The 57671-nt window shown below is 64.2% G+C and carries 48 protein-coding genes (2 of these 48 cut by a window edge); 22 read left to right on the forward strand and 26 right to left on the reverse strand.

All coding sequences use genetic code 11. From position 1 onward, the window contains the following. Window positions 1-2242, reverse strand: the 5' portion of a protein-coding gene (locus tag GGD65_RS08810) for a bifunctional transaldolase/phosoglucose isomerase (protein WP_183235032.1). 608 nt of this gene lie to the left of the window's left edge; only the first 2242 of its 2850 coding nucleotides appear in the window; its start codon is at window positions 2240-2242; the stop codon falls past the left edge of the window. A gap of 303 nt (window positions 2243-2545) precedes the next feature. Between GGD65_RS08810 and GGD65_RS08815 the strand changes: the two genes are divergently transcribed. The 4 genes from GGD65_RS08815 to GGD65_RS08830 all read left to right on the forward strand — a co-directional run bounded on the left by GGD65_RS08815 (window position 2546) and on the right by GGD65_RS08830 (window position 8284). Further along, entirely contained in the window at window positions 2546-3211 is a 666-nt protein-coding gene (locus tag GGD65_RS08815) for an STM3941 family protein (RefSeq protein ID WP_183230685.1), read from the forward strand. A 297-nt stretch (window positions 3212-3508) separates the two neighbouring features. Continuing rightward, on the forward strand, window positions 3509-5452 hold the full coding sequence (locus GGD65_RS08820; RefSeq protein ID WP_179736362.1) for a PrkA family serine protein kinase: 1944 nt from the start codon (window positions 3509-3511) through the stop codon (window positions 5450-5452). Window positions 5453-5471: 19 nt separating this feature from the next. Next, window positions 5472-6749 carry a YeaH/YhbH family protein gene (locus GGD65_RS08825; RefSeq protein WP_177237006.1) on the forward strand — a complete coding sequence of 426 codons (1278 nt, stop codon included), beginning with the start codon at window positions 5472-5474 and terminating at the stop codon, window positions 6747-6749. Then, window positions 6746-8284, forward strand: a complete 1539-nt coding sequence (locus GGD65_RS08830) for a SpoVR family protein (protein ID WP_092253648.1) — start codon at window positions 6746-6748, stop codon at window positions 8282-8284. The genes GGD65_RS08825 and GGD65_RS08830 overlap by 4 nt, the downstream gene beginning before the upstream one ends. 218 nt (window positions 8285-8502) lie before the next feature. Here GGD65_RS08830 and GGD65_RS08835 read toward each other — a convergent pair whose 3' ends face one another. From GGD65_RS08835 to GGD65_RS08860, 6 genes are all read right to left on the reverse strand, one after another. Next, window positions 8503-8943, reverse strand: coding sequence for a DUF1801 domain-containing protein (locus tag GGD65_RS08835; protein WP_183235033.1), 441 nt, complete (start codon window positions 8941-8943; stop codon window positions 8503-8505). Window positions 8944-8957: 14 nt separating this feature from the next. Further along, a complete protein-coding gene (locus GGD65_RS08840; protein WP_018318534.1) occupies window positions 8958-9152 on the reverse strand; it encodes a hypothetical protein in 195 nt (64 codons plus the stop codon). Window positions 9153-9211: 59 nt separating this feature from the next. Then, complete coding sequence (locus GGD65_RS08845) at window positions 9212-9643, reverse strand: SRPBCC domain-containing protein (RefSeq protein WP_183235034.1); 432 nt, start codon at window positions 9641-9643, stop codon at window positions 9212-9214. After that, window positions 9640-9963 (reverse strand): helix-turn-helix transcriptional regulator, encoded by a 324-nt coding sequence (locus tag GGD65_RS08850; protein ID WP_018318536.1) that lies wholly within the window; start codon window positions 9961-9963, stop codon window positions 9640-9642. The genes GGD65_RS08845 and GGD65_RS08850 overlap by 4 nt, the downstream gene beginning before the upstream one ends. Window positions 9964-10242: 279 nt before the next feature. Further along, window positions 10243-10692, reverse strand: a complete 450-nt coding sequence (locus GGD65_RS08855; RefSeq protein ID WP_183235035.1) for a DsrE family protein — start codon at window positions 10690-10692, stop codon at window positions 10243-10245. A gap of 38 nt (window positions 10693-10730) precedes the next feature. Beyond that, on the reverse strand, window positions 10731-11351 hold the full coding sequence (locus GGD65_RS08860; RefSeq protein ID WP_183235036.1) for a hypothetical protein: 621 nt from the start codon (window positions 11349-11351) through the stop codon (window positions 10731-10733). A 302-nt stretch (window positions 11352-11653) separates the two neighbouring features. Here GGD65_RS08860 and GGD65_RS08865 point away from each other — a divergent pair, with 302 nt between their 5' ends. Both GGD65_RS08865 and GGD65_RS08870 read left to right on the forward strand, forming a co-directional pair. Next, the gene (locus GGD65_RS08865; protein WP_183235037.1) at window positions 11654-13219 is read left to right on the forward strand and encodes an SUMF1/EgtB/PvdO family nonheme iron enzyme; all 1566 of its coding nucleotides are present in this window, start codon (window positions 11654-11656) and stop codon (window positions 13217-13219) included. Window positions 13220-13236: 17 nt separating this feature from the next. Continuing rightward, window positions 13237-13686: a DUF4399 domain-containing protein gene (locus GGD65_RS08870; RefSeq protein WP_020508690.1), complete on the forward strand. Its 450-nt coding sequence runs from the start codon at window positions 13237-13239 to the stop codon at window positions 13684-13686. On the opposite strand, the gene GGD65_RS08875 is transcribed toward GGD65_RS08870, so the two are convergent. The 10 genes from GGD65_RS08875 to pqqA all read right to left on the reverse strand — a co-directional run bounded on the left by GGD65_RS08875 (window position 13687) and on the right by pqqA (window position 23693). Beyond that, complete coding sequence (locus GGD65_RS08875) at window positions 13687-14742, reverse strand: 2-oxoacid:ferredoxin oxidoreductase subunit beta (RefSeq protein ID WP_018318541.1); 1056 nt, start codon at window positions 14740-14742, stop codon at window positions 13687-13689. Continuing rightward, window positions 14739-16586: a 2-oxoacid:acceptor oxidoreductase subunit alpha gene (locus tag GGD65_RS08880; RefSeq protein ID WP_018318542.1), complete on the reverse strand. Its 1848-nt coding sequence runs from the start codon at window positions 16584-16586 to the stop codon at window positions 14739-14741. The genes GGD65_RS08875 and GGD65_RS08880 overlap by 4 nt, the downstream gene beginning before the upstream one ends. Further along, window positions 16556-18355, reverse strand: a complete 1800-nt coding sequence (locus GGD65_RS08885) for an FAD-dependent oxidoreductase (protein ID WP_183235038.1) — start codon at window positions 18353-18355, stop codon at window positions 16556-16558. Before GGD65_RS08885 ends, GGD65_RS08880 begins: the two co-directional genes overlap by 31 nt. Window positions 18356-18591: 236 nt before the next feature. After that, entirely contained in the window at window positions 18592-19269 is a 678-nt protein-coding gene (locus tag GGD65_RS08890; protein ID WP_183235039.1) for a DUF4286 family protein, read from the reverse strand. Between the two features lie 24 nt (window positions 19270-19293). Then, a complete protein-coding gene (gene pip, locus GGD65_RS08895) occupies window positions 19294-20280 on the reverse strand; it encodes a prolyl aminopeptidase (RefSeq protein WP_183235041.1) in 987 nt (328 codons plus the stop codon). Then, window positions 20270-21469: a pyrroloquinoline quinone biosynthesis protein PqqE gene (pqqE, locus tag GGD65_RS08900; protein WP_183235043.1), complete on the reverse strand. Its 1200-nt coding sequence runs from the start codon at window positions 21467-21469 to the stop codon at window positions 20270-20272. The genes pip and pqqE overlap by 11 nt, the downstream gene beginning before the upstream one ends. Then, window positions 21466-21777: a pyrroloquinoline quinone biosynthesis peptide chaperone PqqD gene (gene pqqD / locus GGD65_RS08905; protein ID WP_018318547.1), complete on the reverse strand. Its 312-nt coding sequence runs from the start codon at window positions 21775-21777 to the stop codon at window positions 21466-21468. Before pqqD ends, pqqE begins: the two co-directional genes overlap by 4 nt. A gap of 12 nt (window positions 21778-21789) precedes the next feature. Continuing rightward, complete coding sequence (gene pqqC / locus GGD65_RS08910; RefSeq protein WP_018318548.1) at window positions 21790-22569, reverse strand: pyrroloquinoline-quinone synthase PqqC; 780 nt, start codon at window positions 22567-22569, stop codon at window positions 21790-21792. Continuing rightward, the gene (gene pqqB / locus GGD65_RS08915) at window positions 22566-23495 is read right to left on the reverse strand and encodes a pyrroloquinoline quinone biosynthesis protein PqqB (protein ID WP_183235044.1); all 930 of its coding nucleotides are present in this window, start codon (window positions 23493-23495) and stop codon (window positions 22566-22568) included. The genes pqqC and pqqB overlap by 4 nt, the downstream gene beginning before the upstream one ends. 117 nt (window positions 23496-23612) lie before the next feature. Then, on the reverse strand, window positions 23613-23693 hold the full coding sequence (gene pqqA / locus GGD65_RS08920; RefSeq protein WP_007595659.1) for a pyrroloquinoline quinone precursor peptide PqqA: 81 nt from the start codon (window positions 23691-23693) through the stop codon (window positions 23613-23615). A gap of 249 nt (window positions 23694-23942) precedes the next feature. On the opposite strand from pqqA, the gene GGD65_RS08925 reads away from it, so the two are divergent. The 5 genes from GGD65_RS08925 (at window position 23943) to tarD (ending at window position 27969) form a co-directional block, all read left to right on the forward strand. After that, complete coding sequence (locus GGD65_RS08925; protein WP_026202038.1) at window positions 23943-24200, forward strand: DUF6894 family protein; 258 nt, start codon at window positions 23943-23945, stop codon at window positions 24198-24200. Window positions 24201-24440: 240 nt separating this feature from the next. Beyond that, the gene (locus tag GGD65_RS08930; RefSeq protein WP_183235046.1) at window positions 24441-25841 is read left to right on the forward strand and encodes an amidase family protein; all 1401 of its coding nucleotides are present in this window, start codon (window positions 24441-24443) and stop codon (window positions 25839-25841) included. A 2-nt stretch (window positions 25842-25843) separates the two neighbouring features. Beyond that, window positions 25844-26320 (forward strand): glutathione peroxidase, encoded by a 477-nt coding sequence (locus GGD65_RS08935; RefSeq protein WP_183235047.1) that lies wholly within the window; start codon window positions 25844-25846, stop codon window positions 26318-26320. An 11-nt stretch (window positions 26321-26331) separates the two neighbouring features. After that, window positions 26332-26574, forward strand: a complete 243-nt coding sequence (locus GGD65_RS08940) for a DUF3297 family protein (RefSeq protein ID WP_038950952.1) — start codon at window positions 26332-26334, stop codon at window positions 26572-26574. Between the two features lie 225 nt (window positions 26575-26799). Further along, window positions 26800-27969, forward strand: a complete 1170-nt coding sequence (gene tarD, locus GGD65_RS08945; protein ID WP_183235048.1) for a D(-)-tartrate dehydratase — start codon at window positions 26800-26802, stop codon at window positions 27967-27969. Window positions 27970-28171: 202 nt separating this feature from the next. Here tarD and GGD65_RS08950 read toward each other — a convergent pair whose 3' ends face one another. Together GGD65_RS08950 and GGD65_RS08955 are read right to left on the reverse strand one after the other, a co-directional pair. Continuing rightward, window positions 28172-29524: a malonyl-CoA decarboxylase gene (locus GGD65_RS08950; RefSeq protein ID WP_179736332.1), complete on the reverse strand. Its 1353-nt coding sequence runs from the start codon at window positions 29522-29524 to the stop codon at window positions 28172-28174. A 319-nt stretch (window positions 29525-29843) separates the two neighbouring features. Beyond that, window positions 29844-30668 carry a helix-turn-helix transcriptional regulator gene (locus GGD65_RS08955; RefSeq protein WP_183235049.1) on the reverse strand — a complete coding sequence of 275 codons (825 nt, stop codon included), beginning with the start codon at window positions 30666-30668 and terminating at the stop codon, window positions 29844-29846. A 50-nt stretch (window positions 30669-30718) separates the two neighbouring features. Between GGD65_RS08955 and GGD65_RS08960 the strand changes: the two genes are divergently transcribed. Both GGD65_RS08960 and GGD65_RS08965 read left to right on the forward strand, forming a co-directional pair. Continuing rightward, on the forward strand, window positions 30719-31891 hold the full coding sequence (locus tag GGD65_RS08960; protein WP_183235050.1) for an MFS transporter: 1173 nt from the start codon (window positions 30719-30721) through the stop codon (window positions 31889-31891). A gap of 221 nt (window positions 31892-32112) precedes the next feature. Then, window positions 32113-34380, forward strand: a complete 2268-nt coding sequence (locus tag GGD65_RS08965) for a cation:proton antiporter (protein WP_183235051.1) — start codon at window positions 32113-32115, stop codon at window positions 34378-34380. A gap of 191 nt (window positions 34381-34571) precedes the next feature. Here the strand turns inward: GGD65_RS08965 and GGD65_RS08970 are convergent, their stop codons facing one another. After that, window positions 34572-37727 (reverse strand): efflux RND transporter permease subunit, encoded by a 3156-nt coding sequence (locus tag GGD65_RS08970; protein ID WP_183235053.1) that lies wholly within the window; start codon window positions 37725-37727, stop codon window positions 34572-34574. Window positions 37728-37738: 11 nt separating this feature from the next. Next, window positions 37739-38932 carry an efflux RND transporter periplasmic adaptor subunit gene (locus tag GGD65_RS08975; protein ID WP_183235054.1) on the reverse strand — a complete coding sequence of 398 codons (1194 nt, stop codon included), beginning with the start codon at window positions 38930-38932 and terminating at the stop codon, window positions 37739-37741. A 252-nt stretch (window positions 38933-39184) separates the two neighbouring features. Here GGD65_RS08975 and GGD65_RS08980 point away from each other — a divergent pair, with 252 nt between their 5' ends. Together GGD65_RS08980 and GGD65_RS08985 are read left to right on the forward strand one after the other, a co-directional pair. Beyond that, window positions 39185-39976 carry an ABC transporter substrate-binding protein gene (locus GGD65_RS08980; RefSeq protein ID WP_183235055.1) on the forward strand — a complete coding sequence of 264 codons (792 nt, stop codon included), beginning with the start codon at window positions 39185-39187 and terminating at the stop codon, window positions 39974-39976. Between the two features lie 13 nt (window positions 39977-39989). Next, on the forward strand, window positions 39990-40508 hold the full coding sequence (locus tag GGD65_RS08985; protein WP_018318562.1) for a GNAT family N-acetyltransferase: 519 nt from the start codon (window positions 39990-39992) through the stop codon (window positions 40506-40508). A 54-nt stretch (window positions 40509-40562) separates the two neighbouring features. On the opposite strand, the gene GGD65_RS08990 is transcribed toward GGD65_RS08985, so the two are convergent. From GGD65_RS08990 to GGD65_RS09005, 4 genes are all read right to left on the reverse strand, one after another. Then, window positions 40563-41546, reverse strand: coding sequence for an NAD-dependent epimerase/dehydratase family protein (locus GGD65_RS08990; RefSeq protein WP_183235056.1), 984 nt, complete (start codon window positions 41544-41546; stop codon window positions 40563-40565). A gap of 65 nt (window positions 41547-41611) precedes the next feature. Next, window positions 41612-42685: a hypothetical protein gene (locus GGD65_RS08995; protein ID WP_183235057.1), complete on the reverse strand. Its 1074-nt coding sequence runs from the start codon at window positions 42683-42685 to the stop codon at window positions 41612-41614. Window positions 42686-42779: 94 nt separating this feature from the next. After that, window positions 42780-44267 (reverse strand): NAD(P)/FAD-dependent oxidoreductase, encoded by a 1488-nt coding sequence (locus GGD65_RS09000; protein ID WP_183235058.1) that lies wholly within the window; start codon window positions 44265-44267, stop codon window positions 42780-42782. A gap of 108 nt (window positions 44268-44375) precedes the next feature. Further along, the gene (locus GGD65_RS09005) at window positions 44376-44840 is read right to left on the reverse strand and encodes a cupin domain-containing protein (RefSeq protein WP_183235060.1); all 465 of its coding nucleotides are present in this window, start codon (window positions 44838-44840) and stop codon (window positions 44376-44378) included. 188 nt (window positions 44841-45028) lie between these two features. Here GGD65_RS09005 and GGD65_RS09010 point away from each other — a divergent pair, with 188 nt between their 5' ends. Next, on the forward strand, window positions 45029-46054 hold the full coding sequence (locus GGD65_RS09010) for an AraC family transcriptional regulator (RefSeq protein ID WP_183235061.1): 1026 nt from the start codon (window positions 45029-45031) through the stop codon (window positions 46052-46054). Window positions 46055-46064: 10 nt separating this feature from the next. On the opposite strand, the gene GGD65_RS09015 is transcribed toward GGD65_RS09010, so the two are convergent. Then, window positions 46065-47930, reverse strand: coding sequence for an ATP-binding protein (locus GGD65_RS09015; protein WP_183235062.1), 1866 nt, complete (start codon window positions 47928-47930; stop codon window positions 46065-46067). Between the two features lie 235 nt (window positions 47931-48165). Between GGD65_RS09015 and GGD65_RS09020 the strand changes: the two genes are divergently transcribed. The 6 genes from GGD65_RS09020 to GGD65_RS09045 all read left to right on the forward strand — a co-directional run. After that, window positions 48166-49494: an FAD-binding oxidoreductase gene (locus GGD65_RS09020; protein WP_183235063.1), complete on the forward strand. Its 1329-nt coding sequence runs from the start codon at window positions 48166-48168 to the stop codon at window positions 49492-49494. 8 nt (window positions 49495-49502) lie between these two features. After that, a complete protein-coding gene (locus tag GGD65_RS09025; RefSeq protein WP_183235065.1) occupies window positions 49503-50429 on the forward strand; it encodes a glyoxylate/hydroxypyruvate reductase A in 927 nt (308 codons plus the stop codon). 453 nt (window positions 50430-50882) lie between these two features. Next, the gene (locus tag GGD65_RS09030) at window positions 50883-51401 is read left to right on the forward strand and encodes a hypothetical protein (RefSeq protein ID WP_018318571.1); all 519 of its coding nucleotides are present in this window, start codon (window positions 50883-50885) and stop codon (window positions 51399-51401) included. Window positions 51402-51714: 313 nt separating this feature from the next. Further along, complete coding sequence (locus GGD65_RS09035; protein WP_183235066.1) at window positions 51715-55044, forward strand: adenylate/guanylate cyclase domain-containing protein; 3330 nt, start codon at window positions 51715-51717, stop codon at window positions 55042-55044. 306 nt (window positions 55045-55350) lie between these two features. After that, a complete protein-coding gene (locus tag GGD65_RS09040; protein WP_179736309.1) occupies window positions 55351-56631 on the forward strand; it encodes an HlyD family efflux transporter periplasmic adaptor subunit in 1281 nt (426 codons plus the stop codon). Between the two features lie 12 nt (window positions 56632-56643). Continuing rightward, window positions 56644-57671 carry the 5' portion of a glycosyltransferase family 2 protein gene (locus GGD65_RS09045; RefSeq protein ID WP_183235067.1) on the forward strand. It continues 1144 nt past the right edge of the window, so only the first 1028 of its 2172 coding nucleotides appear in the window; its start codon is at window positions 56644-56646; its stop codon lies beyond the right edge, outside the window.

Genomic DNA, 57671 nt, shown 5'->3' on the forward strand with positions numbered 1-57671 from the left:
TGCCGAGGATCGAGCCCGCCACAGCGGTCGCCATCTCGAAGCGGAAGAACTCCTGGCCGAGATGGTCGATCGACTTCATCACGATGCGCACGACGGGGTGGCCGGCCGCTTCGATCGCGGCAAGCTTGGAGTCATGGGCGGCATCCGCTTCGCCCTCGACGCGGATGTCGATGAAGAACCGATCGTTGCCGTAGACGGAAGGATCGCCAAGCGGCTCGCCCTCGATCGGGATCAGGCCCTTACCTTCCTTGCCGGTCGATTCCGCGATGAGCTGCTCGGCCCAAGCGCCGAAATCGGCGATCTTCTTCGACGACAGGATCGTCACCTTGTCGCGGCCTTCGAGGCCGGCGAGGCCGATGGCAAGGCCAAGCTGCACGCCCGGATTTTCGCTCGGCGGCACGTCCGGTCCGCAGGAGCGCGCCATGGCCAGCGCATGCTTGACGAAGGTCTTGACGTCGATGCCGGCGGTCGCCGCCGGCACGAGGCCGAACGGCGACAGCACGGAATAGCGTCCGCCGATCGAGGGCTCGCCATGGAAGATGCGGGCGTAGTTCAGCTTCTTGGCGGCCTTCTCCAGCGATGAGCCGGGATCGGTCACCGCGATGAAGCGGAAGCCGGTCTTCGCCTTCGGGCCGAGTGCTTGCGCAACGCGCTCATGGAAATAGTCCTTCATCGCGTTCGGCTCGGTGGTGCCGCCGGACTTGCTGGAGACGATGAACACGGTGTTGGCGATGTCGATCCGGGCCTCCATCGCCCGCACCTGCGCCGGATCGGTGGAATCCAGCACATGCAGCCTCGGGAAGCCGGGCTTTTTCCCAAAAGTCTCGGCCAGCACTTCCGGCCCGAGGCTCGATCCGCCCATGCCGAGCACGACGGCGTCGGAGAACTTCTGCCCCTTCACGCGGCCGGCGTAGTCCTCGTAATCGGCAACGTCGGCCTTGGCGGGGCTGTCGAGCCAGCCGAGCCATTTGTCCTCGTCCGTGCCGGTCCAGACCGACTTGTCGCGCTGCCACAGCCTGCGGATCTTGGCCGACGCCCGCCATTCCTCGGTGCTCTTGGTAACGGCCTTGCCGAGCCCGTCGCCGAGCGAGAGAGACTGGCGGTCCAGCGCGGGCCCAAGCACCGTGGCGCGCTTGTGGGCGACGGCGCCGTAGAGCTTGTCGGCGGCGTCCGCGAACAGCTTGACGCCGTCCTTGACGAGCTCCTCGGTGATGGCGTCCAGCGAGACGCCGGAGCGCTCCAGCTCTTCCAGCACGCGGTAGGCGTCCTCGACGTTCTCTTCCAGGCTGTCGCGCGGCTTGCCGTGGTCGCGGAACGCATCCAGCGTTGCCGGCGGCACGGTGTTGATGGTGTCTGGACCGATCAGCTCCTCGACATAGAGGACGTCGCTGTAATCCTTGTTCTTGGTGCCGGTCGAGGCCCACAGCATCCGCTGCGGCTTGGCGCCCTTGGCGGCGAGCTTGTCCCAGCGGGGACCCGAGAACAGGCGCTTGTAGTCCTGGTAGGCGACCTTGGCGTTGGCGATCGCGACCTTGCCCTTGAGCGCGGCGAGCCGCTCCTTCTCGGACGGATCGTTGGCGCGGGCGATCTTGTCGTCGAGGTGCTTGTCGACCACGCTGTCGATACGGCTGACGAAGAAGCTGGCCACGCTCGCGACATGCGAGGGGTCGCCGCCGCCTGCGACGTATTTTTCGAGGCCGGCGATGTAGGCTTCGGCCACCTGGAGGTAGACCGCCTTGGAGAACAGCAGCGTGATGTTGATGCTGATGCCGTCTCCGATCAGCTGCTCGATCGCCGGCAGGCCTTCCGGCGTCGCCGGCACCTTCACCATCAGGTTCTTGCGACCAACATCCTTCCAGAGCCGGCGAGCCTCAGTGACCGTGCCTGATGTGTCCATGGCGAGATAGGGCGAGACCTCCAGGCTGACATAGCCGTCGCCGCCCTCGAGGCGGTCATAGACCGGGCGCAGCACGTCGGCTGCATTCTGGATGTCCTCGATCGCGACGGCCTCGAACAGGTCGGCCACGGTCCGGTCGCCGCGCTTCAGCGCCTTGCCGATCGGGGCGTCATACTCGTCCGAGCTGCCGATCGCCTTCTCGAAGATCGAGGGGTTGGAGGTGACGCCCTTGACGCCATCGGTCTCGATCAGCCGCTTCAGGTCGCCCTTGGCGATGAAGCCGCGGGCCAGGAAGTCCAGCCAGACGGCTTGTCCGTGCTTTTCCAGTTCTTTGACGGGATTCATGATGCTTATTTATCTCCAAGCCTGCGGGCGAGGGGTTTCCGCGCCGGTCCTGACGCGCTATCCTCTAGCTTACATGCACCCGGGAGGGAACCAATCAAGGGTACAGGCGTCATACCTCCAGTGTAACTCCGTCGCGATCATGGCGATCCGGGCGGGAGTAGCGGTTGTTGCGTAAAAAGTCGTTGGCCGAAGGTTCGGCCGGGTCTCGTTGCGTTATGCCGGCCGCTTCGTCGTCAGCCAGTGGCTGCGTGGAGTGCCATCAGCGGATTCCGGTCCGTCTGGTGCATCGTGGTTCGGCCGCGAATGGCCATGCTGGGGAAGAGCATGCACGCCCATCCTGAAGGTCTGGCGTTTGGTGTCGCCGACAGCCAGCAATCTGCCATGACCATCGACGCATCCCGCGATCTCGAAATCAGGCGATGCGCGACGCGGTTGCGGCTGCTGGTCGCGGCGGGCTTTGCGATGACCCTGCTCAGCGCCAGCCTCGCCTTCGACTTGTGGGACGGTTTGGGCGACTACGACACGACGCTCGGCTATGCCGGCGTCGCGCTGTTCGGCCTGGTGACCTGTTGGCTGATCTGGATGCTGCCCGCAGAACGGGGGGCGGTGGTGGTCGTCACCCCCTACGGCATCCGCGATCTCCGCATCGGCAATGAATTTCTGCCGTGGGATTCGATTGCAGAGATTTCGGCTGAGGAAAGCCGCGGCCACAAGATGATCGTGCTGACGCCGACGCCGGCCTTGCAGCAGCAGCTCTGCGGCATCCGCGATTTGGCCCGTTGCGTGCGAAACGATCGTATCGTCATCCTGTCGGACGGCCTGGCGACCGATTTTGATACATTGCTGCGCGCTTGCCGCGACTGTCACGCTGCCAGCACTCCGCGCGCCGCATTGCAGCAGGAAGATGAACGCGGCACCCAAGGTGGAAACCAAGGCGGCGCTCAAGGCTTCGCCGTACAAGCGTCATAAGATCGCCGCTCGCAGATCGCTATGCTGCAACGCCGGATGGACTCATCCCCGGTAACGCCCGGATGTTGCGACTGAGTGACATTTTCTGGAAATGAGCCAATATAGACAGAGATTCGCACAAAATACGGGCAGGTGCCTGTTCGTAACTCAACGAGTGCCTACGTTGTGCGTTGCGTGGTGTCGGCACCCGGGTGTCCAATGATCGTCATGTGCTCACGCTGATTCGAAACGGCCTGAGGAACGGTCCGGTAACTGCTTTCGTTTCAGCTTGTAGCGGAACTCACGCGGAGAGGGATCATGTACAACGATTCTCTATTCAACGCTTTCGCTCGGTCGTTCGAGGCGAGAAGCCAGCACGACATGTCGATGGCGGAATATCTGGAATCGTGTCGAAGCGATCCCATGAAATACGCGAACGCGGCCGAACGACTACTAGCGGCGATCGGCGAGCCCCAGACGATTGACACGGCCAAGGACCCACGCCTTGGCCGTATTTTTTTGAACCGCACGATCCGCACCTATCCGGCCTTCGCCGGCTTCTACGGCATGGAAGAAACCATCGAGCGCATCGTTGGTTTCTTCCGCCATGCGGCGCAGGGCCTAGAGGAGCGCAAGCAGATCCTCTATCTGCTCGGGCCGGTCGGCGGCGGCAAATCCTCGCTCGCCGAGCGGTTGAAGTCGCTGATGGAAGTGCATCCGATCTACGTGCTCAAGGCCGGCGACGAGCTCTCGCCGGTGTTCGAGAGCCCGCTCAGCCTGTTCGATCCCGATCATCTCGGGCCGATGCTGGAAGAGAAATACGGCATTCCGCGCCGTCGTCTCACCGGCCTGATGAGCCCGTGGTGCTACAAGCGGCTGGAAGCCTTCGGCGGCGATATCTCCCAGTTTCGTGTCGCAAAAATCCAGCCGTCGCGGCTGCGCCAGATTGCGATCTCCAAGACCGAGCCCGGTGACGAGAACAACCAGGACATCTCCTCGCTGGTCGGCAAGGTCGATATCCGCAAGCTCGAGACCTACGCACAGAACGATCCCGACGCCTACAGCTATTCCGGCGGCCTCAACCGCGCCAACCAGGGCGTGCTCGAGTTCGTCGAGATGTTCAAGGCGCCGATCAAGATGCTGCACCCGCTGCTGACCGCGACGCAGGAGGGCAACTATATCGGCACCGAGAACATCGGCGCGATTCCGTTCACCGGCGTCATCCTCGCGCACTCCAACGAGGCCGAGTGGGCAAGCTTCAAGGCCAACAAGAACAACGAAGCCTTCATCGACCGCATCTGCGTGATCAAGGTGCCTTACTGCCTGCGCGTCACCGAAGAGCAGAAGATCTACGAGAAGCTGATCCAGGGTTCCGAGCTCGCGTCGGCGCCTTGCGCGCCTTCGACGCTGGAGACGCTGGCGCGGTTCTCGGTGATGTCGCGCCTGCGCAAGCACGAGAACTCCACCCTGTTCGGCAAGATGCGGGTCTACGACGGCGAGAGCCTGAAGGAATCCGATCCGAAGGCGCGCAGCGTCCAGGAATATCGCGACGCCGCCGGCGTCGACGAGGGCATGGACGGCGTCTCCACCCGCTTCGCCTTCAAGATCCTGGCTGCGACCTTCAACCACGATCCGCAGGAGGTCGCCGCCGACGCCGTGCATCTGATGTACGCACTGGAGCAGTCGATCCGCCGGGAGCAGCTGCCGGAGGAAGTCGAGAAACGCTATCTCGAATTCATCAAGGCGGATCTGGCGCCGCGCTACGCCGAGTTCATCGGCAACGAAATCCAGAAGGCCTACCTGGAATCCTACTCGGATTACGGCCAGAATCTGTTCGACCGCTACGTCGACTATGCCGACGCCTGGATCGAGGACCAGGACTTCAAGGATCCCGACACCGGCCAGCTGCTCGATCGCGAGCTTTTGAACCAGGAGCTGACCAAAATCGAGAAGCCGGCGGGCATCGCCAACCCCAAGGACTTCCGCAACGAGGTCGTCAAATTCTCGTTACGCTCGCGGGCCCAGAACGGCGGCAAAAATCCGACCTGGACCTCCTACGAGAAGATTCGCGACGTGATCGAAAAGAGGATATTCTCGCAAGTCGAGGACCTGCTTCCGGTCATCTCTTTCGGATCGAAGAAGGACGGCGAGACGGAGAAGAAGCACGGCGAGTTCGTCGCACGCATGGTGGAGCGTGGCTACACCGAGCGTCAGGTTCGCCGACTCGTCGAATGGTACATGCGTGTGAAGCAGGCCGGTTGAGGCGGATGGTAAAGTGCCCATTCACATTATTGACAGGCGCCTGAATCCAGGCGGCAAGAGTCTTGAGAACCGCCAGCGGTTCTTGCGTCGGGCCAAATCCCTGGTGCAGGGCGCCGTCAAGAAGACCTCGCAGGAACGCGACATCAAGGACGTCCTGGAGGGTGGTGAGGTCACGATCCCGCTCGACGGCATGCACGAGCCGCGCTTCCGCCGCGAAGGCGGAACGCGCGACATGGTGCTGCCCGGGAACAAGAAGTTCATCGAGGGCGACTATCTGCAGCGCTCCGGCCAGGGCAGCGCCAAGAATTCCGGTCCGGGCGAAGGCGACAGCGAGGACGCCTTCCGCTTCGTGCTCTCCCGCGACGAGTTCGTCGATCTCTTCCTCGACGATCTCGAGCTGCCGGATCTCGCCAAGCGCAAGATCGCGCAGACCGAGAGCGAGGGCATTCAGCGCGCCGGCTACACCACGTCGGGCTCGCCCGCCAACATCTCGGTGAGCCGGACGGTGAAGCTGGCGCTCGCCCGCCGCATCGCGCTCAAGCGTCCCCGCAAGGAAGAGATCGAGGAACTGGAAGCCGCGATCGCCGCCTGCACCGACGAGGACGAGCTTGAGGTGCTTCTCGCCCAGCTCGAGAAGCTGAAGGCGAAGACCAAGCGGATTCCCTTTATCGATCCGCTCGACATCCGCTACCGCCGCTTCGAGACGGTGCCGAAGCCGGTGGCGCAGGCGGTGATGTTCTGCCTGATGGACGTGTCGGGCTCGATGTCCGAGCACATGAAGGATCTCGCCAAGCGCTTTTACATGCTGCTCTACGTGTTCCTGAAGCGCCGCTACAAGCATGTCGAGATCGTCTTCATCCGCCACACCGACCGCGCCGAGGAGGTCGACGAGCAGACCTTCTTCTATGGCCCGGCCTCGGGCGGCACGCTGGTCTCGAGCGCGCTGCAGGCGATGCACGAGATCGTGCGCGAGCGCTTCAATCCGTCGGACTGGAACATCTACGCCGCGCAGGCCTCCGACGGCGACAATTCCTATTCCGACGGCGAGCTCACGGGGCTGCTGCTGACCGACAAGATCCTGCCGGTCTGTCAGTTCTTTGCCTATCTCGAGGTCGGGGAATCCGGCGGCAGCGCCTTCGATCTCTCCGACTCCTCGCTTTGGACTCTCTACGACCGCCTGCGCAACAGCGGCGCACCGCTCTCGATGCGCAAGGTCAGCGAGCGCAGCGAGATCTTTCCGGTGTTCCACGATCTATTCCAGCGCCGCGAAACTGCCCAGGAGAAAGCCGCTCCATGACGGAACGATTGTTCGAAGGCGCGGATTGGGATTTCCACACCTTGCAGCGCATCACCGATGCCTGCGAGGCGGTGGCGACGAAGGATCTCGGGCTCGACGTCTATCCGAACCAGATCGAGGTCATCACCGCCGAGCAGATGCTGGATGCCTACTCCTCCGTCGGCATGCCGCTGTTCTACAAGCACTGGTCGTTCGGCAAGCAATTCGCTTACCATGAGGCGTCCTATCGCAAGGGCCTGATGGGGCTCGCCTATGAGATCGTGATCAACTCCTCGCCCTGCATCTCCTATCTGATGGAGGAGAACACGGCGACGATGCAGACCCTGGTGATCGCGCACGCCGCTTTCGGTCACAACCACTTCTTCAAGAACAATTACCTGTTCAAGCAGTGGACTGACGCCGACGGCATCCTGGATTATCTCGACTTCGCCAAGACGTATGTCATGCAATGCGAGGAGCGCTACGGCCGCGTCGAGGTCGAGCGGACGCTCGATGCCGCGCATGCGCTGATGTCGCACGGCATCGACCGCTATCCCGGGAAGAAAAAGCTGGATCTGCGCGCCGAGGAGAAGCGGGCAGGGCGCCGTCGCCAGCACGAGGAGGAGGTCTTCAACGACCTCTGGCGCACAGTCCCCAAGGGCGCGGCCAAGAGCCGGTCCGCGCTCAGCATCGAGCGCCGCCGCAAGCTGCTCGGCCTGCCGCAGGAAAACCTGCTCTATTTCCTGGAGAAGAGTGCGCCGCGACTGGCGCCATGGCAACGCGAGCTGCTGCGCATCGTCCGCCACATCGCGCAATATTTCTATCCGCAGAGCCAGACCAAGGTGATGAACGAGGGGACGGCGACTTACGTCCACTATCGCATCATGACCAAGCTGCACGAGCAGGGCCGCATCACCGACGGCAATTTCCTCGAATTCCTGGGATCGCACACCAATGTGGTGTTCCAGCCCGAATTCGACGACCCGCGCTTCTCCGGATTCAACCCCTATGCACTCGGCTTTGCCGTGATGCAGGACATCGAGCGCATCGTCACCAAACCGGAGGACGAGGACCGCGAATGGTTCCCCGACATCGCCGGCAAGGGCGATGTGATGGGCGTGCTGCGCGACGTCTGGGCCAACTACCGCGATGAAAGCTTCATCGCCCAGTTCCTGAGCCCGAAGCTGATGCGGCACTTCCGCATGTTCCATCTGCACGACGATCCCGAGGAGCGCGCCGGCATCCGGGTCGATGCCATCCACGACGAGCGCGGCTTCCGCCGCGTCCGCCGCGAGCTGGCACGGCAGCATGATGTCGGCTTCATCGACGCCAATATCGAGGTGGTCGACGTCGATCTCTCCGGCGACCGCCGGCTGATCCTGCACCACCACGTCATCAAGGGCTCGCAACTCAACGAGACCGATGCCAAGCGGGTGCTGCAGCACCTGGCCGATCTCTGGACCTACGACGTCGCGCTGATCGAGGTCGATGCCAACGACAAGGTCATGCGCGAATACGTCGTGAGCCCGCGTCCGATCCCGGCGGCGGTGGCGTGAGGGAGGCGGGCAATTATGCGGGCAACAAGCGAGATGCGCGTTGATGTGCCCTCGCCCCTTGTGGGAGAGGGCGGCGACGCCGGGAGATACAAGCTCGCTTGGGTGAGGGGTATCTCTCCGCACCTTTACGTGTCGAAGGAGACCCCTCATCCGGCGCTTCGTGCCACCTTCTCCCACAAGGGAAGAAGGAAGAGATTCGCGGCTGGATAACGGCTGTTCTACGCCGGCCGCTTCTTCGCCGCCTTCTTCTTCGACCCATTCAGCTCAACCGCCGCGCGGATCAGCGCCTTCAACGCCTTCTCGTTGATCTTCTCGCCTTCGCGAATGTCGATCGCGCGCCGCACGTTGCCGTCGAGGCTGGAATTGAACAGGCCGGCCGGGTCGTCCAGCGCGGCGCCCTTGGCAAAAGTCATCTTCACCACTTCCTTGTAGGTCTCGCCGGTGCAGATGATGCCGTCGTGCTCCCAGACGGGAACGCCGCGCCATTTCCATTCCTCGACGACCTCAGGATCGGCCTGCTTGATCAGGCCGCGGACCCGCGCCAGCATTTCGCCGCGCCAGTCGCCGAGCTCCTTGATCCTGCCGTCGATCAGCTGGGAGGGCGACGGCCCAGTCGCGTCTTTCGTGCTGCTCTTCTTCGCCGCTACTGCCTTCTTCATCGTCTCGCCTCGCATCACGCGTTGCCGCGGCGGCCGAGATAGGGCAGCGCGAACAGATAGAGCCCGGTCGCCAGCAGCGGGATCAGCGGGACGAGCGCCAGGAAGCCTATCCAGACCGCCTGGAGCTGCATGGTCATGGCGACGATGTTGGCGATGACGGCGAGCGTGAAAGCCATCGACAGCCAGCGATGGATCTGACGAATCCACATGTCTGTGCTCACTGGGGTCTCCCTCTAGAAATGATTGGAATGGATACGGCCGGCCGGGGCTATTCCTCCCGCGCCAGCACCTCGTCCAGCTTGGCAAGGAACTGCTTCCAGCCGGCATGCGCGCCGCCGTAAGCCTGCTTTTGCGTCGGGCTGAAGCCCGCCTGCTCGACGCGTAAGTGAGTGCCCGCGCCGGTCGGCGTGAGCGTGAAGGTCACGACGCTCCTGAGGTCGAACGCGGCGTCCTCATGCGAGAAATTCCAGGTGTAGGCGAGCGTCTTCTGCGGCTCGATGGTGAGCACCTCGCAGTCCAGCACGCCGCCCCATTCACCGCGAAGATTGAAGCGATGACCGACTGACGGCTTGAAGTCGTTCTTCATCAGCCATTCCTCGATCAGATGCGGCTGCGTCAGCGCGCGCCAGAGCCGCTCGGCCGGGAAGGCGAATTCGCGCTCGACGACGACGGGGCGTGTTTCGCTTGAGGCTTCGGTCATTGGTCCATCCTCTTCAGGAGATCGTCGAGTGCGTCGAGCCGCCTCTGCCAGAATCCGGTCATCTGGCTGGTCCAGTCGCGCAGCGGATCGAGTGCGCCGGGCTGCGCGCTGTAGTGGGTCTGCCGCCCCTCATGGCGGTCCCGCACGAGGCCGGCCAGCTTCAACGCTCCGAGATGTTTCGAGACGGCCGGCTGGGAAACGCCGGATCTCACGGTCAGGGCCCCGACCGTCTGCTCCCCCTCGCGGCACAGCCGCTCGAAGATCGCCCGCCTTGTGGGGTCGGCGAGCGTCCGGAACAGGAGGTCGGGGGCGAGAGACATGGGAATCCATAACCAGGAAGTTATGGGTTCACTCATAACCGCGGGGTTATGGGTGAGTCAAGCGGGATGAAGATGAGTTTGGGGGGCGCTGCGAACTCCGCCTTACCTCTCCCGCTTGCGGGAGAGGTCGGCGCGTCCGGCGATGCAAAGCATCGACCCGCGCGCCGGGTGAGGGCTTTTTCCTCTAGGGGATGGTCCCTCTGCGGAGCCACCATGTCCCCAACCCTTCCCCGCAGGCGGGAGAGGGAGTGCACTTGTCGTGTGGGTAAGAAGCAGCCCCTACGGCCGCAGATAAAGATAACCCTGCGACTGCAGCTCAGCCAAACGAACCACGCCGCCCTTTTCCGCGCTGACGAAGCCCGGCAGCAGCTCGGTCAACGTCACGTTCTGCGCCTTCATCGTGTTGCCGCAGGCGGCGAGCTCGACGCCGTCCTTGGAGAATTCGCCGACGCGCTTGCTGATGTCGGGGTTCGCCTGCGCCGAGTGGAATGCCTTCAGCGCCGGCCCGTGGATCACCAGCGCGATCGTGACGTGATCAGGACCGCCGACGCCGTCGATGTGGTTCTGGATGTTGCCGAGCACGAAGTTGACCTTCTCGGCATCGCTGAGATGGTAGACCACTTTCAGCTTGTCGCCCGCGCCCGCTCCCGTCGCGGCTTTCGCGCCGGAGGCACCGAATGCCGCGCCGAGGGCCGAGATTGCGCTCCACAAGATGTTCCGCCGGTTCATGGCGATCTCCCTGGACTGACTTTGCCGGAGACATATCATCATTTGTGGCGGAGCGCGGCGAGTTCCTTGCGGTCGGTCACCAGCGAAGCGCACTCGCTGTTGTCGGTGCGATCAAGCCGAAAGATCCTGTCGTCGGCACCGCCGACCAGCGACCGCTCGGCCTCGTCATCCGGCTTGTTGTTCTGCCAGACCCGGACCCGTTCGAGCCGCACGATCGTCGACTTGTCGTCTTTGGACAGCGCAACGCCGATGCCACCGCCTTCGCAATCGACACCGCAACCGAGGCGAACCTCGTTGCCGTCCTTGGTGAATACGGCGTGGTTGCAAGAACCGCTGGAGTCGAAATCGCCGGAGCGATGGCGGTACCTGAAACCGAGGCGGAAGGAATTGTGCAGCTCCTTGTCTTCCTTGTCCAACTCGGCCGAGATCAGCAGCTTCATCGAAGCGACCTTCTGCTTCGGATGCCGCGCCAGGTGCTCCGCATCGTAGCGGCGGACGAAGCAGGCATAGGCCTTGTTGCCGGGGGCGGCAGCATACATGCGCGTGTTGAAGGTCTCGGCCTCGGCCTTGCTGGCTTCGCGGACGTCATCAGCCTCTTCCGCGTGGGTCGTACTGATGAGTGCGGCAACGGCGAGGGCAGTCAGGAGAGAAAGCTTCATGATGGCCTCGAACGCAGGAGCGAGCTGTAGGCTTTAGACGCGGCCCAGGTGCGACGCGTTCAACCCGCGCAAGTCGTACATGATCATCACAGCGCGGAGCGGGATGGACAGTTCCAGGCACGGCGTTAGTCACCGGGAGGGCGAGGAAGGTTCAACCGATGCGACGCCTTCGCCTTCCGGAACTCGATCCCTGCGAGTCCTTCGACATTGCTCCATTTCATCAATGTGATAGCCTTCACAGACGATCGCCTTTAGCGGTCGTAAGCTGGGGCTGCCTTTGTAGGTTTGTGGAGTCCCCCGCAATGGGCGAAATTCGCAACTTCAGATCCGGAAATCAGGACGAGCCGCCTCCACACGGCCCCATGCCTCGTCGCCTCGCGGCGATCATTGTCGGCGACATCGCTTCCTACAGTCGCATCATGCAGGCCGACGAGGAGGGCACGCATGTCCGCGTCAAGCGGATCGAGCGGGATATCATCCAGCCCAGCATCGTCGAGCACCATGGCACGCTGGTGAAGACGACGGGCGACGGCTTCATCGCCATCTTCGACAGTCCTGTCGAGGCCGTTCGATGCAGCATCGTCATCCAGCAGAATCTCATCGGCCGCAACGCCCCGCTTCCCAAGCATTCACGGCTCGAATACCGGATTGGCGTCAATCTCGGCGACGTCATCGTGGAGCCGGACGATGTCTACGGCGACGGGGTCAACATTGCCACACGTATCGAGGGTATCGCCGAGCCCGGTCACGTCTATATCTCAGGCGCGATCTACGAGCAGATCAAGCACAAGGTGGTGTGCGGCTATGAGTCGCTCGGGGACCGCAAGGTCAAGAACATCACGGATCCGGTGCGCGTCTATCGCGTGCTACCGGACGCAGACGCGGTCGGCAGGACGCGCGGCCGGCGCGAGAGCATGCTGCTCTTTCTTCTGATCATGGCATTGCTGGTGATTGCCGGCTACGTGCTTTGGTACGTGCTGGTGCAGCACCGCAGCCAAGTGGGGCAACAGGCTGCCGCTCCTCCGATCGCGGCGCCGTCGGCTTCGCCGATGCCGCAATCCGTTCCGTCGTTACCGAGCCCGCCGGTACCGGCGCCTCAAGCTGCACCCGCGGCTTCTCCGTTGCCCACAACGACGCCGTCGCCCGCAGCATCGCCTTCACCATCTCCGGCATCCGCTCCATCGGTGACGGCGGTCCGAGAACCCGAGATGATCCCCATTCGCGGCGGCAGCTTTGCGATGGGAAGCAATGACGATCCGACCGAACGTCCTGTCCACCAGGTCACGGTCAAACCGTTCTCGATCGGCAAATATCCGGTGACGGTGCAGGAATGGAACGAATGCGCGGCTGCAAAGGCGTGCGGCTTCACCGCCACCGGCAAAGAGGATGCGCCGATCGGCAATGTGAGCTGGACCGACGCGCAGCAATATGCCGCCTGGCTCGCGCAGGCGACGAAGAAGCCTTACCGGCTTCCGAGCGAGGCCGAATGGGAATATGCCGCGCGCGGCGGCACGCAGAGCAAATATTGGTGGGGCGACAAGCTCCAGCCAGGCATGGCCGGCTGCAAGGATTGCGGTGACCTCGCGGCCGAGCAGCCGGCGAAGGTCGGCAGCTTCAAGCCGAATCCGTTCGGCCTCCACGACATGGGTGGCGGTATCGATCAGTGGGTCGAGGACTGCTGGCACAGGACCTATCAGGGCGCACCCACTGACGGCTCGGCATGGGGTGGCGGCGACTGCAGCTCGCACGTTCTGCGCTCGGGCTCGTGGAAGAATGATGCGAGATATGTGAGGCCATCCAACCGCGATGGTTACGACACCAATGTCCGTTACCCCACGCATGGATTCCGCGTCGCGCTCAGTCCGTAAGTGCTGGAGTGGATTTGATGAAGATCATTCATTGTGTCGCACTGGCGACTGCGATCGCAGTGCACCCGGGCGCAGCCTGCTCGCAGGGAAAGACGGCGCCAAAGGACGCAAAACTCTATTTCATCACGCCGCACGATGGGCAGAAGGTTCGCGGTGGATTCTGGGTCCGGTTCGGCCTGCGCAACATGGGCGTGACGCATGCCGGCGACGATTACCAGAATGCCGGTCATCATCATCTGCTGGTCGACGTCAACGATCCCATCGATCCCAAGGAGCCGATCCCGCAGGACAAGTCGCACCTGCATTTCGGCGCAGGGCAGACCGAGACCATGCTGGACCTTGCGCCGGGGACTCACACCCTGCAACTGGTGCTCGGCGACGCCAAGCACTATCCGTTCGAACCGCCGGTCGTGTCGGAGAAGATCACGATACGCGTCAGGTCGCCGGCTTCGGCGCGGAGCAAATGATCATCGCAGGCTGGCGTTGATCTTGTCCAGCACCGCCGAGCCCGGGCACAGGGTGTCCGCTTCCAGCGTGTTGAGCGGCGTCTCGACCGTGTTGAGATGCTCGTGCAGATCTTCCGCGTCGGGGTCGACGTAAAGGAGACCGGTGACGATCTGCCCCTTGGCGGCGTGCCGCGCAAGGAAGGTCTGGGCGCCCAGCCGGTCATGCGGATCGTAGTCGGCGTCGATCTTGCGCAGCGCGATCTTGCTGCCGTCATGCTGCTCGACCATTTGCACCGTGCCCGGCGCGTAGTCCACCGCGATGGGATCGCGGCCGACCAGCACGTCGAGGCGGTTCACGGCGTCGTTGTGCTCGCGGACATAGTCGAAGCTCTTGGTCGAGCCGGCGTGGTTGTTGAAAGCGATGCAGGGGCTGATGACGTCGATGAAGGACGCGCCCTTGTGGCGGATCGCAGCCGCGATCAGCGGCACCAGCTGGGTCTTGTCGCCGGAGAAGCTGCGCGCCACGAAGGTGGCGCCCAGCTGCAATGCGATCGCAACGAGGTCGATGGCATTGTCGGTGTTGGTGACGCCCTTTTTGGACTTCGAGCCGCGGTCGGCGGTGGCCGAGAACTGGCCCTTGGTCAGGCCGTAGACGCCGTTGTTCTCGACGATATAGGTCATGTTGACGCCGCGCCGGATCGAGTGCGCGAACTGGCCGAAGCCGATCGAGGCGGAATCGCCGTCGCCGGACACGCCGAGATAGATCAAATCGCGGTTGGCGAGGTTGGCGCCGGTCAGCACGCTGGGCATGCGGCCGTGCACGGAGTTGAAGCCGTGCGAATTGCCGAGGAAATAATCCGGCGTCTTCGAGGAGCAGCCGATCCCGGAGATCTTCGCCACCCGGTGCGGCTCGATCGAGAGCTCGTAGCAGGCCTCGATGATCGAAGCCGTGATCGAATCGTGACCGCAGCCGGCACACAGCGTCGAAATCTTGCCCTCGTAGTCGCGATGGGTGTAGCCGAGCTCGTTCTTCTTCAGCCCCGGATGATGGAATTTTGGCTTTGCGATGTAGGTCATGACACGGCCTTGCGGAGCGGGGTCACCTTGAGGTGATCCTGATGGTCGCCAATGGCTTTTGCGATGAAGCGGGCGGTGATCGGCGAGCCGTCGTAATGCACGATCGGCACGAGGCGCACCGGGTCGATGCCGTTCTCGTTGACGATAAGCTGGCGGAGCTGGCTGTCGCGGTTCTGCTCGACGACGTAGACGAAATCGTGCTCGGCGAGAAAGCTCGCCACGCTCGAATGGAACGGGAAGGCGCGGATGCGCAGGCGGTCGAGCTGATGCCCGCGCGCTTCCAGAAGGCCGATCGCCTCGTCCATCGCCGGCGACGTCGAGCCGAAATAGATCACGCCGTATTTGGTCGGCCGTTCCGCATTGGCCTGCAGCGGTCGCGGCACCAGGTCCTGCGCGGTCTCGAACTTGCGCATCAGGCGCTGCATGTTGTCGGCATAGACCGAGCCTTCCTCGGAATAGCGCGCATAGCGATCACGCGAGGTGCCGCGGGTAAAATAGGAGCCCTTGGTCGGGTGCGTGCCGGGATAGGTGCGGTAGGGAATGCCGTCGCCGTCGACGTCGAGATAGCGGCCGAAGTCGCGGCCTTCCTCCAGCATCTCCGCGGTCATCACCTTGCCGCGGTCGTATTGCTTGGCATCGTCCCATTTCAGCGGACGGCAGAGCCGGTGATTCATGCCGATGTCGAGGTCGAGCATCAGGAAAATCGTGGTCTGGATCCGCTCGGCGAGATCGAACGCGGCGGCCGCGAATTCGAAGGCCTCGGCGGGATCCTCGGGGAACAGCAACACATGCTTGGTGTCGCCGTGCGAAGCATAGGCGCAGGCGATGATGTCGCATTGCTGGGTGCGGGTCGGCATGCCCGTGGAGGGGCCGGCGCGCTGGATGTTCATGATCACGGCCGGAATCTCGGCGAAGTATGAGAGGCCGATGAATTCGGTCATCAGGGAGATGCCGGGGCCCGATGTCGCGGTGAAGGCGCGGGCGCCGTTCCAGGAGGCGCCGATGACGATGCCGATTGAAGCGAGCTCGTCCTCGCCCTGCACGATGGCGTATTTCGCCTTTCCGGTTTCAGGGTCGTGCCGGTACTTCTTGCAATGGGCGGTGAAGGCCTCCGCCACCGACGAGGACGGCGTGATCGGATACCAGGCGCATACCGTGGCGCCGCCATAGACGGCGCCGAGCGCGGCGGCGCTGTTGCCTTCGATGAAGATGCGGTCGCCGACCTTGTCCGACTTTTTCACCCTGAGGCCGAGCGGGCATTTCAGGTTCTGCAGCGCCCAGTCGCGCCCAAGATGCAGCGCGTGGACGTTGGAGGAGAGCAGCTTTTCCTTGCCCTTGTACTGCTCGCCGATCAGCTGCTCGATCAGCTTCGGGTCCATGTCGAGCAGCGCCGAGAGCGCGCCGAGATAGATGATGTTCTTGAACAGCTGGCGCTGGCGCGGATCGGTATAGGTCGAGTTGGTGATGGCGGTGAGCGGCACGCCAATCACGGTGATATCGTCGCGGAATTTGGTCGACGGCATCGGCTTGGTGGAATCGTAGAACAGATAGCCGCCCGGCTCGATGCCGGCGACGTCCTTGTCCCAGGTCTGCGGATTCATCGCCACCATCATGTCGACGCCGCCGCGGGCGCCGAGATGGCCGTCCTCGGTCACCCGCACCTCGTACCAGGTCGGCAGGCCCTGGATGTTGGAGGGGAAGATGTTGCGTGGGGAGACCGGAACACCGTGGCGCAGGATCGCGCGCGCGAACATCTCGTTGGCGCTGGCCGAGCCCGAGCCGTTGACGTTGGCGAAGCGGACGACGAAGTCGTTTACGCTGCTGATCGGCTTTTTGTCGGGCATGTCGAACCTGCGTGAGTCATGTCGATGAAATACTTCTGCATGTCCCAGGCGCCGGTGGGACACCGCTCGGCGCACAGCCCGCAATGCAGGCAGACGTCCTCGTCCTTCACCATCACGCGGCCGGTCTTGAGATCCGAGGAGACGTAGAGGTCCTGGTCCGGATGCGGCGAGGGCGCCTTCAGGCGCTGGCGCAGATCGCTTTCTTCTCCGTTGCCCGTGAAGGTGATGCAATCCATCGGGCAGATGTCCGCGCATGCATCGCACTCGATGCAGAGCGAGGTCGAGAATACGGTCTGCACGTCGCAGTTCAGGCAGCGCTCGGCTTCGCCCAGCGCCAGCTTGACGTCGTAGCCGAGCTCGACCTCGGCGCGGATGTCCTTCAGCGCGATCACCTTGTCGCGATGCGGCACCTTGTAGCGCTTGTCGATCGAGATGTCGTTGTCATAGCTCCATTCGTGAATGCCCATCTTCTGCGATGAGACATGCACCTCAGGCAGCGGCCGCTCGGTGATGTCCTCGCCCGAGAGCATCTTGTGGATCGACAATGCGGCGTCATGGCCATGCGCGACCGCCCAGATGATGTTTTTGGGGCCGAACGCGGCATCGCCGCCGAAGAACACTTTTGGATTGGTCGAGACGAAGGTCTTGGGATCGACCTTCGGCATGTGCCATTTGTCGAACTCGATGCCGCAGTCCTGCTCGATCCAGGGGAAGGCGTTCTCCTGGCCGACCGCGACCAGCACGTCGTCGCAGGGAATGGTCTGATCGGGATCGCCCGAAGGCACGAGGTTGCGGCGGCCTTTGGCGTCATATTCGGCTTTGACGTGCTGGAAGGTGACGCCGATCAGCTTGCCGGCGACGTGCTTGAATGCCACCGGCACCATGTAGTTGAGGATCGGAATATCCTCGTGGAGCGCGTCCTCCTTCTCCCACGGCGAGGCCTTCATCTCCTCGAAGCCGGAACGCACGATCACCGTAACTTTCTCGCCGCCGAGCCGGCGCGCGGTGCGGCAGCAGTCCATTGCGGTGTTGCCGCCGCCGAGCACGATCACGCGCTTGCCGATCTTGTCGATATGGCCGAACGAGACCGAGGCCAGCCATTCGATGCCGATATGGATATTGCCAGCCGCTTCCTTGCGGCCGGGAATCTCGAGCTCTCGGCCGCGCGGCGCCCCAGAGCCGACGAAGATCGCGTCATATTTCTCCGCGAGCAGCGACTTCATGCTCTCGATGCGGTGGCCACCTTTGAACTCGACGCCGAGACCCAGGATGTAGCCGGTCTCCTCGTCGATCACCGAATTGGGCAGGCGGAATTTCGGGATCTGCGTGCGCATCATGCCGCCGGCTTCCGGATCGGCATCGAATACGGTGCAGTGATAGCCGAGCGGCGCGAGATCGCGCGCCACCGTCAGCGAGGCCGGACCGCCGCCGACGAAGGCAACGCGCTTGCCGTTCTTCGGTGCAGGGCGCGGCAGGCGCTGCTTGATGTCGTCCTTGAAATCGGCGGCGACACGCTTGAGCCGGCAGATTGCGACCGGCGTCTCCTCGACGCGTCCGCGGCGGCACGCCGGCTCGCATGGACGATCGCAGGTGCGTCCCAGAATTCCGGGAAACACGTTCGACTTCCAATTGATCATGTAGGCGTCGCTATAGCGGCCTTGTGCGATCAGTCGGATATATTCGGGAACCGGGGTGTGCGCAGGACAGGCCCATTGGCAATCGACCACTTTGTGAAAGTAGTCGGGGGCCGCGATATCGGTCGGTTTCATTCCTACCCTGTCCGCGCAGGCTCAAAGACCCGGCGGCCTCTTCTGAGCTTGGCGAACGCTTAACGCGCTGCGATCTGGTTTCTGAATGACGTCATTGGGTTAGCTTATTAGAACCTTTCCGAAGTACAACGGCAAAGTTCGGTGCGTCCCCGCTTTCATGGGAGCTACGCGCGCACAGCATTAACGGCCGCGCGCGATGCGCGTGCGGTGCAATATGTTGCGATGCAGATGGTTGTTCAGCCGGGCGCGATGTCGCTCTTTGCGAGGTCCCACATCAGGCCGTAAGTGCCGACCGAGACGGGCAGCGGGAAGGGCGATGCAGCAGGGCCGGTGAAGCGCTCGGCGATCACGGCCGAGACCGCGCCGACATGCGTGCCGTCGATCAGCACGAACCAGTCGCGTGCGCCTTCGTTGCGTACCGCCGGAATGTCCGCGGTCGCGCCAGACAATTCCGGCTCGCTTTCGAGCAGATGCATCGAGATGATGCCGTCGCGCCGCTCCGGCGCCAGCTTTTCTTGCAGCGCATCACGCCATGCGCCGGCATTGTCAGCTGTGGGCCGCAGCCGCACGAGGCCGAGCGCAGCGCCGCGGCCGGTGCCGTTGCTGATGGTAATGCGCGCGACGACACGGAGCATGTCCTTGAAATGCGCCATGCTTTGCCGCGACCATTCGGTCTGGTTGGCCAGTCGCGCCCGATAGGCGGGACTGTCGAGCACGTCGAGCGTCGCGGTCGAGTACAGCGAGAGATATTTGGGATTGGCGGCATGCGCGACATAGCGCCGCGCTTCCAGGAAACCGTCGATCGCGACGCGCTCTTCCAGATGCTCTCGATCGTACCAGCGATTGAAATCGGCCTCATTGGCTGCGTCGATATTCATCGACGTCAGCAGCATGCCCTTTCCGGCGAGCGGCATTTTCTTGTTGTCCTTTTTCGCGCATTAGCGCGCGGCCTTCGACGCAAGGTCGGCAATCGACTTCATGACCGCATCCCTCACGCCGGCATCATAGAGCGAATGTCCGGCTTCTTCCACGAGGCGAATCTCGGAACCCGGCCAAACTTTCGCGAGCGCGTGTGATGTCTCAGGAGGGCACAACAGGTCGTAGCGGCCCTGCACGATAGTGCCGGGAATCCCGGCGAGCCGGTCCGCGTTCCGCAGCAACTGGGCTTCGTTCATGAAGGAGTTGTTGATGAAGTAATGCGCCTCCATGAACGGCGTCGCCGGCAGCGTGCGCCAGACGTTCAGCGACGCCAGGTCCAGCCGCATCTTGGCGGCCTTGTGCTCCGACAGGGCTCGCTCGGTGTCGTGCCAGGCGCGGGCCGCAGGTCCGTGAACGGCCGGATCGGCATCGAGGATGCGGCGATAATAGGCTTCCACCGGGCGCGCGCGTTCCTCGGGCGGCAGCACGCTCAGAAAATCCTCGTAGAGCGCGGGATAGAATTGCGGCAGGCGCCCCGTGAAGGCCGTTTCGACCTCGGCCCGCGTGCCCAGAAAGGTCGCGCGGAGCGCGATGCCGGAGACGCGCTCGGGATGGGCCTGCGCGTAAGCCAGCGCCAGCGTCGCGCCCCAGGAGCCGCCGACCACCATCCAGCGCTCGAAGCCGAACTTGTCGCGGATTTTCTCCATGTCCGCGATCAGATGTGCCGTGGTGTTGTGCTCGCGTGATCCCTTCGGCCGGCTGCGGCCGCAGCCGCGCTGGTCGAACAGCACGGCGCAGAAGCGGTCGGGATCGAACAGCCGGCGATGATCGGCCTGGCAGCCGCTGCCGGGCCCGCCGTGCAGGTAGACCGCGGGAATGCCGTCGCTGCGACCGACGCTCTCGACATAGAGCTCATGGCCGTCGCCGACGTCGAGCATGTCGGAGGTCAGCGGCGCAAAGGGATCGGCACGCCTCGCCGCTGTACCTGCGTCGGCGTCAGGCCCCATTCTCGGATTCCAGGGTGCCGCCGGCGAAGTTGCGATAGAGGAAGCGGCTGGTCTCGCCCTCGGCCTCACGCTCGGCCTGCTTGAAGATGGTCTCGTGCAGCGGCGACAGCGCGCAGGCCGGGTCGGTGTTGGCGGCGTCCCCTGTCAGCGCGAAGGCCTGGCAGCGGCAGCCGCCAAAATCGATCTCGCGGAATCCGCAAGACTTGCACGGCTCCTTCATCCAGCCGGTGCCGCGATAGCGGTTGAAGGCCTCGGAGTTCTGCCAGATCCAGGCGATCGAATGGTTGGAGCGGACCGATTCGAAGTCGAGCCCGGTGATGCTCTCGGCGGCGTGGCAGGGCAGCACCTTGCCGGCGGGCGAGATGTTGAAGAACTGCCGGCCCCAGCCGCCCATGCACTTCTTCGGCCGCAGCGCGTAATAATCAGGGACGACGTAGTCGATCGCGAGCGTGCCCTTCAGTCGCTCGCGCGCCTCCTCGACGATGCGCGTGCACTCATCTAACTGCGCCACGCTCGGCATCAGCGCGGCACGGTTCTTCAGCGCCCAGCCGTAATACTGGACATTGGCGACCTCGAGCCGGTCGGCGTCGAGATCGACAGACATCTGGATGATGTCAGGCAACTGGTGCAGGTTCTGGCGGTGCATCACCGCGTTCACGGTGAGCGGCAGATCGAGCTCGCGCGTCCACTTTGCGACCTCGAGCTTCTTGCGGTGCCCGTTCTTGTAGCCGGCGACGCGATCGGCGAGGCCTTCTTCAACGCCCTGGAAACTGATCTGCACGTGGCAGAGCCCGGCATCGGCGAGATCGCTGAGCTTCTCGCGCGTCAGCAGCACGGCCGAGGTGATCAGGTTGGTGTAGAGGCCGACGTCACTGGCATGCTTGACGAGGTCGACGAGGTCCTTGCGCGCCGTCGGCTCGCCGCCGGAGAAATGCACCTGCAGCACGCCGATCTCGGCAAGCTCGCTCAAGACCTTCTTCCATTCCTCGGTGGTCAGCTCCTTGCCCGAGCGATCGAGCTCGACCGGGTTGGAGCAGTAGGGGCATTGAAGCGGGCAGCGATGGGTGATCTCGAGCAGCACCGCGAGCGGAATGCCAAAGGTCTCCGCCGTCGAGCGCTGCTTCTCCAGCACCGCGAGGCTGTCGCTGGCATCAGGCGGGATCAAGGGGTTGCCGAGCACATCGCTCATGACGTCTTCTCCCGGGCCTCCGTGAGAAAGCCCTTGTCGGCGAGATCCTGCAGCATGACGATGACGTCGGCGAGGATCGCCTCGCGTGGCGCGGCGTATTTCACCGCCAACGCGTCCGCAATGTCGCCGACATTGCGCTCGCCGTTGCAGAGCTGCAAGACCTCAACGGCAATCTCGTCCGGCGCCAGCACGCGTTCCGGCGCCAGGATCACCCAGACCTTCCGCGTCTCGTCATATTTCAGCTTGGCATGCCGCGGCAGCACGGGGCGGCTCGTCTCGCTGACGCTGATGTTCCGCGGCCCGGCCATTGCAGCTCCTCTTCAGCCCGCTTTGGGCACGAACGCGCCCGGCGGAATGTTGCCCTCGACATAGGCGTGCTGAAGTGCGTCGAGTTGCACCCATAGCACGTTGGTCTTGAAGATCAGCGCGTTGCACACTTGCGCGCGCTGCTCCGGCGTCGTGGCATGCGCCTTGACATAGTCGAGCGCAAAGCCGGCATCGCGCGGCGCCTGCGCCAGGCGGCGCTTGAAGTAGCTCATGATGTCGGGGTTGACGAAATCATAGTGCTCCAGCATGCCGGAGATGCGTTCTTCATGCAGGTTCGGCGCGAACAGCTCGGTGAGCGAGGAGGCGATCGCCTCCAGCGGGCTTTTTTCGCGGCAGTAATGCACGTAGGCCTCCACCGCGAAGCGCGTCGCCGGCAAAATGCCTTCGGTCGATTCCACATAGGCCGTGTCGAGGCCGAGGCCTTCGGTCAGCTTCAGCCAACGCTCGATGCCGCCTTCGCTGCCGACATCGCCGTCATGGTCCTCGATGCGGTGGCGCCATTCCAGGCGCGTGGCGCGGTCGCGGAAACGCGAGATCACCACCGCGTCCTTGATCGGGATCGTGCTCTGGTAATAGTAGCGGTTCAGCGCCCAGGCCTGCACCTGGCCCTTGTTCAGCTTGCCGCCGTGCAGCAGCTTGTGGAACGGATGCAGGCTGTGATAGCGCGTCGCCCCGATATGGCGCAGCGTCGCCTCGAGCTCCTCGGCCGAGTTGAGCCTCAGATCCTTGCCGATCGAGAGCGCAGTCATTCCAGTCATTGACGCCGCATTCACAGCACGATCTCCGTTCCATCCGCCGGTATCTGCCAGCCCGCCGCCTCGACGGCCTTGCGCTCGGATGAGGTAGGTAGCAGCGCCGGGTTCGAGTTATTGATATGCAGAAATATCTTCCTGTCGATAGCGAGGTCGGCCAGCCGTGCGATGGCGCCGTCCTCGCCGGACATGGCGACATGTCCCATGCTCTTGCCGGTCTTGTGGCCGAGCCCGCATTTGATCATCTCGTCGTCCTGCCAGACCGTGCCGTCGAAGAACACGAGCGAAGCGCCGTCGATCTCGGCCTTCAGCGCGTCGGTCACCTCGGCGCAGGCGGCGATGAAGTAGAAGCACTTGCCGGTGGCCTTGTCGGTGATCTTCAGGCCCAGCGTGTCGCCGTCGCCGCTGTCCCCCCCGGGATGCGCCTTGCCTTCCAGATACCAGGCCGATTTGCCCGAGACTGCGAAGGAAAGCACCTCCAGTCCGGAGTGGGTGCCGTCGGGCAGGCGCGGCTCGAATGGCTCGCGGATTGCCATCGGCTGGCGCCGCACGTGCTTCTCGTTCAGCACGTTGAAGATGCTGTTGCTGGCAAGGATCGCCAGCACCTTCTCATGCGCATAGATCGTGAACGGCGAGCTCTCGCGCATCGAGAGCAGGCCGGCCACCGCATCCACTTCGCTGTTGGTCAGGATCACGCCCGCAATCGGCGTATGGCGCAGCGCCCCGGCCTTGGGGTGCAGTTGCGGCGTGGCATTCAGTTGCTGGCGGAGGTCCGGTGAGGCATTGATCAGGAACCAGTGCTCGCCATCGCCGCTGAAGGCGACCGAGGCCTGGGTTCTCAAGAGCTCATGGCCGTTCTCTCGGGCCGCCCGGCAGCCCTCGCAGCCGCAATTCCATTGCGGCACTCCGCCGCCGGCTGCGGCGCCCAGGACGACGACGCGAAGCATGATCCGTCTCCTGGAAGCAACGTCGCGAGGTGGATCTCAGGCCGACACGATTTCCCTCATTCGGAAACCGGTCGTGACCGAAAGACCCACCTGCGCTGAACACAGATCACCAACCGCTTACTTGCGGGTGGCGCTCACATACATGTTGATTTCCATGCCGCAGGGCACTTCGACGATCTTCGGGGCTTTCCAAGCCATTTTGGCACTCCATTTTCGCGAATTCGGACGTATCGCCCACCCGTTAAATTAATGCGCGCCGGGAAGTTCGCCAGTGAAATTTTCCCGAGAATCTCATGTTGCGCCGCGAAAAAAAGCCTTCGGGAACGCTCACTTCTGGGGCGCTGCCTTGCGTTCGGCGCATTCGGTCGCGAACCCTGTCCTGATAAAGCAGTTGTGAGTGCAGTGCAGCTTTCAATCCGGTACAGGCGACCCAACTGGATCTCGATGATGCCCAGATACTACTTCAATACCCGTATCGGCGACGAACTGATCGTGGATCCCGAAGGCGAGGATCTGCGCAACCCCGACCGCGCCTGGGAGGTCGCCCGCCAGATGATCCTTGAAGTGGTGAAATCCGAGGGCACCCAGCGCGCCCTGCTGGACGCCGTGATCGAGGTCACCGACGCCGAAGGCGAGATCGTGCTGGAGTTTCCCTTCACCGAGGCGCTGCTGGACATCCCGGACGCGTCCGCGACGCGGCATTAGCCCCCGCTCTCTCCCCGTCATTGCGACCGCAGCGACTTGTCCGACGAAGCCTTGGCGAAGGCGGAAGCAATCCAGAAACTCTCCGCGGAGGGAGTCTGGATTGCTTCGTCGCAAGGGCTCCTCGCAAAGACGACGGAGAATGAGGCACCACCCGGCGCCCCAGCGCCTTCGCCCCTGCGAAATCCGCATGGCTTTGCCGCGTTCCCGGCGCTAAAAGACGCCGGTTACACGGAGCAAGCCATGCAAGATCTCTGGCGCCTGTCGGCTGCCGACCTCGCCTCCCTCGTCAAGTCCAAAAAGGTGTCCGCCCGGGAGGCGGCCAAGGCCGGGCTCGCCCGCTTGGACGCCGTCAATCCCCAGCTCAACGCGGTGATCGACCACCGGCCAGACGACGTGCTCAAGCAGGCCGACGCCGTCGACGCCGCCATCGCGCGCGGCGAGGACTCCGGCGTGCTCGCCGGCGTTCCCGTCACCATCAAGGCCAATGTCGATCAGGAGGGCTTTGCCACCACCAACGGCCTCAAGCTCCAGCGCGATTTGATCGCGCGCGAGGACAATCCGGTGGTCGCCAATTTCCGGAAATCGGGCGCCATTCTCCTTGGCCGCACCAATTGCCCGGCCTTCTCGTATCGCTGGTTCACCACCAACCTCGTTCATGGCGACACCAAGAACCCGCGCGATGCCTCGCTGACCCCGGGCGGCTCGTCCGGTGGCGCCGGTTCGGCGGTCGCGGCCGGCATCGGCCACATCGCCCACGGCACCGACATTGCCGGCTCGATCCGCTATCCCGCCTATGCCTGCGGTGTGCACGGCCTGCGCCCGACGCTCGGCCGCATCCCCGCCTTCAACCCGGCGCTGCCGGAGCGTCCGATCGGGCCGCAGATCATGGCGGTCTCGGGTCCCCTGGCGCGCACCGTCAACGACCTCAGGATTTCACTGGCTGCGATGTCGGCCCGCGACATCCGTGATCCCTGGTTCGTGCCGGTGCCGCTGGAAGGCCCCGCACGGGACAAGCGCGCCGCGCTCTGCCTCAATCCTGGCGGCCTTGCGACGACGCCGGAGGTGAAGGCGGCGGTGAGCGATGCCGGCAAGCGGCTGGAGCGCGCGGGCTGGACCGTCGACATCATCGAGGACACGCCGCCGATGCGCGAGGCGGTCGAGTGGCAGATCAAGCTCTGGCTCGGCGACGGCTACGAGGCCCAGCTCGAGATGGCCGAGCGCGAGGGCGATCCCGGCGCGCTGGCGTGCCTGCGCGGCAACCGCGCCAGGGTCACGCCGATGGACCAGGCCAATTACGCCAAGGCGCTGACCCGAAGAGCCACGCTGACCCGCGACTGGATGCAATTCTTCGAAAAGTACGCGGTGCTGCTGACGCCGGTGTCCGGCGAGCTGCCGTTCCCCGATCATCTTGATCGCAAGGACGACGAGTCGTTCAAGCGGGTCTGGGAAGCGCAGCTGCCGCAGATCGCCATTCCCTTCATGGGTCTGCCGGGCCTTGTGGTCTCCACCGGTCTCGTCGGCAAGGCGCCCGTCGGCGTGCACATCGTCTCCGGCCGCTATCGCGAGGATTTGTGCCTGCTCGCAGGCGAGGCGATCGAGGCGGGCGGCGTGCCGCCGTCGCCGATCGATCCCGTGGGTTAGCGATGTCCGTGATCTACGATTTCAAGGCCAACTCGCTTGCCGGCGAGGAGGTCGCCCTGAAACGTTTCGAGGGGCAGGTGCTGCTGATCGTCAACACCGCGAGCAAATGCGGCTTCACGCCGCAATATCGCGGCCTGGAAGATCTGCATCGCGATCTCTCGCCGCGCGGCTTCTCGGTGCTCGGCTTTCCCTGCAACCAGTTCGGCGCGCAGGAGCCGGGGCGGGCGGACGAGATCCAGGCGTTCTGCTCGACCCATTACGACGTCACCTTCCCGCTGTTCGAGAAGATCGACGTCAACGGCGCCAATGCGCACCCTCTGTATGAGTACCTGAAACGTCAGCAATCCGGGCTTCTCGGCGCCGCCATCAAATGGAATTTCACCAAATTCCTGGTGGACCGTGCCGGCAAGGTGGTCGCGCGCTACGCGCCGACCGCGCGGCCCGAAGGATTGCGGAATCAAATCGAAACACTGTTGTGAGCGAGACAATCATGAGCGACGAATTCCCGGACCGCCTGTCGGTCGATCCGAACAGCCCCTATTACAACGCGGACATCCTCGCGCGCGACGTCGGCATCCGCTTCAAGGGCGTCGAGAAGACCAATGTCGAGGAATACTGCATCAGCGAAGGCTGGGTCCGCGTCACCGCCGGCAACGCCAAGGATCGCCACGGCAACCCGCTGACCATCAAGGTGCACGGCCCGGTGGAGCCGTATTTCAGGGATAAGAAATAGACCGCCGTCATTCCGGGGCGATGCGAATCCGCCGCGCGTCCAAATGCAAGACCGTCACCCTGAGGTGGCCGCTCCTTCAGCGGCCCTCGAAGGGCGACAGCCCGGCTGCACCTCGGCCGTTCATCCTTCGAGGCTCCCGATGGGGCGCTGAGCGCCCCATCACTCGCACCTCAGGATGACGGGGAGACAGTCCGGCGAATTCCTCTCAACACCCAAGGCCGCCCCATGTCCGTCCGCATCGTCGACGTCCGCGAAATTACAAAACCGATCTCCTCGCCGATCCGCAACGCCTATATCGACTTCACCAAGATGACGACGAGCCTCGTCGCCGTCGTCACCGATGTGGTGCGCGACGGCAAGCGCGTGATCGGCTACGGCTTCAACTCCAACGGCCGTTACGGGCAGGGCGGCCTGATCCGCGAACGTTTTGCCTCGCGCATCACCGAGGCCGATCCGAAGTCGCTGCTGAATGCGGCTGGCGACAATCTCGACCCCGACAAGGTCTGGGGCGCGATGATGACCAACGAGAAGCCGGGCGGCCATGGCGAGCGTTCGGTCGCGGTCGGCACCATCGACATGGCGGTTTGGGACGCGGTGGCGAAGATCGCGGGCAAGCCGCTGTTCCGCCTGCTCGCCGAGCGTCACGGCGTCAAAGCCAATCCGCGCGTGTTCGTCTACGCCGCCGGTGGCTATTACTATCCCGGCAAGGACCTCTCGATGCTGCGGGCTGAGATGCGCGGCTATCTCGATCGCGGCTACAATGTCGTCAAGATGAAGATCGGCGGCGCTGATATCGACGAGGACCGCACCCGCATCGAGGCGGTGCTGAAGGAGATCGGCAAGGAGGCGCAGCTCGCCGTCGACGCCAACGGCCGCTTCAATCTCGAGACCGGCATCGCCTATGCCAAGATGCTGCGGGACTATCCCTTGTTCTGGTACGAGGAAGTCGGCGATCCCCTCGACTATGCGCTGCAGGCCGCGCTCGCCGAATTCTATCCGGGCCCGATGGCCACAGGCGAGAATCTCTTCAGCCACCAGGATGCCCGCAATCTGATCCGCTACGGCGGCATGCGCCCCGACCGCGACTGGCTGCAATTCGACTGCGCGCTGTCCTATGGCCTCTGCGAATACCAGCGCACGCTGGAAGTCCTGAAGACCCACGGCTGGTCCCCCAGTCGCTGCATCCCGCACGGCGGCCACCAGATGTCGCTCAACATCGCAGCCGGCTTAGGCCTCGGCGGCAATGAGAGCTATCCCGACCTGTTCCAGCCCTACGGCGGCTTCCCGGATGGCGTGCGCGTCGAGAACGGCCACATCACCATGCCAGACCTTCCGGGCATCGGCTTCGAGGGCAAGTCGGATCTCTACAAGGAAATGAAGGCGCTGGCGGAGTAGGGGTTGCTAAGCGCGAGTGGCGCGCGACAATCGCGCCACTTACTCGGTGTCGTCCCTGCGAAAGCAGGGACCCATAACCCCAGGGAGAGGTTAGGGAGCGAGCTGACACCGAGTCTTCGCCAAACCCAATCCTGTGGTTTTGGGTCCCGGATCTGCGCTCCGCTTCGCTGCGCTTGTCCGGGACGACGACTGACTGTGTGGCTTACGACAACCGCATATCCAGCAGCCGTCGCCCTTCGCCCTTCAGCAGCTTCTTCACCGCACTGGACGCCACCACCTCGCCGTCGTTCGCATACGCTTCGTGGTTCTTCTCGATGTCGTCGAGGCGATAGAGGTAGTTGACCATCACGCCGGCGGATTCCCGCACGCCCTTCGGCGAGAGATCGCCCAGCCAGTTGATGCGCTCCAGCCTGGCGCCATTGCCGAGATGGAAGCGGGCGACGGAATCGATCAGCTTGCCCTTCGGCGTGCGCGCCTTGAGGAAGTAGTGTGCCGCGAGCGGCTCGATCACGGCGCGGAGCTGTGCCGTCGTCTCGGGGCTCTCGAACCATTTGGGATCGTCGAGGCGCTTCAGCACCTCGCGGTCCTCGTCGGACAGCGGCAAGTCCTTGTCCTGCTTCAGCCATGGCATGAAACCCGGCACCGGCGACAGCGTCACGAAAGTGTCGAGCTTGGGCGTTTCACGGCGCAGCTCTTCGACCACCTGCTTGATCAGGAAGCTGCCGAAGGAGATGCCGCCGAGACCGCGCTGGGTGTTGGAGATCGAATAGAACACGGCGGTGCGCGCGCGCTCGATCGGCAGATGCTGGCGGTCGACTGCAAGCAGCGGCGCAATCGCGCCCGGGATGGTCTCGGTCAGCGCCACCTCGACGAAGATCAAGGGCTCGTCGACCATCGCGGGATGGAAGAAGGCGTAGCAGCGGCGGTCGACCGGATCGATGCGGCGGCGCAGATCGTCCCAGTCGGAGATCTCGTGCACGGCCTCGTAGCGGATGATTTTTTCGAGGATGTTGGCCGGGGACGACCAGTCAATCCGGCGCAGCACGAGAAACCCCCTGTTGAACCACGAAGAGAGAAGATGCGAGACGTCGCGATCGAGCGCGGCGAGGTCGGTGTGGCCGTTCATCATGCCGAGCAGATCGGCGCGCATGTTGACGAGATCGCCGGTGCCGCCGGGCGCACGGTTGAGGCGACGGATCAGCTCCTGCCGCCGCGGCTCCGAGGCGAAATGCAGCGAGCTCGCGTCCTCGTCGCTCGGCGCGGCGCGCCATTTCTCGATCGCCTTGGCCAGGCGCTCCCGGTCCGGGCCGAAATCGCGCACCAGTCCGTCGAAGAAGGCGCGGCGTCCCGCCGCATCCAGCTCACGGTAGATGTCGAGCACCTCACGCGCGATGGCGATGCCCGATGCCTCGCCCCGGCCCGACAGCAGCGCATCGCAGAGATCGATCAGCCCGTCGGCATCCCGTCTGGTGTCGGCGGACTCGCCGCGACGAAGCAGGGTGCGGCCGCGCTCGGAGATCGTGGCGAGCAGGTCGGAGAAGAAGGCGTTGGCCATCGGGGCTTTCGTATCAGGTTTGTGCGTTGCCGAAGCTTACACGGGATTTGGGCGGAAACCGATCACAATCAAGCGGAGGAATGCGGCAACTTTAGTTGGGCCGTGCGTTTGGGGAATGACGGCATAGCGTGGGCGTTGAGGGAGCGGGTGTGCTCACCCCAAACGAGCTGCCGTAGGGTGGGCAAAGGCGCCCTTGCGCCGTGCCCACGATCCTTTGACTGCAGCGAAGAAACCGTGGGCACGCTTCCGCCTTCGCTCTTCGAGCTACGGCGGCGCTTTGCCCACCCTACGAGTTCTGTGCTCGCATACCGAGGCTGCCTCAAGCTTTGCCGGCAAACTCCGTCGGCGTCCGCCCGGTCACTCGGCGGAACGCGGCCGAGAACGCGGGCACGCTGGCATAGCCGAGCTGGGTTGCCAGCTGCTTCACCGACACATTCGCATCCGTCGACAGGCGCTGGATCGCCGCAGCAATCCGCGCGCGCTGGCACCAGCTCTTGAAGCTCAGCTGCGTTTCCGTCGAGAACAGCCGCGACAGCGTCCGCGCGGAAGTTCCGACCTCGCGCGCGAGCGTGTCGATGTCGTGCAGGCCGGTCGGATCGTCGAGCACGATCAGGGCGGCGCGGCGGCAGCGCGACTCGCGCGGCAGCGGCACGAAGGTCGCGGAATCCTCAGCCTGGTGCAATTCCAGCATGACGAGGCGAACCAGCAGCTCGGTGCGCTCCTCCGTGTTGCGCGCGTCGAACAGCGCCAGGATCGCCTGATTGAGCAGCGGCGACACCCGCACCACGAATTCCCGGGTCAGGCCGTCATAGCGCTGCTCGCGCTTGAGCCAGGACAGGTCGAAATACAGCGTGCGCATCTCGATGTCGGCGAGCAGATCGATGGCATGCTGGAGCCCGGCCGGGACCCAGACCGCGCGGTCCGGCGGCACCAGCCAGCGTCCCCCCGGCGTCGTCACCTGCATGGTGCCCTTGGCCGCATAGATCAGCTGCGCCTCGCGGTGCAAATGCGGATCGATCCGCAAACCCTTAGGGTAGTCGCGCGCGACCAGGTGCACGCCCGCGGGCGAGCGATGGTTGCTCCGGACCTCCCGCAGGATTGGCGTTTCCAAGATTGGCGTTTCCAAGACAGTCATTGGCAGCATCCCGTCATGGGGAGGACATATAACTCATTTCGGAGCAGGAGAGGATTCGTATGAACAGCCCCAGCCGGGTCATCGGTTTCGTCAACGCAGGCCATTTCATCGACCATTATTCGATGCTGATCTTCGCCGCCGCCGTCATCATCATGGGGCCGGCGCTCGGCATGGCCTATTCGGAACTTCTGCCCTACGCGACACCTGGCTTTGTGGCTTTCGGCGCCGGCTCGCTGCTCACCGGCTGGCTCGGCGACCGCTGGAGCCGCCGCCACATGATGCTGATCTTCTTCGTCGGCATCGGCCTCTCCATGATCGCGGTCGGCTTCGTGCAGACCCCGGCGCAGCTCGGCGCGGCGTTGCTGGCGATCGGCATCTTTGCCTCGATCTACCATCCCGTCGGCACCGCCATGATCGTGTCCTATGCCGACCGGCTCGGCCGCGAGATGGGGATCAACGGCGTTTGGGGCAATCTCGGCGTGGCCTCATCGGCGCTGGTGACAGGCGTGATCGGCCAATATCTCGGCTGGCGTTTCGCCTTCATCGTTCCCGGCGTGGTCACGATCCTGATCGGCGTCGCCTTTGCGATGATGGTCGTGCACGAGGACCGCAAGGGCACCAAGCAGGCCGCGGCGCAGGCGCGGGTGGCCAAGCAGGACATGTGGCGCGTGGTGCTGTCGCTGCTGATCGTGGTGATCGCGATCTCCACGACTTTCAACGCGGTCACCGTGGCGCTGCCAAAGCTGTTCGCGGAGCGTCTCGCGGATTTGACGAAGAGCCCGGCGCTGCTCGGAATCATTGCGGCCTGCGTCTACGTGTTCGGCGCGATGACGCAGTACACGATCGGCCGGCTGCTCGACCGCTACTCGCTGAAGACGGTGGCGTTGCCGCTGTCCTTCATGCTGGCGCCGTTCCTCTATCTGGCCGCCAGCCTGAACAATCTGCCGCTGATCCTGGTCTCGATCGGCATCGTCATGGGCGCATTCGGGCAGGTCACGGTGAACGATGCCATGGTCGGCAAGTACACCAGCGAGGAATGGCGCTCGCGCGCCTACGCCGTGCGCTACTTCATCGGCTTCACCGCGGCCGGCGCCTCGGTCGGCCTGGTCGCCTGGCTCTACGAGCAGGGCGGGTTCGTCACCATGCTGCACGCCTTCGCCGCGCTCTGCCTGCTGGCAATCGCAGCCGCCATCATCCTGCCGCGCGAGATCCGGACGCCACAGCCGGTGTGAGGCGCCTCGTGTCCCGGACAAGCCGCAACGCGTGAGCGTTGCAGCGCAGAGCCGGGACCCAGAGTTGCGAGTCCCCTTCGCCAAGGCTTCGGCGGACAAGTCGCTTCGCTCGCAATGACGGTGAATATCCCGCCCCGTCAACCGGGAACCCGCTCCACGTCCCGCGGGTTCTATCCTCGTGGCCCCAACCTCGGGGCAGGCAAAGGGGGAAAGACACCTGCATGCCATGGCGCCTGCTCCGTCCGGTCGGCCTCGTCCCCGCGGCGCTTGTCCTCACCACCATTGCGGCCGGTGCCGAGGGCGGCAAATCGGCCGGCCCGTCCGAATTCCTGCTGGTGGCGCAGATCGTGCTGTTGATCGCTGTGGGGCGCGGTCTTGGCGAGATCATGCAGCGGATCGGCCAACCCTCGGTGATCGGCGAGTTGCTCGCGGGCATCATCCTCGGACCGTCGCTATTCGGCTGGATCTGGCCCGAAGCGCAGCACGCGATCTTCCCCAAGACCCCCGAGCAGAAGGCGATGATCGACGGCATTGCCCAGTTCGGCATCCTGCTCCTGCTGCTGCTCACCGGCATGGAGACCGACCTCAAGCTGGTCCGGAAAGTCGGCAGGGCCGCGATCGCGATCTCGATCGCCGGCATCCTCGTGCCCTTTGCCTGCGGCTTCGCGCTCGGAGAGTTTCTGCCCGATGCGCTACTGCCCGATCCGCAAGCCCGCCTCGTGGCCTCACTGTTCATGGGCACGGCGCTGTCGATCTCCTCGGTCAAGATCGTCGCGGTGGTGGTGCGCGAGATGAATTTCATGCGCCGCAATGTCGGGCAGATCATCGTGGCGACCGCCGTCATCGACGACACCATCGGCTGGATCATCATCGCCGTCATCTTCAGCCTGGCCTCGCACGGTACGCTGGATATAGCCTCGGTGGCGAAAGCCGTGCTGGGCACGCTCGCCTTCCTGGCCGTCAGCTTCACCATCGGCCGCCGCCTGGTGTTCCAGCTGATCCGCTGGGCCAACGACAATCTCGTCAGCGCGGCGGCGGTGATCACGGTGATCCTGCTGTTGATGAGCGTGATGGCGCTGATCACGCATCTGATCGGCGTGCACACCGTGTTAGGTGCCTTCGTCGCCGGCATCCTGGTCGGGGAATCCCCGATCCTGACGCGGCAGATCGACGAGCGCCTGCGCGGGCTGATCTCCGCCTTCTTCATGCCGGTGTTCTTCGGCCTTGCCGGCCTCAGCGCTGATCTGTCGGTGCTGCGTGATCCCAATCTCTTGATGCTCACCGGCCTGCTGGTCGTGATCGCCAGCGTCGGCAAGTTCGGCGGCGCCTTCGTCGGCGGCACATTGGGGGGCCTGAACCATCGGGAATCGCTGGCGCTGGCGAGCGGCATGAATGCCCGCGGCTCGACCGAGGTGATCATCGCGACCATTGGCCTGTCCATCGGCGTGCTGAGCCAGAACCTGTTCACGATGATCGTGACCATGGCGATCGTGACCACGATGGCGATGCCGCCGATGCTGCGCGCGGCGCTGGCAAGGCTGCCGATGAACAAGGACGAGAAAGAGCGGCTGGAGCGGGAGGAGTTCGAGAAGCGCGGCTTCCTCGCCAATCTCGAGCGCCCTCTGCTGGCGGTGGACGAAAGCGCCAACGCCACCTTTGCCGCGCACATCGCCGGCCTGATCGCCGGCATGCGCGGCCTGCCGATCACCGTCCTGCATATCGGCAAAAGCGCGAAGGAGCGGGAGAAGGGCCGCGACCAGGAGGAGAGCCACGAAGCGGTGGTGAAGAAAGCCGCCGAAGTCGTGTCCGCCCATGGCGACGGCGAGGCCGGCAACGTCGATGTCGTCACCCGCGCGCGGCAGGCGGAGCTCGGCGAGACCATCGCCGATGAAGCGCGCAAGGGTTTTGATCTTCTGGTGGTTGGCATCGACAAGGTCATCGCGACCAAGGACCGTTTCGACCGGAGGATCGACGACATCGCCGCGAAGTTCGAAGGGCCGCTCGCGATCGTCGCGGCCAAGGGCAAGCACCTGAAGCAGCCGGCGCCCGAGGCGCTCAACATCCTCGTTCCGGTCTCCGGCAGTGGCATCTCCAAGCGCGGCGCCGAGGTCGCGGTCGCGTTGGCGCAAGGAGGATCAGGCTCGCTGCGAGTGATCTATGTCGCGACCACGCGCGACAAGGGCGCGCAGCGTGGCGCCTCCCGTGGCCTCGGCCAGGAGGCGGGCATTCTCAAGGACGCCAGCGATCTCGCCGCCCGCTATGACGTTGACATCACCACCACGCTGCGGGTGAACCGGGCGCCCGAAGCCGCGATCCTGCGCGAGATCGACACCACCGACGTCGATCTCGTCGTCATGGGCGTCGACCGCATCCAGGCCGACCACCTCTCCTTCGGCGGCGTCGCCGACGCCGTGCTCCGGCAGTCGAAAGTCTCGGTGCTGCTGGTGTCGAGCGGCGAGGCAAGGCAGGCTCCGGCGGAGAAGGCTTAAGGTCGGCTGCATCCGCGCAGCTGGTGCGCTCCCTCTCCCGCTTGCGGGAGAGGGTTGGGGAGAGGGCTGTCTCCGCATTGGGACATTCACCCAGAGGTGAGAGCCCTCACCCGGCGCTACGCGCCGACCTCTCCCGCAAGCGGGAGAGGTTACTCCGAACTCACGGCGCCGCTGATCCAAACCAACCCTTACTACTTCACCTCCGCCACAGCCTCCACCTTCACCGCTTTCTTGCTCGCCCGCCAGTTCTCGAAACGCTGCACCACCACGAAGAAGGCAGGCACGAACAGCACGGCGAGGCAGGTCGAGGCCAGCATGCCGGAGAAGACGGTGATGCCGATCGACTTGCGCGCGCTGGCGCCGGCGCCGGTGGCGAGCACCAGCGGCACCACACCGAGGATGAAGGCGAAGGAGGTCATCAGGATCGGGCGGAAGCGCGCACGCGCCGCCTCGATCGCGGCCTCCACCACCGGCTTGCCGTCGCGGCCGTGCAGCTCCAGCCCGACCTCGACGATCAGGATCGCGTTCTTGGCCGACAGCGCGATCAGGAGGATCAGCCCGATCTGGCAATACAGGTTGTTGTCGATCTTGAGCCCGGAGAGGATCAGCATCGGCCCCAGCAGCGACAGCGGCACCGCGAGGATCACCGAGATCGGCGCGTACCAGCTCTCATACTGCCCGGCGAGCACGAGATAGACCAGCAGCATGGCAAGGCCGAACACCCAGTAGATCTGGTTGCTGACCGCCTTCTCCTGATAGGACATCGCCGTCCACTCATAGCCGGTGCCCGGCGGCAGCGTCTTGTCGGCGATCTCCTCCATCAGCTTCAGCGACTGGCCGGAGGAGTATCCCTGCGCCGGCAGGCCGATCACGGTCGAGGACGGATAGAGATTGTAGAGGCTGATCAGTGACGGTCCGGTGGCCGGCGTGATCTTGGCGACGGTGCCGATCGGGATCATGTCGCCGTTCGAGTTGCGCACCTGCATGTTGGCGATGTCGCGCTCGGTGACGCGGAAGGCGGGATCGGCCTGGGTGTAGACCTGGAACACACGGCCGAACTTGTTGAACTGGTTGACATAGGACGAGCCGAGATAGGTCGACAGCGCCGAGAACACCTGGTCCGTCGTGACGTGCAGCGTCTGGGTTTTGACCCGGTCGATCTCGACGTTGAACTGCGGCACCGAGGAGCGGAACGAGGACTGCACGCGCTGCAGCGCGCTCTGGCTCTGGCCGTTGCTGACCATCGCGCCGGTGATCGCCTGCAGCTTGGCGAAATCGCTGTTGCCGTCGCGCAGCTCGACCTGCATCGAGAAGCCGGCGGCGTTGCCGATGCCCTGGATCGGCGGCGGCGGCAGCACCAGCGTGCGCGCCTCCATGATGGTGGCGAGCTTGTCGTTGAGCCCATAGACCAGCGAGCGCAGATCCTCGCCGGGTCCTTTGCGCGCATCCCAATCCTTCAGGATGATGTAGGCGACGCCGGCATTGGCAAGGCTGGCGCTGTTGTCGAGCGCGGAGATGCCGGCGATGGTGATGACCTGCGCCACGCCGGGCGTCTCCTTGATCAGCCCGCTCGCTCTGTCGAGCACGGCTTGCGTCCGCTCCAGCGCGGCGCCGTCGGGCAACTGCACGGCGGCGATCAGATAGCCCTGGTCCTCGATCGGCAGGAAGCCGGTCGGCACCCGCGACAGGCCGTAGCCGCTGGCGCCGATCACCAGCAGCGCGAACGCGACCGAGATGGTGGCGTGCTTCACGAGGAAGGTGATCAGTCGTGTGTAGCCGCGCTCGACGCGGTTATAGACCGCGTTGAAACCTCTGTAGAAGAAATTGCGCTGCTCGGGCGGCACCGTCGGCCGCAGCCACAGCGCGCATTGCGTCGGCTTCAGTGTCGCCGCGTTGATGGCGGAGAGCAGCGCAGTCGCCGCGATCACCAGCGCGAATTGCGAATAGATGCGCCCGGTGAGCCCCGCGAGGAACGAGGCCGGCAGAAACACCGAGATCAGCACCAGCGTGATGCCGACGATCGGCGCGAACAGCTGGTCCATCGCCTTGATCGCGGCGTCGTGGCCGTTCATGCCCTGCTCGATGTTGTGGGCGGCGCCTTCCACCACGACGATGGCGTCATCGACCACGATGCCGATCGCGAGCACGATCGCGAACAGCGTCGACATGTTGATGGTGAAGCCGAGCGCCGCCATCGCGGCGAAGGCGCCGATGATGGTGACAGGCACGGTCGTCGCCGGCACCAGCATCGCGCGCCAGTCCTGCAGGAACACGAGGATCACGACCAGCACCAAGAGGCCGGCCTCGATCAGGGTCATGTAGACCTCGTGCACCGAGGCCTCGACGAATTTGGTGGTGTCGAACGGCGTGTCGTATTTGATGCCTTCCGGGAACCGCTTGGCGAGGTCCGCCATCTTCTTCTCGACGGCCTGCTCGACCTGGAGCGCGTTGGCGCCGGGCGACTGGAATACGCCGATGCCGACGGCCGGTTGCTTGTTGAGCGAAAAGATCTGGCTGTAGGTCTGCGCCCCCAGTTCGACCCAGCCGACGTCGCGCACCCGCGTGACGTCGCCGCTGCTGCCCGACTTGACGATGATGTCCTCGAACTGGCTGGTGTCGTCGAGCCGTCCGTTGACGTTGAGCGTGTACTGGAACGCCTGTCCCGGCGGTGTCGGCGGCGCGCCGACCTGGCCGGCGGAGACCTGCTGGCTCTGCTGCTGGATTGCGTTGATGACGTCCTGCGGCACGAGGCCACGGACCTGCAGCTTGTTCGGATCGAGCCAGACCCGCATCGAATACTGGCCGGCGCCGAACACGGTGACGTTGCCGACGCCGGGCAGGCGGGAGAGCTCGTCGCGGATGTTGATGGTGGCGTAATTGCTCAAATAGAGGCTGTCGTATCTCGAATCCGGTGAGGTCAGCGTCACGAACAGCAGGATCGAGGTCGACCGCTTCTGCACGGTGACGCCCTGGTTCTGCACGGCCTGCGGCAATTGCGACAACGCGCTGGAGACGCGGTTCTGCACCAGCACCTGCGCGAAGTTGAGGTCGGTGCCGATCTTGAAGGTCACGGTCAGCGTATAGGTACCGTCGGAGCCGCTGTAGGACTGCATGTAGAGCATGTCCTCGACGCCGTTGACCTGCTGCTCGATCGGCAGCGCCACGGTGTCGATCACGGTCTTGGCGCCGGCGCCGGGATAGCGAGTGGTGACCTGCACGGTCGGCGGCACCACGTCGGGGTATTGCGCGATAGCGAGATTGAACAGCGCGACGCCACCGATCAGGATCATCAACAGCGCGATGACGTTCGACAGGACCGGCCGCTCGATGAAGAATTTTGAGATCATGGCTGGCGCTCCTACTTGGCAGACGCCTGCGGCTGCTCGATCTTCGTTGTTTGCGGATCGATCTTCTGGCCAGGGATCACCCGCAGCAGTCCCGCGATGACGACGCGGTCGTCCGGCTTCAAGCCGCTTTCGATGACGCGCAGGCCGTTGTCGACGGGGCCGATCTGCACCTTGCGCTGCTCGACGACGTTGTCGCCGTTGACCACCAGCAGATAGCGGCCGCCCTGGTCGCTGCCGAGCGCGGTGTCGGGGACGAGCAGGGCGCTCTTCTCCTGGTCGAAGGGCACGCGCACCCGGACGAAATAACCGGGCAGCAGCACCCGCTTGTCGTTGGGCACGACGCCGCGCACCGCGAGCGTGCCGGTTGATGTATTGAGGGTCGGCGAGACGTAGTCGAGCTTGCCCTCATGCGGATAGCCGGTCTCGGTCTGCAGTCCCACCTGAATCGGGAATTGCTTCATGTCGGCGGGGGTCAGTCCGCGGCGGGCCGCTTCGGCGCGGATGCGCAGCACGTCCTGCTCGTTGACCGTGAAGTTCACCCAGATCGGGTCCATGGCGACGATGGTCGCGAGCTGGGTTGGCGAGGAGACGCCGACGAGCTCGCCGACCGAGACCAGGTGGGCGCTGACGATGCCGTCGAACGGCGCTGTCACCCTGGTGTAGCCGTAATTGACCTCGGCCAGCCTCGTATTGACCTGGGCCTGCTGGAGGTTGGCCTGAGCGTTGTCGCGGGTCGATGTCGAGGTGTCCAGGGTGGATTGCGAGACCGCCTGGCGCTGCACGAGCTCGACCTGCCGCTTGAAATCGGCTTCGGCCTGCTTGACCGTGGCCTGCGCGCCGACCTCGGCCGCCTTCGCCTGCTCGACCTTGAGCTTGTAGGTCTCGGGCTCGATCGTGAACAGCTGGGTGCCCTGCTTGACGAAGGCGCCGTCCTGATAGTCGATTGATTGCAGGAAGCCCTGCACCCGCGCCACGAGATCGACGCTCTTGATCGGCGCGGTGTTGCCGGTGGCTTCGATGTAGCGCGTGACCGGACGCTGCACGGGCGTTGCCACGTCCACCTTCGGTGGCGGCGGTGCCACGAACGTGTTTTTGTCCTCGCAACCGACCAGCGCGACCACGGCCGCAGCGGCGGCCAGTGTCCGCCCGGCCTGTCTCCACGCTTCATTGCGCCGTGCAGGAGATGCAGGATTCGATGAGGTCATTCGCTAGCCCCCGAGTATCGTCTGTCGGTGCGGCAGGCTACCAACAAATGACCGTCCGTGGAACACCATAGCCATGGCAGTCGCCGGCCTTGCGCTGCACAGGGCGGTGTGGCCTTTGACAGATTTGTCATGACAAAACGCTTTTCACCGAGCGCACGATCGACCAGAATTGTGTCAAAGACCGTGTGACGCTACGCGAGTCAGCCGGGAAGAAGCCAAGAAGAAAAGAAGAAAAGGTGAGGAGAACATGACATGCCCACGTCCCTCCACTCGGGCCTTGCTGGCCTCGTTCTCGCAGCGATGGTCGCCATGCCGGCGCTAGCAGACGGTCTGAAGGACGAGATCGCACCGACCGGCAAGCTGCGGGTCGCGATCGCCATCAGCCCCGCAGGCGGCGCATTCTGGTCGACCAAGACCGAAGCCGGCTATGCCGGCGTTCCCGTCGATCTCGGCAAGGCGATGGCCGCCCAGCTCGGCGTCCCCGTCGAATATGTCGTCCACCAGAACTCCGGACAGATCACCGACGCGGCTGGCAAAGGCACTTGGGATGTCACCTGGCTTCCTAAAGATCCCGAGCGCGAGACCAAGATGCTGTTCGGCCCGATCTACGAGGTCGCCGACGCCACCTACATCGTCAAGCCCGGCTCGAACGTCAGCAATTTTGCGACGCTCGACCAGCCCGGATTCAAGGTCGCGGCCGTCAACGCCACCACCACCATGCGCGGTGCGATCGCGCATCTGAAGCATGCAAAGGTCACGGGCTATCAGACCTATGACGAGATCTTCGGCCTGCTCAGGAGCGGCGAGATCGACGCCTTCGCGCTGTCGCGCGACCAGCTCAACAAGATGGCCCAGAAGATTCCGGGGACAAAGGTGCTGGACGAGACGTTCAAGAAGACAGTGACCGCCGTCGCCGTGCCGCTCGGCCATGAGCAGCCCTTGGCCTTCGTCACCAAATTCATGACCGAGGCCACAACGAACGGCACGCTGCGGAAGGCCTATGACAATAATGGTTTGAAGGATTCGCCGATCCGGACGGAGTAATGCGCGCGGCTCCATGACAAGAGAGATTCAGATTCGCGCCTTCTCACCGCCCGATGCAGTTCCTGTGCGGGAGCTGTTCATCCGGGTAAATCGTCTGTTGGCGCCAGCGCGCTTGGAGGAGGCGTTTGAAAGATACATTAGTCGCTCGCTCGCAGAGGAGATAGATCGGCTCTCCGATTATTATTCGAGCCGGAACGGCGGTTTTTGGGTCGCTGTCGATGGCGACGAAATCGTTGGTATGTTTGGACTAGAGGCCCTTGGCGAGCATGCGATGGAGTTACGGCGCATGTACGTCGCTCCCGCGGCGCGGCGCCGCGGCATTGCGCGAAAGATGCTGGCGTTTGCCGAGCAGGAGTGCCGCCATCGCGATCGTCTGCAGTTGCAGCTGAGTACGTCCGAGCTTCAGGAGGATGCGCTGGCGCTGTATCGTAACGCGGGATATGAGAACGTGCGCGAAGAGATCGCCGATGCCTCCAGCAACAAGACGCTGGGCGGCGGCATTCGCCGCTACCATTTCACCAAGCGACTTTGAGGCGGATTTCTTCGCCTTCCCGAAGACGCTGACAGACAGCTACAGGCCGGAGACTTAGGTCACTCTTTCCGCATGCCAGGCCGCTAGCACGTCCCGCTCTTCATCGGCGGTAAGCCCGACGACCGGGCCGTCGCTGGCGCGAAGCCAATGCAGCGTATCGCGCGCGGTGTCTCCCGGCGGTCGCGAGATCAATCCGGCCGCGCGCGCGGGCGAGGTGTCGCGAGTCAGGAAACCGGCGAAGTCGGGCAGCGGCAGCCACAGCGGTAATGACCGCGGACCCGCCCAGCGCCGCACGTCGTGTGCCTCGAGAAACGCCCGATCGACCCAGGTGAATGTGCAGGATGCGTTCAGCGCCGATGCGCATTCGGCCATGAACTCGCCGCGTGAGCGCACTGGTCCAATCCCGTCATAGATGCCGGTGAGCCGAACTTCCGCCGCATCCACGATCCATTGCGCAAGATCCCGGACATCGATGAACTGGACGGCGTCGTCAGGCGATCCCGGCGCCAGCACCTCGCCGCCGCGCGCGAGCCGCGCCGGCCAATAAGCGAAGCGCCCGGTCGGGTCCTCCGGCCCTGCGATCAGGCCGGCACGGCAGATGAAGGCATCGCCGCCGACCGCCTGTTCGCAGGCGACCTTGGCCGCGCCGTAAATGGCATCGGTGCTGTGCTCCAGATCCTCGGCCGCAGGCTCGCGCAATGGCGCCGTGTCGGCGCGCTGTCCCGGTATCCGGTTGTCCGCATACACGCTGATCGTGGAGACGAAGGTCCAGTGCACGCCCGGCCGCTTCAGCGCCGCGACCGCGCGGCGGACCTGGCCGGGATGACGCGAGACGTCGACGACAGCGTCGAACGTCTCGCCGACGAGCGGCGCAAGACCGTCAGCTACGTCGCGATCGATCCGCACAAAGCGTGCGCCCGGGGCGATCGGCCCCGCGAGCCCGCGGGCTGCGCAAGTCACGTCGTGGCCTGTGGCGCAGGCGTGAGTGGCGATCGCGCGCCCGAGAAACTGGCTGCCGCCGAGAATGAGCATGCGCATGACATTGTCCGTGCCGTCGATGAGATCGCGAGGCTACAATTTCCGGTAGCATTTGCAACCGATCGTTAGCGCGGCTTGATCTCCGCGTATTTCGCCATCGCCTTCTCGAACTTGCGGTTGAACAGCCACATCGCGGCGAGGATCTCGCGGAAGCTGGCCGAGCTGCGCGCCCGGTCGGCCTGTCCGAAAGCAAAGATGCTGTTGTTGCGCAGATGCTTCATGATGGTCGGGCTCGACACCCTGTAGTTCAGGAGGTCGCCCGACTTCAGCGCCGATCTCGTCGGGGTGGGCACGATCTGGATCAATTCGAACAGCTTCATCTGGTCGATCGGCTCGGGCAGCGTCTTCACGATTCCAGGGATCTCACGGAATACATCCGCATGTGCGTTCATCAGCCCGTCGCGCACATTGGTCCAGTGATTGAAGCGGTGATCGGTGCCGCGCGCCCGCGCCTCCTCCTTGTCGTCGCGCGCGCTTAAGGCCGGATCGATCGCGGCGATCTCGCCCTTGATGGCCTCCCATTTCCTGCGGCCGTTGCGGTCTTCGGAGGGGCCGGTCTGGAAGCTGCCCATATAGGTGTTCGAGCGTCCGTTGCGGACGTTCTGCTTGCCGTTGGTCTCGGCAAAGAACAGCCCGAGACTGATGCGCCCCGCAGCAGCTGCGTGTTCAGGCGCAAGCCCCTTGGCGCGCGCGATCACTGTCGCGAGATCGACGACGTCCTTGAACGGCGTCGGCGAGTTCTGGGCATTCGCCGGCGGCGCCTCCATGACGTCGAACAGTTTTGAATATTCGTCGATCAGCGGCTCGATGTCGGCATCGAAATAGGCCGGAGGAATCTCGAACTTGTTGGGCCTGCCGATCCGTGACGGCATGGCGTCGGTGAGATCCTTGTAAGAACTGATCACGGCGACGCGGGCGAGATAGAGCGCCTGTCCAGGGAGATTCGGCAGCGGCTCCTTGGCATCGATCTGGCGCCGACGCTCGGCGAGGATCGACTTGAAATCGCCGAGCGCCCGCTCATAGGTGGCGAGCGCCTCGGATTGCTTCGGCGTGAGCGCGCGCTGTTGTCCGACGGCCGGCGCCGCGACGAAGAAGGCAACAGCCGCAAAGACCGTGGCGGCAAGACGTCTGGATCCCATGGCCGTTTCCCATCGATTCGATGCCAGGGAGATCGTAAGCATTGGAGGCGAGGGCTGGCGAGATGCAAATCCCGCTCGGCCGCAATTCTTCTGCTCAGGCCGCGCGATAGTCCGGCGCCGTCGCCAGGAATTTCGCATAGGCATCCGCATCCGGCGGCTGGAAGCGCCCTTTGAGCCCGCCGGTCTTCTGGTTCTTGGTGCCGATGTCGGCCATCAGCTCGTCGAAATGGCGGTAGTGATAGGGCGCGACGCAGAGGCCGCCATAGACGCCCGCGGCCGGCCGCTCGACACGCTTGAAGTGCAGCATCATCTCGATGTTGTCGTGCATCTGCCGCGCCGTCGGCTGGTTCGCGAGCTGGCCGTCGGCATAGCGTACCAGCCAGTTGGCGGCGAGGTCGGCGCAGAGCACGGTGCAGAATGACGAGTTGAAGCCGACGAAGCCGAGCTCGGGCAGGTCAGGGTTGGCGATCAGGCGGTAGAGCCGGTACTGCCCGTCGGCATCGACCAGCTTCTGCTTGTAGGCCGCGGGCAGGAACGGCACGCCGAGCTTGTAGCCGATCGCGAGCACCGCGACGTCGGCGCTCACGCGCTCGCCGCCGCTCATCACGATGCTGTCGCCGTCATAATGGCCGAAGGTGCCGAACACCGCCTTGATGCGGCCGTCGGCGACCATCGGGTAGAACCCGGGCGTTGCGATCGGAACCGAGCAATTGACGCCGTCCTCGATCCGCTCCTTCGGCACCATCTTGCAGCGGCCGAGCTTGAGCTGCGCCTTGAGCAGGCTCTCCAGCCCGCGCCAGTTCGCCCACACCAGCGGCGCGGCGATGCGGTGCGCAAGCCGCGTCATCGCGCCGATGCCCCAGCCTGGAAACATCTCCTCCTGCGCGCGGATGTAGAGGATGCGCTTGAAGTTCACGAGGCCGCCGATGAAATAGGGAATGCGCCAGACCGGCTCGCGCATCACGATGGTGACCTCGCGCGCGCCCGATTTCACCGCGTTGACGGCGATGTCGGTCGCGGACTTCGAGCCGCCGAGTACGACCACGCGGCGTCCTTTCGCCAGCGTGGGATCGCCGTATTTCGACGAATGCAGGATCTGCCCGCCCTGGGCCAGAAAGGCGTCCTCGCCGGGGCAATGCAGCTCGCGCGGCTCGTTGAACTGCCCGGTGCAGACCGCGACGAAATCGAAATCCTCGTTCGTGGTCGCGCCGTCCCTGTTTTTCAATGCGAGGGTCCAGCCCGGCTTGCCGGCGCGGCGCGCCATGCCGGCGACCTCGGTGCCAAGGCGCAGCATGCGGTCGAGACCGAAGCTCCTGGCATAGTCGGCGAGATAGGCGTGAACTTGGGGCCCGGTCGGCCATTCCGGATAGGCCTCCGGCATGGCGCGGTCGGTGTAGCGGTAGAGCTCCTTCGGGCTCTGGGTCTGCACGTCAGGGTAGGAGCGCGCCGGCTCCCAGACGCCGCCGAGATCGGCGCTGCGCTCGACGATGGTGACGCGGTGGCCGCGGCTGGAGAATGCCTTGGCGGCAGCAAGGCCGGAGACGCCGGCGCCGATCACGCAGACATGCTTGGGGCTGACCATGGGATTGGCTCGCAATCAATGTGTTTTCCGCGGGCAAGCGGCCACGTTCGGCCGCAAGGCGCGGCCGGCGGAGCTGCAAGCAGATGAAAGTGGACGAGGGGTCCGTGCCTAGTCGTTGGCCTCGGGCGGCAGGAAGTCGACCTCATGCAGCGCCGAGATGCGCACGACCTCGGCGGGGTCGGTCAGATTGTGCAACTGGTTGAACAGCGCCTCCAGCTTCTGCATCGGCGAGACCCAGAACAGCGCGCGGCACGGCTTATCGGACTTGTTGAAATAGCCGTGCGGGATGCCGCGGGGCATGCGCACGAGATCGCCGGCATGGGCCTTGACCCATTTTCCGTCGAGCTTGAGGTCGAGCGTGCCCTCCTGCACCAGGATGAACTCGTCCTGGGTCGGATGGATGTGCACCGGTACGAACTGGCCGGGATCGCTGTTGGTCTCGAACGCAAAGGTGGAGTCGGTGACGGCCTTGGGGAAGTAGACCTGGCCCAGAATGTTCCAGCTCTTGCCGCCGTAGCCTGTGCCAGCGGCGGTAATGCCCTTTTCGAGTGCAGTCTTTTCAGGTGCAGTCATGGCGCGCTCCCAATGGATTCCGGCGAGGATGGAGCTTCAGTCAACAATGGGTCGCCTGTCTATCCGCTAAACGAATCCGCGAGCGCCTGTTGCCCTGCAGCATGACGATTTTGCCGAAGCCGCCCTTTCCGCGTCCGGGGAACTATTATAGGCTTAAAGCAATTCCGTGACGCGAAGCGTGGTCGACCATGTCCGCAGCCGTGCTGGAAATGAACGCAAGGGCGCCCGCGGCCGACCGGCTCGCGGATTTCGCCCGCGTCACCACCGACGATGTCGACGAAGCGGCCGAACAGATCGGGCGCATCTTCTGCCCGCACGATCTCAAGCCGGCACAGGCGCGCGCGGCCGGCTTCTCCGCCCGGCACAATTGCGCCGGCTTCGACGGCTTTTCCATCAATTACGTGGCCTATGGCGGATCGGTCGGCATCGATCCGGGCTGCCTCGAGCGCTTCTTCCTGGTGCAGGTCCCGCTCACCGGCACGGCCTATATTCGCGCCGGCACGACCGAGCTCGACGCCGCGCCGGAGCGGACGGCGTCGCTGCTGTCGCCGACGATCCCGACCCGGATGATGTGGCGCGACTGCGCGCAGGCGATCCTGCTGTTTGACCGCCGCGTGGTCGAGCAGCGCGCCGCGGCGCTGTCGGGCAGGGCATCAGGCACGGTCGAGTTCGATCCCGTGATCGATTTGGAGGCGCCGGCCGGGCGCGCCTTGCGCGGTAGTCTCGCCCAGCTGATGATGCTTGCCGAGCGTCTCGGTCCCTCCGGCCGGCTGTCGGCGGTCGCGATGGCCGATTGGCGCGAGCTGCTGCTCGATCACCTGCTCAACGGTCAGCGCCATGGCCTGTCGGATGCGATTCAAACGTTTTCGGGGCAGGCCGAGCGGCTGCCGCGCGCGCTCCGCGCGGCGCGGGACCATCTTGCGGACAATGCCGGCGAGCCGCTCGACCTTGCGCGGCTCGCCTGTGCCGCCGGCATCGGCATCCGCGCGCTCCAGCTCGGCTTCCGCCGTCACTTCGGCCTGTCGATCTCGCAGATGCTGCTCGACATGCGCCTCGCCGGTCTGCACGCCCGCCTGGCGCAGGCCGCGCCCGATGCCTCCATCACCGACATCGCCTTCGATCTCGGCTTCACCCATCTCAGCCGTATGGCCGGCGCCTACCGCGAAAAATTCGGCGAGACGCCGTCGGCGACGCTGCGGCGACGGATGAGCTAGCGCGAGAGAGCTATTTCCGCGGCCGCGTCGTGCCGTTGTCTTCCGCCGCCTGTTTGCGCAGGAACGCCTCGACATCCGCCTGCACCGAGTAGGGCGTCGGGATCGCGTCGCCGGCGGAATCGACGGCGGTGTCGAGGCAGCGGCGCAGCATGCGGGCGAGCTCGGCCTTGCGGTAAGGCTTTCTCAAGAGCGGCGCGCCCATCGTCGCACGTCCCTGCGCGTGCAGCGAATCGTAGGCGTAGCCCGACGTGAACAGCACCCGCAGAGAGGGGCGCGCCGCCACCATCTGCTCGGCGAGCTCGCGTCCATTCATGCCGCCGGCCATCACGATGTCGGTGAAGAGCAGGTCGAACGGCGTGCCTTCGGCCGCAATCGCGAGCGCCTCGGTCGCATTGGCGGCCGGGATGACCTTGTAGCCGAGCCCTTCGAGCTGGACCGTGACGTATTGGCGGACGTCGCGGTCGTCTTCGACGCAGAGCACGGTTTCCCTGCCGCCCACGATCTTGCGGTCGTCATAGCCGGTCGGGCGTAGCGCGCTCGCCTCCGCCTTCGGCAAATAGAGCGTGAAGATCGTGCCGCGTCCTTCTTCGGAGGCGACCTTGATGCCGCCGCCGGACTGCTTGACGAAACCGAACACCATGCTGAGCCCGAGTCCCGTGCCCTTGCCGACGTCCTTGGTGGAGAAGAACGGATCGAAGATCCGCTCCAGGATGGCCTGCGGAATGCCGGTGCCGGTGTCGGCAATCTCGATCTCGACATAGTCGCCGGCATAGCCGGCGCCGACCGCGACGGCCTCGCGGACGCCGAACACGACGTTGCGCGTCGTCAGCGTCAGCCTGCCGCCGTCCAGCATGGCGTCGCGCGCGTTGATCGCGAGGTTGAGCAGCGCCGAGCTCAGCTGGCCGCGGTCGGCATAGGCAAGCCAGACGTTGCGGTCGAGCCTGGTCACGATCTCGATCTTCTTGTCGAAGGTCGCCAGCAGCAGCTTTGCCAGCTCTTCCAGCAGCTCGTTGACGTCGATCTCGGCCGGCTGCAGCGCCTGCTTGCGGGCAAAGGACAGCAGGCTCGACGTCAGCGCGGCGCCGCGATCGGCGGCCTCGCTGATCAGCTTGGTGATGGTCGCAAGCGGCGGGTTGTCCCTGACGGCGTCGGCCAGGATCTCGATCGTGCCTGTGATCACCGTGAGCATGTTGTTGAATTCATGTGCGATGCCGCCGGTGAGCTGCCCGACCGCCTCCATCTTCTGGGACTGCACCAGCTGCTCCTCGGCAGCGCGTTTCTGGGTGATGTCCCTGACGAAGGTGTTGATGACGGCGCGCTCGCCCAGCCGCAACACCGTGCTGGACGCCTCGGCCAGGATCTGGTCGCCGTTCCTGTGGATCAGGGCGAGCTCGAAGCGCAGGCCGGACGGCGTGTCCGACAATTCCGGCACCAGCCGCGCCATGCGCTGCCTGAAGGCGGCCCGCAGCGGCTCGGCGACGATGAGATCGACGACGTCGGCGCCGAGCGCCTCCTCGCGCGTCCATCCGGTCAGGGCCTCCGCCTGAAAGCTCCACTCCAGCACGGCGCCGCTGTCGTCGATCTGAATGAAGGCATCGAGCGCGGTCTTGATGACGGCTTGCATCATCTGCGCGCTGTCGCTGCGCGCCCGCGCCAGCTCGGTCGATTGCGTGGCGGCGCGCTTGTCCTCCGATCTCTCGATCGCGCGATTGCAGAGGTGCACGAGCAGTGCGGCAACGGCGGCGCTTGCGATTAGGGCTGCGATCTGGGCCATGCCGAACCCGGGTCCGGCCACGGCATAGGAGGCGAGGAGGGCCGCCGCGGTCACCACGACCTGTGCGGCCATCGCGAGTGTCAGAAGCCCCCTGAGTTTCATGGTCTCCCACCAAAGAAGACTACCGCACTGGCTGCCCGGTCCCGGGTGCCGCTTTGATGTGAGCTACAGACTCCGCGCGGCGGCGTCGAGGGGCAATTTGCGGTGGTGTCGGCCGGCGCCCTTCTTCGGCCTCAACCTGCGGGCGAATCGCATGGCAAGGAGGCGCGCATACAAGCAATGCGATTGACAGCTGTACTGAGGCGTGATCGTTCGAACTGAACTCCAGGAGTGCTCCATGTCCCCGCCGCTCAACCGTATCAACAGCGACGAACGCCTGCCGCAGCAGGTCGATGTCGTCGTCATCGGCGGCGGCGTCATCGGTGTCTCCGCGGCCTATCATCTGGCGAAGAAGGGTCTCTCGGTCGCGCTGGTCGAGAAGGGCCACGTCGGCGGCGAGCAGTCGAGCCGCAATTGGGGCTGGTGCCGCCAGCAGGGCCGCGCGCGCGAGGAGATCCCGCTGGCTCGCGAGGCGCTGCGGCTGTGGGAGGACATGCAGAACGACGCCGGCGTCGATGCCGGCTTCCGCCGCACCGGCGTTCTGTTCCTGACCAAGAGCAAGGACGAGCTTGCGAGCTGGGAGCGCTGGGCCGCGCTCGCGCGCGAGATGCAGGTCCACTCCACCGTGCTGACGCCGGCCGAGGTTGCCGAGCGCATGCCGGGCAATACCGACACATGGGTCGGCGGCCTGCATACGCCGAGCGACGGGCGTGCCGAGCCGTCGATGGCCGTGCCCGCGCTCGCCACCGCCGCGCGAAAGCACGGCGTCACCATCCATCAGGGCTGCGCCGCGCGGGGACTGGAGACGACTGGCGGTCGCGTCAGCGCCGTCGTCACCGAGAAGGGCACCATTCGCACCCAGTCCGTGCTGCTGTCAGGCGGCGCATGGTCGTCGCTGTTCTGCCGCCGTCATGGCATCGAGCTGCCGATCGGCCTCGTCAACGCCACCGCCTGCCGGACCACGCCGGGACCGGAGATCACCTCGGGCGCGCTGGGCACCGATCTCTACTGCGTCCGCCGCCGCCTCGACGGCGGCTTCACGCTGGCCCTGCGCAACCGGGGCACGGTCGAGCTGTCGCCCGATCTGTTCCGCTATGCGCGCACCTTCTGGCCAACCTATTTGCATCGCAAGAACGGACTGAAGCTGTCGTTGGGCAAGTCCTTCATCGACCAGATCGTGCGCGGCACCAGCTGGAGCTTTGACAAGCCGTCGCCGTTCGAGACCGAGCGCGTGCGCGACCCCGAGCCCGACATGTCGCTGGTGAATGCGGCGCTGGCCTCATTGATCAAGGCCAACCCGGAATTGAAGGACATTGAGATCGCGGAAGCCTGGGGCGGCACCATCGACTGCACGCCCGACACGATCCCGGTGATCTCGCCGGTAGACGCCTTGCCGGGCTTTTTCCTCGCGACCGGATTCTCCGGCCACGGCTTTGGCATCGGCCCCGCCGCCGGCAAGCTCGCCGCCGACATCGTGACCGGCGCCGCGCCGCTGGTCGATCCCGCCGCCTACAGCCACAAGCGCATGATCGACGGTCGCCGGCTCGCGCCGGTCAGCCCGTTCTGAGGGCTCGCATGACGGTTCTCTACAAGGCCAATATGGTTCGCGGCGCCGAATGGGCGCGCTTCTTCGCGGAGCGTGCGCCCGATGTCCCATTCCGGCTCTGGCCTGACATCGGCGATCCCGCCAACGTCCGCTATCTCGTTGCGTGGGTGCCGCCTGACGATATCGCGACGACGTTTCCCAATCTCGAGCTGGTCTTCTCGGTCGGCGCTGGCGTCGATCAGTTCGATGCCACGAAAGTGCCCGCGCACATTCCGCTTGTCCGCATGCTGGAGCCCGGCATCGCCGAGACCATGGTGGAGTACGTCGCCATGGCCGTGCTCGGTCTGCATCGCGACCTCCTGCAGTTCATCGATCAGCAGAAGCAGCAGGTCTGGCGCGAGATCCGGATCACGCCGGCGAAACGGCGGCGTGTCGGTGTGATGGGGCTTGGCCAGCTCGGCCAGGCCGTGCTCGAACGCCTCAAGGTGTTCGGCTTCCCGCTCTCGGGATGGAATCGCTCGGCGCGTGAGATCGAGGGCGTGACCTGCCACGTGGGTGCAGAGGCGCTGCCAGATTTCCTCGCGCAGAGCGACATTCTCGTCTGCCTGCTGCCGTTGACCGACGAGACCCGCGGCATCCTCAGCGCCGATCTATTCGCTCGCCTGCCGCGCGGTGCGTCCCTCGTCAATGTCGGACGTGGACCGCATCTCATTGAGGCCGATTTCCTCGCGGCCCTCGACAGCGGTGCGCTGTCGGGCGCGGTGCTCGATGTCACCGAACCCGAGCCGTTGCCTGAGGGACATCCGTTCTGGAGCCATCCGCGCATCCTGCTGACGCCGCACAATGCCAGCATGACGACGCCGGACACGGCCGTCGATTTCGTGCTCGATGTCATCGATCGTCATCGTCGCGGCGAGGAATTGCCGGGGCGTGTCGATCGCAGTCGCGGTTACTGAGGGCGTGATGGTGATGGGAACACCGGTCTAGCCAAGAGCTCCTTTTACCTCTCCCGCTTGCGGGTGAGGTCGGCGCGCAGCGCCGGGTGAGGGTTCTCTCCTCTTGGGGGGAGGGTGGCGCGACGATGAGGATTTGTCCTCCTGAAATTGTGACTGGATGGAGCGAGAGGGAACTGCGGCATGTGAACCGCCTCATATTCCATCACTCTCTTATCGAGCTATCACTCCCGCAAGAAATTGTCGCACCTGGAGCCAACTGGCAGACACGGGTGAGATGCAAATGCCTGCGAAGCCGCGTGCTCGCAGCTTTGGATTGGCTCTCGTCCTGGTCACGAGCAAGCCAACCCCATCACTCAACACAGATCTTTCAGAAATTGGAATCAAGGGCATCGAGAAACGCGTCCTGGCAGCTTCTAGTCGGGGTCGGCCGGTAGGCTGCCAGAGGAGCCCCCAATGAAGATTAGCAGCGCAATTTCCAGCGCCTTTTCCCTAAGAAGGCAGGTCGGCAGTCTTCGGATCGCCCGTTCCAGCCTGATCAAGTCGGCCCACCTTCTTGAAAGAATTGGGCTGGCAGCCGTTGGGGCCTCTTGTGGCCTCTACGTGGGTGCGACCCTGTTGCGTCAGAAAGGCGGAATGTTTGAAAGCGGCTGGATCGTGCTGATAACAATGCTCTATGGAGCTCTCAGCTATTATGTCGGGATTGATTTGTCCGGCAATGTCGCACGAAGGGCGACATCGAACATCTCGGAAGAATGGAATGGTTCTGAGCCGGCTGAGCTCATGAGTGCGGCTGGAACGTTCAGCGCGGCGATTGCCGCTACGCTGTCCGTCAGCATCCTTGTCCTTGATCAAAACCTGCCTAACGGCCTGATAGGCTTTGTTGCCGGCTGTTGGGTGGTTGGTTCTTCGCTTCAAGTTGCGGCGGGTGCAATGACTCGCAGCTCCGATGCGCCCACGAACGAGCAACGATAAAAGTGCGCCTCACGGAAAACGTGCACTTGGCATCGTATGTGCGCACAAGCCGCAGTGTTGGTTCGGCTTCAGGTCTGCAGTGAGCAGCGACGACTCATCGCAACCTCTGCCATCTAACGCTGCGCGCGGGCGATGTTTGGTAGCGCAGCCGTTCGCATCGAGCAGTGTCCCGGTCGAAAAACGTGTCGGTATCGAGTAACCTAAATTTTCGCGCGACAAACAAGACGTGCCATCATGGTGGGGTTGGGATATTGTCCCTGCGCGCCGTGGTCCAAAATTCTGCTAACCGCCAACCACACGATCGGTGGAGCCAATGCAGATTGCGGAGTGGCTCGAGAAGCTGGGGCTTGGGCAATACGCAGAGCGTTTTGTCCAAAATGGGATCGACATGGGCGTCCTTCCCGAGCTGATGGTCGAGGACTTCGACAAGCTCGGAGTCCTGCTCGGGCATCGCCGCAAAATGCTGCGTGCGATTGCCGACCTTGATCCAGCCGCGTTGATCGCATCGCCGGCTCCTCCTCACGACGCCGAGCGTCGCCACCTCACCGTCATGTTTTGCGATCTGGTCGGCTCGACAGCGCTCTCGGCGCGTCTCGATCCCGAGGATCTGTGGGAAGTGATCCGGGCGTACCGCGCCGCCTGCGGGAGCGTCATTGCCGCTTATGACGGCAGGATAGCCAGGTTCGTTGGTGACGGAATACTCGTCTATTTCGGGTATCCGCGCGCCCACGAAGATGATGCGGAGCGGGCAGTGCGAGCGGGCCTCGATATTATCGCTGCGATTCGCCAGCTCAAGACAGGCGCCGGCGAACGGGTTGAACTGCGGATCGCAATTGCGACCGGGCTTGTGGTGGTCGGCGATCTCATCAGCGGAGATGCATCGGAGGAGCACGCAACCATCGGCGATGCACCAAACCTCGCTGCTCGGCTTCAAAGCCTGGCCGAGCCGGGGGCGGTCGTCGTTGCCTCGTCGACGCGCCGGCTGCTTGGCGATCTCTTCACCTTTCGCAATCTCGGTCGCCGCGAGGTCAAGGGGATAGGCGAACCCATCGCGGTCTGGGCGGTGGAAGGAGCGACCTCATCGGAGAGTCGCTTCGAGGCGGTCCGCGCCGCGCGCTCGATCGGCTTTGTCGGCCGCAAGGACGAGATCGAGTTCATTCTCTCGCGCCAGCGGGAGGCATGGCAGGGCCAGGGCCAGATCGTATTGATTTCCGGCGAAGCGGGCATCGGCAAGTCGCGCATCGTGGCAATGCTGTCCGAGAGCCCCTCGTTGGGGACGCACCGTCGCGTGCGATATCAGTGTTCGCCTTACCACACCAACAGCGCACTTCATCCCTTTGTCGCGCAGCTCGAGCGCGCCGCCGGAATCCGCTCCCACGACACGCCAGACCAAAAGCTCGACAAGCTCGAGGCGATGCTGGCAATAGGAACCCGGCAAGTCGCCCGGGCCACGCCACTCATTGCGGCCCTGCTCTCGATTCCGACCGGCGACCATTGCCCGCCACTCGGCTTGAGCCCGGCGCAGCAGAGGCGACAGACATTTGCCGCCCTTCTCGATCAGCTCGAGGGATTGGCGCGAGACCAGCCTCTGCTGATCATCTGCGAGGATATGCATTGGGCCGATGCGACGACACTTGAACTGTTCGATCTCGCGGTCGATCGGATCAGGGGCCTGCAGATACTCGTGCTCTTGACGTCCCGGCCGGAGTTCGAGCCCTCCTGGTCGGGCCTTGCCAATGTCAGTCTGTTGCGGCTCGACCGGCTCGATCGGCAGGACACGCGCGCGCTGGTCGAGCAGGTGGTCGTCGGTCGCCAGCTGCCACGCGAGATGATGAAGCAGATCATCGACAAGACCGATGGCATACCGCTATTCGTCGAAGAGTTGACCAAGATGGTGCTGGAGTCCGGGCTGCTCGTCGAAGATGCCGGGCGCTACCGCCTGAATAGCCCGCTCCCGCCGCTTGCTATCCCCGCGACGCTGCAGGATTCGCTGATGGCGCGGCTCGACCGGCTCGCTCCGGTCAAGGAGGTAGCGCAGATAGGCGCCGCCATTGGCCGTGACTTCTCGTACGCACTGCTGAAAACCGTGGCGGGACGCGACGATCTGACGCTGAACGCTGCGTTGGGACAACTTGAAGAGGCCGAACTGCTGTTGCGTCGTGGCACGCCGCCCGAAGCAAATTACAGTTTCAAGCACGCCCTTGTTCAGGAGGCAGCCTACGAGAGTCTGCTCAAGAGCAAACGGCAGCTGCTTCATACCCGCATTGGCGAAGTTCTGCGCGAGAAGTTTCCAGCAATCGCCGAGACCGAACCGGAAGTTCTGGCGCACCACTTCACTGAGGCGGGGCTGAGCGAGACGGCCCTCGAATGGTGGCGCAAGGCGGGCCAGCAGGCGTTGAAACGCTCGGCCTATTCCGAGGCGATCGCGCATCTCGGCAAGGCCATTGCGACCGCCGATCAGTTGCCTGATGATTCCCGCCGGATCATGAGCAGGCTGCATCTTCAGATCGCATATGGCCGTGCCTTGCGGGGCAGCCTCGGCCACAGCGCTCCAGAGACGGTCGCGGCATGGACGCGTGCGCGCCAGTTCGCAGCCGACATCGATGATCCCGTTGAACTTGCGCCGGTGCAGTCGGGGCTCTTCAATGCCTGCCTGACCCACGGCGAACTCGCTCCGATGCGGGAGCTGGCGGACGCCATCAGGAGCGCCGCTGACCGACGACCGGACTCGCCGGTGGCCGCCGTCGTCGCCCATTGGACGGGCGGCGTCACCTGCTGGTTCGAGGGCGATTACTTGAATGCGAGAACGCATCTTGAGCGGGCGCTGGGGATCTATGGTGCCGAACCGGATCCCGCGACCTTCAGGGCGTCTGCGCTGGATCTGCCGTTCGTGATCATGAGGTTTCTTGCCCTGGTGCTCTGGCCGCTCGGTAGCACCGCTCGTGCGCGCAAGCTCGCCGCGGAAGCGGTGGGTGCTCCGGGCGAAAAACGGGCGCTGTCCCAGGCCAACGCGCTGGTTCATCGCGCTGTGTTCGACGGGGTATGCGGGGGCATGTTGCAGCAAACAGAGACGATCCTGGCGCTCGGCCTCGCGCGCGACCACACGATGCCGCTGTACGTGGCCGCGGGCACCTACCTGAATGGCCTCGCCAAGTGGCGTGCCGGCGACCGGATGGCCGGACTGGCGGACATGCGTCACGGCTGGGCCTTCCTGCACGAGAACGACTGCTACCTCTGCGAACCGTTCTGGGGGATGCATGTCGCCCTGGCGAATGCAGAGGTGGGCGAAGTCGGGACCGGGCTGGAAATCCTGGACGAATCGATCGCCGGGACGGAACAATCCGGCCAGCATTGGCTCGATGCCGAACTGCATCGTGTCCGCGGTAAACTTGTATCGCGCCAGGATCCTTCGGACGAATCCAGTGCCGAAGAAGCCTTCAAGCGCGCGCTGGACATCGCGCGACACCAGCAGACCAGGACTTTCGAGCTGCGCGGCGCCCTTGAACTTGCACGCCTGTACAAGACAAATGGCCGAGCTGGTGCGGTCTTCGAAGTGCTCGCTCCTGTGCTCGCCGAATTCGATGCGGAGCGAAATCTTCCCGAAGTCCTGGAAGCGAAAGAGCTGCTTGGGAATGGGCGTTAGCCGCGCCATTCGATCGCCGCAAGCGCCGCGCCGACTTCAAGCCGGAATGGGACGATATCCTGATCCTCGACTCGGCAGCCGTAGTTATCCGGTTTTGACACAGCTTAACCTGATGTGGTGAATCCTAGGTATGCTTCTCGTGGTTGCGAAGGCGAGTCTGCCGCGGTGGCGAATCCTGATTTCGGCTGGCGGCAATGTTGTCGGATTGCTCCTTGCCTCAAGGCGCAAACTTCATCCCAACGCCCGACGATTGGTTTGCCTTCGCTGCGGCAGGCGCAGCGACCAAAGCCCATTGGAGATCCAGTCGTGGTCCGTTTGCACGTCGAACGTTTCATTCGCAGCCGGGTTGTTCGTCGAGCTCTGGCGCTCGGGATCATCGCGCTGAGCGGGTGGGCCCTGTTGCCGTATGTGACCTACCGAATCGCTCCCTCCGCCTTTGTCAATGCCGAGCTCATGCGGGTGACTGCACCGTTCGCGGGTCAGCTCTCGCCTGATCTTCCACGCAAGGGCGAATATTTCCAGCAGAGCCGGGTGGTGCCGATGGTCGGGGCGCGTTCGCCGGATCGCCGACACCTCATGGACCTCGATCAGCAGCTTGCCGTGTCCACCAAACGCGCCGAGCTCGCACGTCGGCAACTCGAGGAGATCGCCGGGCTCGATCGCAAGCTCGGCGAGCGCAGCGAGGACTATCGTTTGGGGATGGTCGCGCGCCTGAGCCACGAAATCGGCGAAACGGAAGTTGAAAAAGGCGGCTGTCTCGCCGAGGCGCGGCAGCGGAACGATGTCGCGGGCCGGATGGAGAGGCTCGTGAAGCTCGGCATCAGTTCGCAGATCCGCTCCGGCGAGGCCCAGGCCTCGCAGGAGGCAACCGCAACGCGGTGCCGGATGGCCGATGAACGCCTGCAGCGCCTCAAGACCGAGTTGGGGGCGGCGGAGAAAGGTCTTTATCTTCGCGGCGATGCCAATGACGTGCCCTACTCCCAGCAGCAACGCGAGCGGCTTGTTCTCCGCCGCCAGGAGCTCGAGACGGACGAGTTGCAAAACAGCTCACGTTCTGCGCAACTGGCCGCGGAAATCGCCGAGGAGCGCGCTCGGCTTGATCGTCTCGATCACTACGATCTGTCGTTGCCGGCCGCCCATGTCGTCTGGTCGGTCGCGGCCAGCCCCGGCTCGATGGTCACGGAAGGGCAATCGGTCCTCGATTTTGCAGACTGCCAACGCCGATTCATTGTCGTTGAACTGCCCGAGCGCGATTTCGAGAAGATCAAGGCCGGAGATGCGGCTACCGTCCGCCTGATCGGGAGCGGCGAATGGAAGACCGGCCTGGTCCGGCAAGTCCGCGGATCGGCTGCTTACGCCGACGATCGACTGCTTGCGGCTCGGGTGCCGCGGCCTGATCCGGGCAACATTACCGTTGAGATATCGCTTCCCCCCAACGAAACGTGGGCCGACCGCAATGGCTCCTGCGATATCGGACGGCTGGCCGAAGTGCGCTTCGAGCGCAGAGCCGACGGCTTGCTACGATTGGTCAGCTCGAAGTTGAAATGGCTGACCGCGCGCCTGGAGCTCGACCAGTCGTCGCTGTGAGCGAGGTGTTCCATGCAGGCCATGACTCTGTCTCTCTCTCAGCTGTTCGCGCCGATGGTGGGGATCTTTGCGGCGATGTACCTGTTGGCGCCGACCTTTCCGGTCGCGCGCCTCTGGGCACGTGTCGCGGTCTTTGCCGCGGTTTGGCTTGTCGTGGCTCGCTATCTCGAATGGCGTATTTTCACCACGGTGCTGCCGGCAACTGGCACTTGGTATCAAGTCTACTGGATCTGGTTCTGTCTCTTCGTTGAGCTACTGACTTTCACGGATCAGTTTATTCTTTATCTGATTTTCCTTCGCAGGACCGATCGCCGCAGCGAGGCGGATCAGCACGAGCGTCGGCTTCGCAGCCTGCCGCATGATGAGCTGCCATCGGTCGACGTCCTTATTCCAACCTATGACGAGCCGTTCGAGGTGTTGGAAAAGACGATCACCGGCGCGTTGTGTCTGGACTATCCAAACTTCCAGGTCTGGGTTCTGGATGATGGTCGCCGGCCTTGGCTCAAGAAACTCTGCGAGGAAAAGGGTGCCGGGTATCTCACGCGCGCCGACAACCTGAATGCCAAGGCCGGCAATATCAATCATGCGCTGACGCAGACGAGCGCCGAGTTCTTTGCGATCTTTGACGCGGACTTCGTGCCGCAGTGCAAATTCCTGATGCGCACGATCGGCTTCTTCGCGGATCCAAAGATCGGAATCGTTCAGATCCCGCACACCTTTTACAACGAGGATCCGATGCAGGCGAATCTCGGCCTACACAGGGGATTGCCGGACGAGCAACGGTTCTTCTTCGATTCCATCATGCCCGCGCGCGACGGCTGGGATGGTGCCTTTTGTTGTGGTTCCAACTCCGTCACGCGTCGTGCAGCACTTCGCGTGGTTGGGGATGCCTTGCCAACCCAGTCCATTACCGAAGACATTCTGCTGACGCTGGTCCTGCTGCGCAAAGGGTACATCACCCGTTATCTCAACGAGCCATTGGCGATTGGATTGGCGCCGGAAAGCCTTGACGCGTTTTTCGTGCAACGGCAACGCTGGGC

It is taken from the genome of Bradyrhizobium sp. CIR18 (assembly GCF_014198295.1).
In the GTDB taxonomy this organism is placed as follows: domain Bacteria; phylum Pseudomonadota; class Alphaproteobacteria; order Rhizobiales; family Xanthobacteraceae; genus Bradyrhizobium.

Bases quoted from the DNA above. Each gene is read 5' to 3' on its own strand.
- GGD65_RS08815 (WP_183230685.1), top strand. From the start codon at position 2,546: ATGGCCATGCTGGGGAAGAGCATGCACGCCCATCCTGAAGGTCTGGCG.
- GGD65_RS08820 (WP_179736362.1), top strand. From the start codon at position 3,509: ATGTACAACGATTCTCTATTCAACGCTTTCGCTCGGTCGTTCGAGGCG.
- GGD65_RS08830 (WP_092253648.1), top strand. From the start codon at position 6,746: ATGACGGAACGATTGTTCGAAGGCGCGGATTGGGATTTCCACACCTTG.
- GGD65_RS08835 (WP_183235033.1), bottom strand. From the start codon at position 8,943: ATGAAGAAGGCAGTAGCGGCGAAGAAGAGCAGCACGAAAGACGCGACT.
- GGD65_RS08840 (WP_018318534.1), bottom strand. From the start codon at position 9,152: ATGTGGATTCGTCAGATCCATCGCTGGCTGTCGATGGCTTTCACGCTC.
- GGD65_RS08845 (WP_183235034.1), bottom strand. From the start codon at position 9,643: ATGACCGAAGCCTCAAGCGAAACACGCCCCGTCGTCGTCGAGCGCGAA.
- GGD65_RS08850 (WP_018318536.1), bottom strand. From the start codon at position 9,963: ATGTCTCTCGCCCCCGACCTCCTGTTCCGGACGCTCGCCGACCCCACA.
- GGD65_RS08855 (WP_183235035.1), bottom strand. From the start codon at position 10,692: ATGAACCGGCGGAACATCTTGTGGAGCGCAATCTCGGCCCTCGGCGCG.
- GGD65_RS08860 (WP_183235036.1), bottom strand. From the start codon at position 11,351: ATGAAGCTTTCTCTCCTGACTGCCCTCGCCGTTGCCGCACTCATCAGT.
- GGD65_RS08865 (WP_183235037.1), top strand. From the start codon at position 11,654: ATGGGCGAAATTCGCAACTTCAGATCCGGAAATCAGGACGAGCCGCCT.
- GGD65_RS08870 (WP_020508690.1), top strand. From the start codon at position 13,237: ATGAAGATCATTCATTGTGTCGCACTGGCGACTGCGATCGCAGTGCAC.
- GGD65_RS08875 (WP_018318541.1), bottom strand. From the start codon at position 14,742: ATGACCTACATCGCAAAGCCAAAATTCCATCATCCGGGGCTGAAGAAG.
- GGD65_RS08880 (WP_018318542.1), bottom strand. From the start codon at position 16,586: ATGCCCGACAAAAAGCCGATCAGCAGCGTAAACGACTTCGTCGTCCGC.
- GGD65_RS08885 (WP_183235038.1), bottom strand. From the start codon at position 18,355: ATGAAACCGACCGATATCGCGGCCCCCGACTACTTTCACAAAGTGGTC.
- GGD65_RS08890 (WP_183235039.1), bottom strand. From the start codon at position 19,269: ATGCCGCTCGCCGGAAAGGGCATGCTGCTGACGTCGATGAATATCGAC.
- pip (WP_183235041.1), bottom strand. From the start codon at position 20,280: ATGGGGCCTGACGCCGACGCAGGTACAGCGGCGAGGCGTGCCGATCCC.
- pqqE (WP_183235043.1), bottom strand. From the start codon at position 21,469: ATGAGCGATGTGCTCGGCAACCCCTTGATCCCGCCTGATGCCAGCGAC.
- pqqD (WP_018318547.1), bottom strand. From the start codon at position 21,777: ATGGCCGGGCCGCGGAACATCAGCGTCAGCGAGACGAGCCGCCCCGTG.
- pqqB (WP_183235044.1), bottom strand. From the start codon at position 23,495: ATGCTTCGCGTCGTCGTCCTGGGCGCCGCAGCCGGCGGCGGAGTGCCG.
- pqqA (WP_007595659.1), bottom strand. From the start codon at position 23,693: ATGGCTTGGAAAGCCCCGAAGATCGTCGAAGTGCCCTGCGGCATGGAA.
- GGD65_RS08925 (WP_026202038.1), top strand. From the start codon at position 23,943: ATGCCCAGATACTACTTCAATACCCGTATCGGCGACGAACTGATCGTG.
- GGD65_RS08930 (WP_183235046.1), top strand. From the start codon at position 24,441: ATGCAAGATCTCTGGCGCCTGTCGGCTGCCGACCTCGCCTCCCTCGTC.
- GGD65_RS08935 (WP_183235047.1), top strand. From the start codon at position 25,844: ATGTCCGTGATCTACGATTTCAAGGCCAACTCGCTTGCCGGCGAGGAG.
- GGD65_RS08940 (WP_038950952.1), top strand. From the start codon at position 26,332: ATGAGCGACGAATTCCCGGACCGCCTGTCGGTCGATCCGAACAGCCCC.
- tarD (WP_183235048.1), top strand. From the start codon at position 26,800: ATGTCCGTCCGCATCGTCGACGTCCGCGAAATTACAAAACCGATCTCC.
- GGD65_RS08950 (WP_179736332.1), bottom strand. From the start codon at position 29,524: ATGGCCAACGCCTTCTTCTCCGACCTGCTCGCCACGATCTCCGAGCGC.
- GGD65_RS08955 (WP_183235049.1), bottom strand. From the start codon at position 30,668: ATGCTGCCAATGACTGTCTTGGAAACGCCAATCTTGGAAACGCCAATC.
- GGD65_RS08960 (WP_183235050.1), top strand. From the start codon at position 30,719: ATGAACAGCCCCAGCCGGGTCATCGGTTTCGTCAACGCAGGCCATTTC.
- GGD65_RS08965 (WP_183235051.1), top strand. From the start codon at position 32,113: ATGCCATGGCGCCTGCTCCGTCCGGTCGGCCTCGTCCCCGCGGCGCTT.
- GGD65_RS08970 (WP_183235053.1), bottom strand. From the start codon at position 37,727: ATGATCTCAAAATTCTTCATCGAGCGGCCGGTCCTGTCGAACGTCATC.
- GGD65_RS08975 (WP_183235054.1), bottom strand. From the start codon at position 38,932: ATGACCTCATCGAATCCTGCATCTCCTGCACGGCGCAATGAAGCGTGG.
- GGD65_RS08980 (WP_183235055.1), top strand. From the start codon at position 39,185: ATGCCCACGTCCCTCCACTCGGGCCTTGCTGGCCTCGTTCTCGCAGCG.
- GGD65_RS08985 (WP_018318562.1), top strand. From the start codon at position 39,990: ATGACAAGAGAGATTCAGATTCGCGCCTTCTCACCGCCCGATGCAGTT.
- GGD65_RS08990 (WP_183235056.1), bottom strand. From the start codon at position 41,546: ATGCGCATGCTCATTCTCGGCGGCAGCCAGTTTCTCGGGCGCGCGATC.
- GGD65_RS08995 (WP_183235057.1), bottom strand. From the start codon at position 42,685: ATGGGATCCAGACGTCTTGCCGCCACGGTCTTTGCGGCTGTTGCCTTC.
- GGD65_RS09000 (WP_183235058.1), bottom strand. From the start codon at position 44,267: ATGGTCAGCCCCAAGCATGTCTGCGTGATCGGCGCCGGCGTCTCCGGC.
- GGD65_RS09005 (WP_183235060.1), bottom strand. From the start codon at position 44,840: ATGACTGCACCTGAAAAGACTGCACTCGAAAAGGGCATTACCGCCGCT.
- GGD65_RS09010 (WP_183235061.1), top strand. From the start codon at position 45,029: ATGTCCGCAGCCGTGCTGGAAATGAACGCAAGGGCGCCCGCGGCCGAC.
- GGD65_RS09015 (WP_183235062.1), bottom strand. From the start codon at position 47,930: ATGAAACTCAGGGGGCTTCTGACACTCGCGATGGCCGCACAGGTCGTG.
- GGD65_RS09020 (WP_183235063.1), top strand. From the start codon at position 48,166: ATGTCCCCGCCGCTCAACCGTATCAACAGCGACGAACGCCTGCCGCAG.
- GGD65_RS09025 (WP_183235065.1), top strand. From the start codon at position 49,503: ATGACGGTTCTCTACAAGGCCAATATGGTTCGCGGCGCCGAATGGGCG.
- GGD65_RS09030 (WP_018318571.1), top strand. From the start codon at position 50,883: ATGAAGATTAGCAGCGCAATTTCCAGCGCCTTTTCCCTAAGAAGGCAG.
- GGD65_RS09035 (WP_183235066.1), top strand. From the start codon at position 51,715: ATGCAGATTGCGGAGTGGCTCGAGAAGCTGGGGCTTGGGCAATACGCA.